General features: G+C 67.4%; 56 protein-coding genes and 2 pseudogenes (2 of these 58 only partly in view). 24 read left to right on the forward strand and 34 right to left on the reverse strand.

Annotation, left to right across the window (positions count from 1 at the left end; genetic code table 11):
- The 3 genes in view from hisA to ACW175_RS24020 are tightly spaced (each overlapping or abutting the next) and all read left to right on the forward strand, a layout consistent with a single transcriptional unit that may run on beyond the window.
- Positions 1-659: the 3' portion of a 1-(5-phosphoribosyl)-5-[(5-phosphoribosylamino)methylideneamino]imidazole-4-carboxamide isomerase gene (gene hisA / locus ACW175_RS24010; protein WP_199170688.1), read on the forward strand. The gene continues 76 nt to the left of window position 1, outside the view; only the last 659 of its 735 coding nucleotides appear in the window; the start codon falls outside the window, past its left edge; its stop codon occupies positions 657-659.
- Positions 659-1,441 (forward strand): imidazole glycerol phosphate synthase subunit HisF, encoded by a 783-nt coding sequence (hisF, locus tag ACW175_RS24015; RefSeq protein ID WP_492102412.1) that lies wholly within the window; start codon positions 659-661, stop codon positions 1,439-1,441. Before hisA ends, hisF begins: the two co-directional genes overlap by 1 nt.
- Complete coding sequence (locus ACW175_RS24020) at positions 1,438-1,773, forward strand: phosphoribosyl-ATP diphosphatase (protein ID WP_492102413.1); 336 nt, start codon at positions 1,438-1,440, stop codon at positions 1,771-1,773. Before hisF ends, ACW175_RS24020 begins: the two co-directional genes overlap by 4 nt.
- Here ACW175_RS24020 and ACW175_RS24025 read toward each other — a convergent pair.
- From ACW175_RS24025 to timA, 4 genes are all read right to left on the reverse strand, one after another.
- Entirely contained in the window at positions 1,770-2,342 is a 573-nt protein-coding gene (locus ACW175_RS24025) for a DUF4337 domain-containing protein (protein WP_492102414.1), read from the reverse strand. The genes ACW175_RS24020 and ACW175_RS24025 overlap by 4 nt on opposite strands.
- Before the next feature lie 61 nt (positions 2,343-2,403).
- Entirely contained in the window at positions 2,404-2,970 is a 567-nt protein-coding gene (locus ACW175_RS24030; protein WP_492102415.1) for a Smr/MutS family protein, read from the reverse strand.
- Between the two features lies 1 nt (position 2,971).
- The gene (locus ACW175_RS24035; protein WP_492102416.1) at positions 2,972-4,144 is read right to left on the reverse strand and encodes an MltA domain-containing protein; all 1,173 of its coding nucleotides are present in this window, start codon (positions 4,142-4,144) and stop codon (positions 2,972-2,974) included.
- A complete protein-coding gene (timA, locus tag ACW175_RS24040) occupies positions 4,144-4,749 on the reverse strand; it encodes a TIM44-related membrane protein TimA (RefSeq protein WP_099582032.1) in 606 nt (201 codons plus the stop codon). The genes ACW175_RS24035 and timA overlap by 1 nt, the downstream gene beginning before the upstream one ends.
- Before the next feature lie 144 nt (positions 4,750-4,893).
- Here timA and secB point away from each other — a divergent pair, with 144 nt between their 5' ends.
- Positions 4,894-5,397: a protein-export chaperone SecB gene (gene secB / locus ACW175_RS24045; protein ID WP_492102417.1), complete on the forward strand. Its 504-nt coding sequence runs from the start codon at positions 4,894-4,896 to the stop codon at positions 5,395-5,397.
- Between the two features lie 77 nt (positions 5,398-5,474).
- Here secB and ACW175_RS24050 read toward each other — a convergent pair whose 3' ends face one another.
- The gene (locus tag ACW175_RS24050; protein WP_492105041.1) at positions 5,475-6,161 is read right to left on the reverse strand and encodes a response regulator transcription factor; all 687 of its coding nucleotides are present in this window, start codon (positions 6,159-6,161) and stop codon (positions 5,475-5,477) included.
- Positions 6,162-6,235: 74 nt separating this feature from the next.
- Between ACW175_RS24050 and ACW175_RS24055 the strand changes: the two genes are divergently transcribed.
- Entirely contained in the window at positions 6,236-6,745 is a 510-nt protein-coding gene (locus ACW175_RS24055) for a L,D-transpeptidase family protein (RefSeq protein ID WP_492102418.1), read from the forward strand.
- Here the strand turns inward: ACW175_RS24055 and ACW175_RS24060 are convergent.
- Entirely contained in the window at positions 6,742-7,401 is a 660-nt protein-coding gene (locus ACW175_RS24060) for a YggS family pyridoxal phosphate-dependent enzyme (RefSeq protein WP_492102419.1), read from the reverse strand. The genes ACW175_RS24055 and ACW175_RS24060 overlap by 4 nt on opposite strands.
- 29 nt (positions 7,402-7,430) lie before the next feature.
- Between ACW175_RS24060 and ACW175_RS24065 the strand changes: the two genes are divergently transcribed.
- Positions 7,431-8,036: a thiamine phosphate synthase gene (locus ACW175_RS24065; RefSeq protein WP_492105042.1), complete on the forward strand. Its 606-nt coding sequence runs from the start codon at positions 7,431-7,433 to the stop codon at positions 8,034-8,036.
- 30 nt (positions 8,037-8,066) lie between these two features.
- On the opposite strand, the gene ACW175_RS24070 is transcribed toward ACW175_RS24065, so the two are convergent.
- Positions 8,067-8,477 carry an NtrZ family periplasmic regulatory protein gene (locus ACW175_RS24070; protein WP_199743570.1) on the reverse strand — a complete coding sequence of 137 codons (411 nt, stop codon included), beginning with the start codon at positions 8,475-8,477 and terminating at the stop codon, positions 8,067-8,069.
- 252 nt (positions 8,478-8,729) lie between these two features.
- Between ACW175_RS24070 and ACW175_RS24075 the strand changes: the two genes are divergently transcribed.
- The 4 genes from ACW175_RS24075 (at position 8,730) to holA (ending at position 13,618) form a co-directional block, all read left to right on the forward strand.
- The gene (locus tag ACW175_RS24075) at positions 8,730-9,257 is read left to right on the forward strand and encodes a DUF3576 domain-containing protein (protein ID WP_492102420.1); all 528 of its coding nucleotides are present in this window, start codon (positions 8,730-8,732) and stop codon (positions 9,255-9,257) included.
- 172 nt (positions 9,258-9,429) lie between these two features.
- A complete protein-coding gene (gene leuS, locus ACW175_RS24080; RefSeq protein WP_492102421.1) occupies positions 9,430-12,030 on the forward strand; it encodes a leucine--tRNA ligase in 2,601 nt (866 codons plus the stop codon).
- Between the two features lie 17 nt (positions 12,031-12,047).
- Entirely contained in the window at positions 12,048-12,557 is a 510-nt protein-coding gene (lptE, locus tag ACW175_RS24085) for an LPS assembly lipoprotein LptE (RefSeq protein ID WP_492102422.1), read from the forward strand.
- 8 nt (positions 12,558-12,565) lie between these two features.
- On the forward strand, positions 12,566-13,618 hold the full coding sequence (holA, locus tag ACW175_RS24090) for a DNA polymerase III subunit delta (protein WP_492102423.1): 1,053 nt from the start codon (positions 12,566-12,568) through the stop codon (positions 13,616-13,618).
- A gap of 218 nt (positions 13,619-13,836) precedes the next feature.
- On the opposite strand, the gene ACW175_RS24095 is transcribed toward holA, so the two are convergent.
- The 6 genes from ACW175_RS24095 to ACW175_RS24120 form a co-directional block, all read right to left on the reverse strand.
- A complete protein-coding gene (locus ACW175_RS24095) occupies positions 13,837-14,748 on the reverse strand; it encodes a ParB/RepB/Spo0J family partition protein (RefSeq protein ID WP_492102424.1) in 912 nt (303 codons plus the stop codon).
- Between the two features lie 41 nt (positions 14,749-14,789).
- The gene (locus tag ACW175_RS24100; RefSeq protein WP_099582044.1) at positions 14,790-15,593 is read right to left on the reverse strand and encodes a ParA family protein; all 804 of its coding nucleotides are present in this window, start codon (positions 15,591-15,593) and stop codon (positions 14,790-14,792) included.
- Positions 15,583-16,233 (reverse strand): 16S rRNA (guanine(527)-N(7))-methyltransferase RsmG, encoded by a 651-nt coding sequence (rsmG, locus tag ACW175_RS24105; RefSeq protein WP_492102425.1) that lies wholly within the window; start codon positions 16,231-16,233, stop codon positions 15,583-15,585. Before rsmG ends, ACW175_RS24100 begins: the two co-directional genes overlap by 11 nt.
- Positions 16,223-18,079, reverse strand: coding sequence for a tRNA uridine-5-carboxymethylaminomethyl(34) synthesis enzyme MnmG (gene mnmG / locus ACW175_RS24110; RefSeq protein ID WP_492102426.1), 1,857 nt, complete (start codon positions 18,077-18,079; stop codon positions 16,223-16,225). The genes rsmG and mnmG overlap by 11 nt, the downstream gene beginning before the upstream one ends.
- 170 nt (positions 18,080-18,249) lie before the next feature.
- Positions 18,250-19,590, reverse strand: coding sequence for a tRNA uridine-5-carboxymethylaminomethyl(34) synthesis GTPase MnmE (gene mnmE, locus ACW175_RS24115; RefSeq protein WP_492102427.1), 1,341 nt, complete (start codon positions 19,588-19,590; stop codon positions 18,250-18,252).
- Positions 19,591-19,593: 3 nt separating this feature from the next.
- Positions 19,594-19,839, reverse strand: coding sequence for a DUF6489 family protein (locus tag ACW175_RS24120; protein WP_492102428.1), 246 nt, complete (start codon positions 19,837-19,839; stop codon positions 19,594-19,596).
- Between the two features lie 127 nt (positions 19,840-19,966).
- Between ACW175_RS24120 and ACW175_RS24125 the strand changes: the two genes are divergently transcribed.
- Together ACW175_RS24125 and ACW175_RS24130 are read left to right on the forward strand one after the other, a co-directional pair.
- Positions 19,967-20,662: a dienelactone hydrolase family protein gene (locus tag ACW175_RS24125; protein ID WP_492102429.1), complete on the forward strand. Its 696-nt coding sequence runs from the start codon at positions 19,967-19,969 to the stop codon at positions 20,660-20,662.
- Positions 20,662-21,627 (forward strand): quinone oxidoreductase family protein, encoded by a 966-nt coding sequence (locus ACW175_RS24130; protein WP_492102430.1) that lies wholly within the window; start codon positions 20,662-20,664, stop codon positions 21,625-21,627. Before ACW175_RS24125 ends, ACW175_RS24130 begins: the two co-directional genes overlap by 1 nt.
- 96 nt (positions 21,628-21,723) lie before the next feature.
- Here the strand turns inward: ACW175_RS24130 and rho are convergent, their stop codons facing one another.
- The 4 genes from rho to hemE form a co-directional block, all read right to left on the reverse strand.
- Positions 21,724-23,172, reverse strand: coding sequence for a transcription termination factor Rho (rho, locus tag ACW175_RS24135; protein ID WP_492102431.1), 1,449 nt, complete (start codon positions 23,170-23,172; stop codon positions 21,724-21,726).
- 348 nt (positions 23,173-23,520) lie between these two features.
- On the reverse strand, positions 23,521-23,988 hold the full coding sequence (locus ACW175_RS24140) for a CopD family protein (RefSeq protein ID WP_492102432.1): 468 nt from the start codon (positions 23,986-23,988) through the stop codon (positions 23,521-23,523).
- Entirely contained in the window at positions 23,985-25,016 is a 1,032-nt protein-coding gene (hemH, locus tag ACW175_RS24145) for a ferrochelatase (RefSeq protein WP_492102433.1), read from the reverse strand. Before hemH ends, ACW175_RS24140 begins: the two co-directional genes overlap by 4 nt.
- The gene (gene hemE, locus ACW175_RS24150; protein ID WP_492102434.1) at positions 25,013-26,056 is read right to left on the reverse strand and encodes a uroporphyrinogen decarboxylase; all 1,044 of its coding nucleotides are present in this window, start codon (positions 26,054-26,056) and stop codon (positions 25,013-25,015) included. Before hemE ends, hemH begins: the two co-directional genes overlap by 4 nt.
- Positions 26,057-26,503: 447 nt before the next feature.
- On the opposite strand from hemE, the gene ACW175_RS24155 reads away from it, so the two are divergent.
- From ACW175_RS24155 to dnaQ, 5 genes are read left to right on the forward strand one after another with little or no spacing between them, the layout of a single operon-like run.
- Entirely contained in the window at positions 26,504-27,409 is a 906-nt protein-coding gene (locus ACW175_RS24155) for a pyruvate, water dikinase regulatory protein (protein WP_099582055.1), read from the forward strand.
- Entirely contained in the window at positions 27,406-27,999 is a 594-nt protein-coding gene (locus tag ACW175_RS24160; protein WP_492102435.1) for a Maf family protein, read from the forward strand. The genes ACW175_RS24155 and ACW175_RS24160 overlap by 4 nt, the downstream gene beginning before the upstream one ends.
- The gene (aroE, locus tag ACW175_RS24165) at positions 27,996-28,853 is read left to right on the forward strand and encodes a shikimate dehydrogenase (protein ID WP_492102436.1); all 858 of its coding nucleotides are present in this window, start codon (positions 27,996-27,998) and stop codon (positions 28,851-28,853) included. The genes ACW175_RS24160 and aroE overlap by 4 nt, the downstream gene beginning before the upstream one ends.
- A 1-nt stretch (position 28,854) precedes the next feature.
- The gene (gene coaE / locus ACW175_RS24170) at positions 28,855-29,454 is read left to right on the forward strand and encodes a dephospho-CoA kinase (RefSeq protein WP_492102437.1); all 600 of its coding nucleotides are present in this window, start codon (positions 28,855-28,857) and stop codon (positions 29,452-29,454) included.
- Between the two features lie 31 nt (positions 29,455-29,485).
- On the forward strand, positions 29,486-30,196 hold the full coding sequence (gene dnaQ, locus ACW175_RS24175; protein ID WP_492102438.1) for a DNA polymerase III subunit epsilon: 711 nt from the start codon (positions 29,486-29,488) through the stop codon (positions 30,194-30,196).
- On the opposite strand, the gene ACW175_RS24180 is transcribed toward dnaQ, so the two are convergent.
- Positions 30,165-31,043, reverse strand: a complete 879-nt coding sequence (locus ACW175_RS24180; RefSeq protein WP_492102439.1) for a helix-turn-helix transcriptional regulator — start codon at positions 31,041-31,043, stop codon at positions 30,165-30,167. The genes dnaQ and ACW175_RS24180 overlap by 32 nt on opposite strands.
- A gap of 93 nt (positions 31,044-31,136) precedes the next feature.
- On the opposite strand from ACW175_RS24180, the gene ACW175_RS24185 reads away from it, so the two are divergent.
- Positions 31,137-32,003, forward strand: a complete 867-nt coding sequence (locus ACW175_RS24185; protein ID WP_492102440.1) for an SDR family oxidoreductase — start codon at positions 31,137-31,139, stop codon at positions 32,001-32,003.
- Here the strand turns inward: ACW175_RS24185 and ACW175_RS24190 are convergent.
- The 4 genes and pseudogenes from ACW175_RS24190 to ACW175_RS24205 form a co-directional block, all read right to left on the reverse strand.
- Positions 32,000-32,806 (reverse strand): exodeoxyribonuclease III, encoded by an 807-nt coding sequence (locus tag ACW175_RS24190; RefSeq protein WP_492102441.1) that lies wholly within the window; start codon positions 32,804-32,806, stop codon positions 32,000-32,002. The genes ACW175_RS24185 and ACW175_RS24190 overlap by 4 nt on opposite strands.
- Positions 32,807-33,125: 319 nt before the next feature.
- Positions 33,126-33,764, reverse strand: coding sequence for an outer-membrane lipoprotein carrier protein LolA (locus ACW175_RS24195; RefSeq protein ID WP_492102442.1), 639 nt, complete (start codon positions 33,762-33,764; stop codon positions 33,126-33,128).
- A gap of 265 nt (positions 33,765-34,029) precedes the next feature.
- Positions 34,030-36,523, reverse strand: a pseudogene (locus ACW175_RS24200) (FtsK/SpoIIIE family DNA translocase).
- A gap of 107 nt (positions 36,524-36,630) precedes the next feature.
- On the reverse strand, positions 36,631-37,479 hold the full coding sequence (locus ACW175_RS24205) for a glutamate racemase (protein WP_492105043.1): 849 nt from the start codon (positions 37,477-37,479) through the stop codon (positions 36,631-36,633).
- A 133-nt stretch (positions 37,480-37,612) separates the two neighbouring features.
- Between ACW175_RS24205 and ACW175_RS24210 the strand changes: the two genes are divergently transcribed.
- From ACW175_RS24210 to ACW175_RS24220, 3 genes are all read left to right on the forward strand, one after another.
- The gene (locus ACW175_RS24210) at positions 37,613-39,739 is read left to right on the forward strand and encodes a M3 family metallopeptidase (RefSeq protein WP_492102443.1); all 2,127 of its coding nucleotides are present in this window, start codon (positions 37,613-37,615) and stop codon (positions 39,737-39,739) included.
- A gap of 75 nt (positions 39,740-39,814) precedes the next feature.
- Positions 39,815-40,807, forward strand: a complete 993-nt coding sequence (locus ACW175_RS24215) for a TraB/GumN family protein (protein ID WP_492102444.1) — start codon at positions 39,815-39,817, stop codon at positions 40,805-40,807.
- Between the two features lie 68 nt (positions 40,808-40,875).
- Positions 40,876-41,397 carry an SRPBCC family protein gene (locus ACW175_RS24220; protein WP_492102445.1) on the forward strand — a complete coding sequence of 174 codons (522 nt, stop codon included), beginning with the start codon at positions 40,876-40,878 and terminating at the stop codon, positions 41,395-41,397.
- A gap of 61 nt (positions 41,398-41,458) precedes the next feature.
- Here ACW175_RS24220 and creS read toward each other — a convergent pair whose 3' ends face one another.
- Together creS and ahpD are read right to left on the reverse strand one after the other, a co-directional pair.
- A complete protein-coding gene (gene creS / locus ACW175_RS24225; RefSeq protein ID WP_492102446.1) occupies positions 41,459-42,832 on the reverse strand; it encodes a crescentin in 1,374 nt (457 codons plus the stop codon).
- 151 nt (positions 42,833-42,983) lie between these two features.
- The gene (gene ahpD, locus ACW175_RS24230) at positions 42,984-43,535 is read right to left on the reverse strand and encodes an alkylhydroperoxidase, AhpD family (RefSeq protein ID WP_492102447.1); all 552 of its coding nucleotides are present in this window, start codon (positions 43,533-43,535) and stop codon (positions 42,984-42,986) included.
- A 228-nt stretch (positions 43,536-43,763) separates the two neighbouring features.
- Here ahpD and ACW175_RS24235 point away from each other — a divergent pair, with 228 nt between their 5' ends.
- Positions 43,764-44,672: a hydrogen peroxide-inducible genes activator gene (locus tag ACW175_RS24235; protein WP_492102448.1), complete on the forward strand. Its 909-nt coding sequence runs from the start codon at positions 43,764-43,766 to the stop codon at positions 44,670-44,672.
- 98 nt (positions 44,673-44,770) lie between these two features.
- Here ACW175_RS24235 and ACW175_RS24240 read toward each other — a convergent pair whose 3' ends face one another.
- Genes ACW175_RS24240 through ACW175_RS24265 form a run of 6 tightly spaced genes read right to left on the reverse strand, consistent with a single transcriptional unit; the run spans position 44,771 to position 48,882 of the window.
- Complete coding sequence (locus tag ACW175_RS24240) at positions 44,771-45,232, reverse strand: hypothetical protein (protein ID WP_492102449.1); 462 nt, start codon at positions 45,230-45,232, stop codon at positions 44,771-44,773.
- Positions 45,222-45,992, reverse strand: a complete 771-nt coding sequence (locus tag ACW175_RS24245) for an ABC transporter ATP-binding protein (RefSeq protein WP_492102450.1) — start codon at positions 45,990-45,992, stop codon at positions 45,222-45,224. The genes ACW175_RS24240 and ACW175_RS24245 overlap by 11 nt, the downstream gene beginning before the upstream one ends.
- On the reverse strand, positions 45,989-46,798 hold the full coding sequence (locus ACW175_RS24250; RefSeq protein ID WP_492102451.1) for an MlaE family ABC transporter permease: 810 nt from the start codon (positions 46,796-46,798) through the stop codon (positions 45,989-45,991). Before ACW175_RS24250 ends, ACW175_RS24245 begins: the two co-directional genes overlap by 4 nt.
- A 1-nt stretch (position 46,799) precedes the next feature.
- Positions 46,800-47,327 carry an outer membrane lipid asymmetry maintenance protein MlaD gene (gene mlaD / locus ACW175_RS24255; RefSeq protein WP_492102452.1) on the reverse strand — a complete coding sequence of 176 codons (528 nt, stop codon included), beginning with the start codon at positions 47,325-47,327 and terminating at the stop codon, positions 46,800-46,802.
- Positions 47,328-47,359: 32 nt separating this feature from the next.
- On the reverse strand, positions 47,360-48,025 hold the full coding sequence (locus ACW175_RS24260; protein WP_492102453.1) for an MlaC/ttg2D family ABC transporter substrate-binding protein: 666 nt from the start codon (positions 48,023-48,025) through the stop codon (positions 47,360-47,362).
- The gene (locus ACW175_RS24265) at positions 48,022-48,882 is read right to left on the reverse strand and encodes an MlaA family lipoprotein (RefSeq protein WP_492102454.1); all 861 of its coding nucleotides are present in this window, start codon (positions 48,880-48,882) and stop codon (positions 48,022-48,024) included. Before ACW175_RS24265 ends, ACW175_RS24260 begins: the two co-directional genes overlap by 4 nt.
- Before the next feature lie 226 nt (positions 48,883-49,108).
- Here ACW175_RS24265 and ACW175_RS24270 point away from each other — a divergent pair, with 226 nt between their 5' ends.
- Positions 49,109-49,702: a PadR family transcriptional regulator gene (locus ACW175_RS24270; protein WP_492102455.1), complete on the forward strand. Its 594-nt coding sequence runs from the start codon at positions 49,109-49,111 to the stop codon at positions 49,700-49,702.
- 11 nt (positions 49,703-49,713) lie between these two features.
- Positions 49,714-50,049, forward strand: a complete 336-nt coding sequence (locus ACW175_RS24275; RefSeq protein WP_492102456.1) for a DUF2218 domain-containing protein — start codon at positions 49,714-49,716, stop codon at positions 50,047-50,049.
- Positions 50,050-50,057: 8 nt separating this feature from the next.
- Here the strand turns inward: ACW175_RS24275 and ACW175_RS24280 are convergent.
- The 4 genes and pseudogenes from ACW175_RS24280 to ACW175_RS24295 all read right to left on the reverse strand — a co-directional run.
- Positions 50,058-50,143: pseudogene (locus tag ACW175_RS24280) on the reverse strand (hypothetical protein); the annotation flags it as partial.
- Between the two features lie 13 nt (positions 50,144-50,156).
- Positions 50,157-51,242, reverse strand: coding sequence for a GNAT family N-acetyltransferase (locus ACW175_RS24285; RefSeq protein WP_492102457.1), 1,086 nt, complete (start codon positions 51,240-51,242; stop codon positions 50,157-50,159).
- Positions 51,243-51,363: 121 nt separating this feature from the next.
- Positions 51,364-53,520, reverse strand: coding sequence for a prolyl oligopeptidase family serine peptidase (locus ACW175_RS24290; RefSeq protein WP_492102458.1), 2,157 nt, complete (start codon positions 53,518-53,520; stop codon positions 51,364-51,366).
- Positions 53,521-54,973, reverse strand: the 3' portion of a protein-coding gene (locus ACW175_RS24295) for a prolyl oligopeptidase family serine peptidase (protein ID WP_492102459.1). The gene runs 665 nt beyond the window's last position; the window shows 1,453 of its 2,118 coding nt (coding positions 666-2,118); the start codon falls outside the window, past its right edge; its stop codon occupies positions 53,521-53,523. It abuts the gene before it with no gap.

The following is a 54,973-nucleotide window of genomic DNA, read 5'->3' on the forward strand; positions in this document are numbered from 1 at the left end:
AGAAGGCCACGGTCTTCAACACTTCGCCCGCCGACCAGGCCCAGCGCTTCGTCAAGGACGGTTTCTCGTGGCTGCACGTCGTTGATCTGAACGGCGCCATCGAGGGCAAGTCGGTCAACACCGCCGCCGTGGAGTCGATCCTCGAGTCGATCTCGATCCCGGTGCAGCTGGGCGGCGGCATCCGCACGCTGGAAGGCGTCGAGGCCTGGATCGAGGCGGGCGTGTCCCGCGTCATCCTCGGCACCGTGGCCGTCCACGACCCGGACCTGGTCCGCAAGGCCGCACGCCTGTGGCCCGAGCAGATCGCCGTGGCGGTCGACGTGCGTGACGGCAAGGTCGCCATCGACGGCTGGACCGGCCTGTCGGACCTGTCGGCCATCGACCTGTCGCGCCGTTTCGAGGATGTCGGCGTCGCCGCCCTGATCATTACCGACATCAGCCGCGACGGCGCCCTGACCGGCGTCAATGTCGAGGGCGTGGGAGAGCTGGCCGACGCCGTCTCGATCCCGGTGATCGCCTCGGGCGGCGTGGCCGCCGTCGCCGACATCGAGCGCCTCAAGGCCCGTCCGGGCGTCGAGATCGCCGGCGCCATCCTGGGCCGCTCGCTCTATGCCGGCACGATCAAGCCGTCCGAAGCGCTGATCGCGGCGGCCGCCTGATGCTGAAGACCCGGATCATTCCCTGCCTCGACGTCAAGGACGGGCGGGTGGTCAAGGGGGTCAATTTCGTCTCCCTGCGCGACGCCGGCGACCCGGTGGAGCAGGCCCGCGCCTATGACGCCGCCGGCGCGGATGAGCTGATGTTCCTGGACATCACCGCCTCCAGCGAAGGCCGCGGCTTGATCCTGGACGTCATCTCGCGCACGGCCGAGGTCTGCTTCATGCCGGTCTCGGTGGGCGGGGGCGTCCGCCAGGTCTCCGACATGCGCCGCCTGCTGCTGGCCGGGGCCGACAAGGTCTCGACCAACACCGCCGCCGTCGAGAACCCCGACCTGATCGCCGCTGGAGCCGACGCTTTCGGGGCCCAGTGCGTGGTCGTGGCCATCGACGCCAAGCTGCGCGAGGACGGTTCGGGCTGGAACGTCTGGACCTATGGCGGCCGCAAGGACACCGGCCTCGACGTGGTCGACTGGGCCGTCAAGGTGGTCGAGCGCGGGGCGGGCGAGATCCTGCTGACCTCGATGGACCGCGACGGGGCCAAGATCGGCTACGACATCCCGCTCCTGAAAGCCGTGACGGGCGCGGTGAACGTGCCGGTGATCGCCTCGGGCGGCGCGGGCAAGACCGAGCACCTGGTTGAAGCCGCACGCGAGGGCCACGCCGCCGCCGTGCTGGCCGCCTCGATCTTCCACTTCGGCGAGATCTCGATCGGCGAGGCCAAGCAGGCCATGGCCGACGCCGGCATCCCCGTGCGCCTCGACACGATGAAGGGCGCCGCATGAGCCGCCATGTGAGCCGTTTGGCCGAAGTCCTAGACCGCCTGGCCGCGACGATCGAAGCCCGCAAGGGCGGCGATCCGTCGGTTTCCTACACCGCCAAGCTGCTCAACGACCCCGCGCTCGCCGCCAAGAAGCTGGGTGAGGAAGCGGTCGAGACCGTGATCGCGGCGGTGTCCCAAGGCCCTGACGCCCTGGCGGCCGAGAGCGCTGACCTGCTGTACCACTGGCTAGCGCTGATGGCCGCCTCGGGCGTCTCGCTGGACGCCGTGGCCGAGAAGCTGGAGGTCCGCGAGGGCACGTCCGGCATCGCCGAAAAGGCCTCGCGTAAGACCTAGCCCAGCAACTTGCTGAGAAAGGTCGAGTGCAGGCTCCAGCCCAGGAAGCCCGCCAGGCCCATCACCACGCCCATCGCTCCAAAGCTCCACGACGCCCACAGCGCCGCCGGGATCTCGACCAGCGCCGCCACCGCCGCGATCGATACGGCGATCGAGATCAAGGCGTCCGAGGCGTCGAACTGGTCGTCGTGGACGTTGAGGGCGTCGTATTGCGCCGAAAATCCATCGGCCTTGGCCTTGAGCACGGGAATCTCCGCCCGGTACTTGGCGATCTCGGTCTGCAGCCTCAGGGTCTCGACCTGGACGGCCTCCGCCGCACGATGGTCGCCGGACACCGACAGCAGGCGCGTCTGGTTCAGCGCCGTCTGGTCGATGTGGAGTTTGGTCTTGGTGGCCTGGTACTCGTTCCAGGTGTCGACGCTGTCCGACTGGGCCTGCTGCATGGCCTGGACGATGTTGCCGTCCTTGACGCCGCACAGGCCCATGAAGATCGACAGGGCCACGACGGTGATCGCCACCCGGCGATTGAAGCTCTTGTCCTTGGCCTCGGCCCCGATCTCGATGTCCATGCTCGCCTCCTGGCTCCAGCCAAGCTTTGCGAGCCGATCATGGCGAGGACGGGGCGGCGCCTCATCCCTTCCGCTTGAGGGCCACATAGAGCGCGCCGTCGCCGCCGTGCCGCTGGTCGGCGGTGGAGACCCCGGCGATCATGTCGCGCACGGCCGGCCCGGCCAGCCATTCAGGCGTGCGCTGCTTCAGCACCCCGTGGCCGACCCTGCCCTTGCCAGTGATGATCAGCACGGCGCGATGGCCCTCGTCATAGGCGCGGCGGATGAAACCCTCCAGCGTCGCCCGCGCCTGATCCTGGTCGAGGCCGTGCATGTCGAGGCGCGCGCCGATCGGGTCGTGTTCCTTCGCGATGCGGCGCTTGCGGTTGGGCTCGATGCGCTGGGCGGGGCCCTTCAGGGCCTTGGCGGGGGCCGGCTTGAGTTCCTCGGGGGCCACCCGCAGCGGGGCGATCGAGGCCAGGTGGGTCGGCTGTTCCACCGGGATCGCCGTCGCGCTCTTCACTGGCCGGATCCGCGCCTTGGACCGCATCTTCTCGGGCTTTTCCGGCGCGCGCGGCGTCACTGTCGAGGCGACGAGCTTCCAAAGGCGGCGGTCGTCCTCCGGGGCGGGCGGCGGCTTCTTGGCCATCCTACTGGGGAACGAGCCGGTACAGGCGCAGGGCGTGGCGTACGCGCCCGGCCTCGGCCCCAGCGGCCGCGCCCGTGCCCATGTAGAGATCGGCGCGGACATCGCCCTTGATCGCCCCGCCCGTGTCCAGCGTCACCACCAGGCGGCGATAGGCCGGGAAGGCGCCCGCCAGCTTCGGCGCGGCGGCATCCAGCCAGTAGAGCTCGCCCATGGCGTGGCGGCGAGGATCGATGGCGATGGCCCGACCGGGCGGCAGCGGCACGCCGGCCGAACCGACGGGCTCCTTGCCGTCATCGGGCAGCGTGCGGAAGAACACGTAGCGTGGGTTCAGCTGCATGATCGCGTCGGCCTCGGGCCCGCGATGGTTGGCCAGCCACGTCCGAATGGCGTCGCCCGAGGTGTTGTTGTCGGGCAGCAGGCCCTTGTCGCGCATCGCATTGGCGATCCCCACGAAGGGCTTGCCATTGGTCCCGGCGAACACCGCCCTGACGCGGCGACCGTCGGGCAAGACCAGCACGCCGGAACCCTGGATCTGCAGGAAGAACAGCTCCTCGGGCCGCATCCAGGCCAGGGGCTTGTCGGTCGGGGTCGCCTCGATCGTCGCGCGATCGGGATAGGGGACGAAGGTCGGACCCTCGACGTGGCCCGTGATCTTCTTGCCGACGAAGCCAGGCTCGAAGGCGCCCAGGTCCAGCACCACCAGATCGGCCGGCAGGCCGCGCACCGGCACGGTGAACTCGGCGTTGCGCGACATCCGCGCCTCGTACCGAGGGGCGAAATAGGCGGTGAGCAGGCCCTCGTCGCCGACCGGCTCCACCCGGAAATTGGCTTCCAGGAACGCGCGCGCGCCGGGCTCGTCCAGGACGGCGGCGTTGCGGGCCAGGCCGCAGACGCGGGTCATGGCCGGATCCTTGGCGACGCCGCAGCCGGCGCGGAAGGCGTCGAGGGCCGCGACATGGTCCTCTTCGGCCCAGCCCGCCAGGCCGGCGAACGACAAAGCCGTCGCCGCGGGGGTCGAAGGCGACGGCGGCGTGGCGTTGGTCACCGGCGGCGGGACAGTCGGCCCGGTCGCGGCGGGCGGCGGCGTGGTCGTCGTGCTGGCGCAGGCGCTCAGCAGCAGGACCGCCAGGGCCAGGGAGGCGAAGGCGGTCGGGACGCGACGGATCTTCGACATTACGCCTCGGCGGCGGCCACGAAGGCCAGGCGCCAGTTGGGATTGGCGCTCTTGACCTCGCGCTCGAAGGTCCAGAGTTCGGCGGTGCGACGATCGTCGACGCCTTCGCCGCGCTCGTCCTTGGTGCGGGTGCGCACCTCCGCCAGGATCCGCACCACGGCCTTGGCCAGGTCGCCGACCACGTCGATCTTCTCGAGGTCCAAGCGCGGCGGGGTGAGGAACTCGACCTTCTCGCTGCGGCCGGCCGTCTCGCGCGCGGCCATGGCCTGCTCGAAATTGTCCATGACGTCGGAGGCCAGGAGCGGCTTGAGCGTCTCGCGGTCGCCCTCGGCATAGGCCTTGACGATCTGCTCATAGGCCGAGCGTGCGCCGGCCAGGAACTTGGTCGGGTCGAAGTCGGGCTGCTTGGACTTCAGGGCCGCCAGGCCTTCGGTGCGCAGGATCGGATGCGTCTCGGTCGGAACCGGGGCGGCGCCGGGCTGGGCCGTCACCACGTCCTCGGGCTGACGACCAGTGCGACGCCCCAAGGTGGCGTAGAGCTGGTACAGAACGACGGCGGCGATCGCGGCGAGGAACAGGATCTGGAGCACTTCAAGGTCCGGCAACGGGCTTTGAGCCCAGGATATCGTTTATATATAGGCGAGACGCGTTCACCCGTCAGGCGCCTAACGTTGCGCCAGACTGGTCCCCATGGTAGCAGCGCCCACCTTTCTTAGGCGTTTTAGACGCCGATTACGGATTTTATCCTAATGACCGACACCACCGCCCCCAATGGCGCCCCCGAGGCGACTTCGGACGACAACGCCGTCGCGCAATCGGGCATCCGTATCCTGGCCCAGTTCGTCCGTGACTTCTCTTTCGAGAACCCGCTGGCGCCGGACAGCCTGCGCGCGGGCGCGGCCCAGCCGCAGATCGACATGGGCGTCGAGATGAATGCCCGCGGTCGTCCGGACGGCCTGTTCGAAGTGGACCTGAAGCTTTCGGCCCGCGCCCTGCGCGACGAGCAAGCCGTGTTCCATGTCGAAGTCGTGTACGGCGGCCTGTTCCACATCGAGGGCGTCGCCGAAGCCGATCTGGAGCCGGTGCTGCTGATCGAGTGCCCGCGCTTCCTGTTCCCGTACGCCCGTCGCCTGATCTCGGACGTCACGGCCGAGGGCGGCTTCCCGCCCTTCCTGATCGACCCGATCGACTTCGCCGGCGTCTACGCCGCGCGCAAGGCCCAGGCCGAAGGTCAAGTGGCCGGCAACGCTTGAGATCATCCCCGTTCCGGGCCGCGATCGCTGAAATGAACAGGCCCGGTCATCGCTGACCGGGCCATTTTCTTGAGCCGTTACGGCTGCAGTCGGTAGCCGCCCATTTCGGTGATCAGGATCCGCGCCGTGGCCGGATCCGGCTCGATCTTCTGGCGCAGGCGATAGACGTGGGTCTCCAGCGTGTGGGTGGTGACCCCGGCGTTGTAGCCCCAGACCTCGGTCAGCAGCTCTTCGCGCGACACGGGCTTGGAGCCGGCGCGATAGAGGTACTTGAGGATGTTGGTTTCCTTCTCGGTCAGCCGCACCTTCTTCTGCTTCTCGTCGACCAGCAGCTTGGCTGAGGGGCGGAACTCATAGGGACCGATGCGGAACAGCGCGTCTTCCGAGGCCTCGTAGACCCGCAACTGGGCGCGGATGCGGGCCAGCAGAACGCCGAAGCGGAAAGGCTTGGTGACATAGTCGTTGGCGCCGGATTCCAGCCCCAGGATCGTGTCGCTGTCGCTGGCCGCGGCCGTCAGCATGATGACCGGGGCCGTGACCCCGTTCTTGCGCATCAGGCGGCAGGCCTCGCGGCCATCCATGTCGGGCAGGTCGACATCCAGCAGGATCAGGTCCGGCTTGACCTCGCGCGACATCTTCACGCCCTCGCCGGCGGTCGAGGCCTCGGCCACGGCGAACTCTTCATGCAAGGCCAGCTGCTCGGCCAAAGCGCCGCGCAGGTCCTCGTCGTCGTCGATCAGCAGAAGCGTCTTGCGTTGCGCCATAAGGCGGAACATGCACCGCTGCGGCCCTCGGGGACAACCCCGAGCGCGGCCTTAAGTCGAGGAGTCGTCCGCCGATGCTGTTCCGAGCCCATGCCGATGGCCGCTTCGAGTTGGATGGACAGGTTCTGCGCTGCGCGATCGGCAAGGCCGGCGCGATCGCCGCCGCCGACAAGCGCGAGGGGGACAACAAGAGCCCGACTGGAACCTGGGCGATGCGCGAGGTCTGGTATCGACCCGACGTCTACAAGGGGGGTCCGAAGACCGCCCTGCCCCTTCACGCCACCCGCCCCGATGACGGCTGGTGCGACGCTCCGGGCGATCCGAACTACAACCGCCCCGTCCTGCTGCCCTATCCGGCCAGCGCCGAGCGGATGTGGCGCGACGACCATGTCTACGACTTGGTGGTGATCCTGGGTCACAACGACCGTCCGCCCGTGCCAGGCATGGGTTCGGCGATCTTCATGCACCTGGCCCGCGACGGCTATCCGGGCACCGAAGGCTGCGTGGCCCTGGCGCGACCGGATCTCGAGGCGGTGCTGGCGGCGTCCAAGCCGGGCGACGCCGTCGAGATCGTCGCCGACTAGGTCCGCGATCCGAAGATCGCCGAGCCCACCCGCACGGAGGTCGCGCCCTCGGCGATGGCGACCTCGAAGTCGTCGCTCATGCCCATCGACAGCTTCCCGACGCCGTTGCGCTCGGCGATGGCCCGCAACGATGCGAAATATCGCGCGGGATCGGCGTCCACGGGCGGGATGCACATGAGACCCTCGATCGTCAGGCCATAGGTCTCGCGGCAAGCCTTGATGAAGGCGTCTGCCTCGGCGGGGGCGATCCCGGCCTTCTGTTCTTCTTCGCCGATATTGACCTGGACGTACAGGCGCGGAACCCTGCCGGCGCGCTGGATCTCCTCGGCCAGCACACGGGCCAGCTTGTCGCGGTCCAGCGTCTCGATGACGTCGAAGAAACCGACCGCCTCGCGGGCCTTGTTGGTCTGCAGCGGGCCGATCAAACGCAGCTCAAGACCCAGGCGCCGTTGCCCCCAGCGCTCCATGGCCTCCTGCACGCGGTTCTCGCCATAGACTTTCTGTCCCGCCGCCAGCACGGGCGCGATATGCTCCCAGGGCTGGGTCTTGGACACCGCCACCAGAGTCACCGAACCCGCCGGCCGTCCGGCGCGCGTCTCGGCGGCCGCGATGCGGTCCTGGATCCGGGTAAGAGCATACGGCGTGTTTGAGGGCATTGGGGAGCACGGCCTTGGACGTGAGCGAGCTGGGAGTCCTGTCTAGTGCGGCGACCGCCTTTCCGCCAAGGACCGTGCGGGGCCGGACCCTGCCCGGCCTGCTGTTCTTCACCGATCCCGAGCGTGTTCCAAACCCGGAGGCCGTCGCCGAGCGCCTCCCGGCCGGCGCGGGCATCGTCTACCGTGCGTTCGGCGCGGAAGACGCGATCGAGCGCGGTCGCCGGCTGCGGACTATCGCCACCGAACGCGGGCTGCTGTTGCTTGCCGGCGCTCATCCGGGGCTGGCCGAAGGCATCCGGGCCGACGGCCTGCACATGCCCGAACGGCTTTCGGCCGAGATTCTCCGCCTGCGCGCCGAGCATGCCCGCTGGCTGATCACCATCTCGGCCCACGACAGCGGGGCGCTGAAGGCGGCCGATCGCGCGGGCGCCGACGCCGTCGTCGTCTCGCCAATCTTCCCCAGCAACAGTCCGTCAGCCGGCGAACCTCTGGGCGTGGAGGGTTTGAAGGGTCTGGTGGCGGCGACGTCGCTGCCGGTCTATGCCCTGGGCGGCATACGCGCGCGCACGGTCTCGCAGCTGATCGGCACCGGAATTGTCGGGATCGCGGCCGTCGAAGCCCTGGCCGGTTCCTAGAACTCGCCGAAGCTTAGAATTTGGCCAAGCTTAGAATTTGAAAGCGGTCTCGAGACGGACGCGCGGGGCCGGATCGGGCTGCTGGGCCTTGCGGGCGGCCAGGGCCGGGTTGGATTCACCCAGGCTGACGGCGCCGCCGACGCGGATCGACGGGGTCACCTTGAAATAGGCGCCGGCCTGAACGTCCTGCATTTCCATTTCACGGCTCGACGGCTGGTCGAGGTCCAGCTTCAGGCCCCAGCGGCCCTTCTTGGCGTCCCAACGCAGGGTGCGCTTGTCATCCTGCGGATACTGGACGCCAGCGGCGGCGCTGGTGAAGTCGTTCTTGACCGAAAAATCCGGGGTGACGGCATGAGGCTTGGCCTGGGCGAACGCCATCGACGCCGATCCCGTCAGGATCAGCGCGGCGGTCCCCGCCAGAAAGAAACGCGTCGCGGTCATCACCACTCGCCGCCTATACTCATTGGTCCCCACCCGTCCCATGTAGGAACGAGCCCCTTACATTGCGATTAAAGGCTGGAGCGGAACGCGGTCAACCTCGCTTCGGTCGCACCTGGCGCCAAATTGGGCGATTCAATCGAGCCCTGTTGCCCCGAGGTCACGCGATTCCTGTTTTGAGGCGGCGCAGCCATGCTATAGACCGGCTCCCGGCCGCGGGGGCGCGCCAGGGTGCGCGTGAGCGCCCGCGAAATATTGGAGCGAGGTACTATGGCGTTTGAACGTGGGTCTGTGATGCGCGGCCTCGCCGCGGGCGTCCTGGCTCTGTCGATGCTGGGCATGACCGCATGCGCCAGCAACAAGCCCCCGAAGACGTTCTCGACCCAAAGCGACGAGCCGGGCCTGAACCCGTTCAAACGCTTTGGCCGCGGCGCCAAGGCTCCGGCGTCGGAAGGATCGATCGGCGTCAATGGCTATCTGTGGCGCGCCAGCCTCGACACCCTGGCCTTCATGCCCCTGGCCTCGGCCGATCCGTACGGCGGCGTGATCATCACCGACTGGTACGTGAACCCGGAAACCCCGGCCGAGCGCTTCAAGGCCACGGTCTATATCCTCGACACCCGCTTGCGCGCCGACGGCCTGAACGTGACGGTGTTCAAGCAGTCAAAGGACGTTAACGGCGCCTGGGTCGATGCTCCGGTCGCCGACCAGACCTCGACCGACCTCGAGAACGCGATCCTGACCCGCGCCCGTCAGCTTCGACTTTCGAACATCAAGGGCTAAAGCCCCTCCAAGGGTTCTCGCCACAGCGGCGAGAACCCTTGTGACGCCCTATATTTCCAGCGCGCTCCGGCCGCGAAACCGCGTAGTTTGTCGAGGACGCGCGCGGAGCCTGCCTTAGCAGGCTTCGATTTCGAAAACGGGGCGTCTTTCCGCATCCAAGACCTGGTTTCCGATGGCCCGCTACAACCCCAAAGACACCGAGCCCAAGTGGCGTGAAGCCTGGGCGAAGGCCGACGTCTTCAAGACCGGCGAGATCAACGACGGCCGTCCGAAATACTACGTGCTCGAGATGTTCCCGTATCCGTCGGGCCGCATCCACATGGGCCACGTCCGCAACTACGCCATGGGCGACGTGGTGGCCCGCTACAAGCGCGCGCAAGGCTTCAACGTCCTGCACCCGATGGGCTGGGACGCCTTCGGCATGCCGGCGGAAAACGCCGCCATGGAGCGCGGCGTCCACCCCAAGGGCTGGACCTACGACAACATCGCCTCCATGCGCGAGCAGCTGAAATCGCTGGGCATTTCGGTCGACTGGTCGCGCGAGTTCGCCACCTGCGACCCGGAATACTATGGCAAGCAACAGGCCTGGTTCCTGCGCCTGCTCAAGCGCGGCTTGGTCTATCGCAAGGAAGCCTCGGTCAACTGGGACCCGGTCGACATGACCGTCCTGGCCAACGAGCAGGTCATCGACGGCAAGGGCTGGCGCTCGGGCGCGACGGTCGAGAAGCGCAAGCTGACCCAGTGGTTCCTGCGGATCACGGACTACGCCGACGCCCTGATCGACGGCCTGAAGACCCTGGACCGCTGGCCCGACAAGGTTCGCCTGATGCAGGAGAACTGGATCGGCCGCTCCAAGGGCCTGCGCTTCAAGTTCGCCTTTGACGGCGAGGCGCCCGACGGCATGGCCGAGGGGCTGGAGGTCTATACCACCCGTCCCGACACCCTGTTCGGCGCCAGCTTCGTCGGCATCGCACCCGAACATCCGCTGGCCGAGCGCCTGGCGATCGAAAATCCCGAGATCCAGCAGTTCATCGCCGACTGCCGCAAGGGCGGAACCTCGGAAGCCGAGATCGAGAGCGCCGAGAAGCTGGGCTACGACACTGGCCTGCGGGTGAAGCACCCGCTGGATCCGTCGATCACCCTGCCCGTCTGGATCGCCAACTTCATCCTGATGGACTACGGCACGGGGGCGATCTTCGCCTGCCCGGCCCACGACCAGCGCGACCTGGACTTCGCCCGCAAGTACGGCCTGCCGGTGAAGCCCGTCGTCCTGCCGAGCGGCGAGGATCCGGCGACCTTCCAGGTCGGCAAGGAGGCCTATGTCGGCCCCGGCAAGATCTTCAATTCGGAATTCCTGGACGGCATGGACGTCGAGACCGCCAAGGCCGAGGCCGTGTCGCGGATCGAGGCGGCCGGCCAGGGTGAGGGCGCGACGGTCTATCGCCTGCGCGACTGGGGGATTTCGCGCCAACGCTACTGGGGTTGCCCGATCCCGGTGATCCACTGCCAGGCCTGCGGCGTCGTGCCCGTGCCGGAAGACCAGCTGCCGGTCGCCCTGCCCGAGGACGTCACCTTCGACAAGCCGGGCAACCCGCTGTTGCGACACCCGACCTGGCGTCATACGACCTGTCCGTCCTGCGGCGGCAAGGCCGAGCGCGAGACCGATACGCTGGATACGTTCATCGACTCCAGCTGGTACTTCGCCCGCTTCGCCGACACCCATGCGGACGAGCCGGTGGGCAAGGACGCGGCCGACCACTGGCTGCCCGTCGACCAGTATATCGGCGGCGTCGAGCACGCGATCCTGCACCTGCTGTACGCGCGCTTCATCACCCGCGCCCTGAAGGACGAGAACCTGCTGTCGGTCGAGGAGCCGTTCGCGGGCCTGTTCACCCAAGGCATGGTCACCCACGAGGCCTACAAGAACGAGGCCGGCGAATGGGTCGAGCCATCAGACATCCGCATCACCGTCGAGGGCAATAGCCGCTCGGCGGTCCACGCCACCACCGGCGCCCCGATCATCATCGGCGACATCGAGAAGATGTCGAAGTCCAAGAAGAACGTCGTCGCCCCCGAGGACATCTTCGAGGCCTATGGCGTCGACTCCGCGCGCCTGTTCGTGATGAGCGACAGCCCGCCCGAGCGCGACGTCCAGTGGACCAATTCGGGGGTCGAAGGCTCCTGGCGCTTCACGCATCGTCTGTGGAACGAGTTCGACAGCCAGCCGACCGGCGACTTCGCCCATGACGACAGCGACGAAGCCGCCCTGGCCCTGCGCAAGTCGGCCCACAAGCTGATCGGCTTCGTCACCGACAGCATCGAGGGCTTCCGCTTCAACAGCGGCGTGGCGCGCCTGTACGAGTTCCTGAACGCCCTGAAGGCCGCTCCGGCCGCCAATGGGGATGGGACTCCCGCGTCGCAGGGTGTGCTGGCCGCCCGCGAGGAAGCCCTGAACATCCTGGCGCGCCTGGTCGCGCCGTTCACGCCGCACCTGGCCGAAGAGGCCTGGGCCTCGATCGGCGGCGAGGGCATGGTCGTCAACGCGCCCTGGCCCAAGGCCGACCCGGCCCTGGCCGCGGACGACGAGCGCGTCCTGCCCATCCAGATCAACGGCAAGCGTCGTGGCGAGATCAAGGTCAAGGCCGGCGCGGCCGAGGACGAGGTCCAGAAAATCGCTCTGGCGGATCCGAACGTCCTGGCCCACCTTGAGGGCGTCACGGTCCGCAAGGTGATCGTGGTCAAGGATCGCATCGTCAACATCGTGGCCAATTGAGACCCCAAGGGACCTCTATGAAACGCACCCTGGCGGCTGGCGCGATAGCGCTCTCGACCCTCGCCCTCTCGGCCTGCGCCGGCTTCACGCCGCTGTACGGCCGTCCCGGGGTCGAGGGCGGTCTCACCAGCATCGAGACCGTCGCGGCCGAAGGCCGGGGCGGCTACCTGCTACGCGAGCAGCTTGACGACGCCCTGGGCCACAAGCAGGGCGATCCGGCGGCCTACAAGCTGTACTTCTCGGTCAAGGAGTTCCGCTTCGCCCGAGGCGTGCGTCTCGACAACGTCGCCAACCGTTACGAGCTGCGGATGACCGTCGGCTGGCGCCTGATGGACGCCAAGACCGGCAAGGAAGCCACCACCGGCAACACCGAGGTGTCGGTGACCTACGACTCCGCCGACCAGCCCTACGCGGCGATCGCGGCCCAGAACGACGGCCAGGAGCGGGCGGCGACCGAAGCGGCCCGCAAGATCCAGCTGGATCTCGCCACCTGGCTGGCGGCGGGCAAGAAGAAGCCGGCGGCCTAGAGCGCGTCATGATCCTCTCCAAGCGTCCGGACGTCGAACGCTTCCTGAGGGAGCCGACCCCGGACATCCGGGCCGTGGTGCTCTACGGCAAGGACCGGGGCGTCGTGCGCGATCGCGCCAACGCCCTGGCCAAGCGCGTGGTCGAGCGTCCGGACGACCCGTTCGACACCGCCATGCTGACCGACAGCGATCTGGATAGCGATCCGGCCAAGCTGGAAGACGAGCTGTCGGCCATGTCGCTGATGGGCGGCCGCCGCCTGGTGCGCCTGCGCCTGGCCGGCGAGAAGGCCGGACCGGACAAGCAGGCCGCCGAGGCCCTGACCCGCCACGTCGAAGGCCAGCTCAATCCCGACGCCTTCTTCCTGGTCGAGGCCGGGGCCTTGGGTCGTGACTCCCAGCTGCGCAAGGTCGGCGAGAAAGCTAATGGCTGCGCCGTCATCCCCTGCTACGAGGACGAGGCCGGCGACCTGGCTCGCCTGACCCGCGACACCCTGGCCAATGACAAGGTAGGGCTCAACAGCGAGGCCCTGGACCTCTTCGTCTCCCGCCTGCCCAAGGAGCGCGGCGTGGCCCGCGCCGAGATCGAGCGTCTGGCGCTCTATCTGGGCCCCAACAGCGGCGTCACCGCCACGGCCGCCGACCTCACGGACTTTCTGGGCGTCGAGCCGGAAGCCTCGCTCAGCGACGCCGCCGCCGATGCGTTCGGCGGCAGGGCCGGCCCCGCCCAGCAAGCCTTGCGTCGCGCAGCGGCGGAGGGCGAAGGCGGCCCGGCGGCTGTCCGGGCCATCGGCTACTATCTGGGCCGTCTGCGCCGCGTGCTGACCCTGCACAAGAACGGCGTCGACCTTCAGGCGGCCGCCAAGGCCTCGGGCGTGTTCTGGAAACAGGAGCGCGAGTTCCTGCGCCAGGCCCGCGCCTGGAACCTGGAAGCCATTCTTGAGATCCAGGGCGAGGTCCTCAGCGCCGACCGCGCCTGCAAGACCTCCGGCTCGCCGGATCAGCTGATCTCCGAGCGCTTGGCGCTGATGATCGCGGGTCGCGCGCGGCGATTGGGGCTGTAGGCCCGAAAAGGCCCGAAAACAGGTCCTTTGCGCGTCTGTGGATGCTTCTAAAGAAAGCCTTACACAAGAAGGGTTTGTGGCGGAAATTGCTGTGAACCGCCCTCCTCTCACGAAAACGACGCCTCCCCGGGTACGGAAAGGCGCCGTTTCGTGCGCGACAGAGGCAATTTTCAGGAGCCCTAAAACCCGCTCATCCGCACACTTTTAGGTGCGACTGATCACACCCCGCGCGTCAGTCGATTGCACAGGTCGTCGAGCTGTTCGAGCGTGGCGTAGGTGATGGTCAAGGTGCCCGTCGAGCCGCGATGGTCGATCGAGACATCGAGGCCGAGCACCGACGACAGGTCGGCCTCGAGGGCCTGGGTGTCGGTGTCCTTCACACGCGGCGGACGGCCGCCCTTGTTCTTCGACGGCGTGGCGTTAGGCGTCTTGCGAGCAAGCGCCTCGGTCTCGCGCACCGACAGGCCGCCGTCGATGATCTGCTTGGCCAGGGCCACCGGGTCGGCCGCGGCGGCGATGGCGCGGGCATGACCGGCCGAAAGCTCGCCGCTGACTAGGTAGGACTGCACCTCGTCCGGTAGGGCCAGCAGACGCATGGTGTTGGCGACGTGGCTGCGGCTCTTGCCAATGGTCTGGGCGATCGCGTCCTGGGTGCGCTCGAACTTCTCCATCAGCACCTTGTAGGACAGCGCCTCTTCCAGGACGTTCAGGTCGGCGCGCTGGACGTTCTCGATGATGCCGATTTCCAGCACCGCCAGGTCGTCCAGTTCGCGCACCATGATCGGCACGGTGCGCAGGCCCGCGCGCTGAGCGGCGCGCCAGCGGCGTTCGCCGGCGACGATCTGGTATTCGCCGGGCGCGCCCGGCGCCGGACGGACCAGGATCGGCTGCAGGACGCCCTTCTCGCGGATCGAGTTGGACAGCTCCTCCAGGTCATCCTCGCGGAAGGTGCGGCGCGGCTGGTCGGGATTGCGCTTCAGGATCTCGATCGGCGCTTCACGCGAGCCGGGCGCATTATCGCCGGGGGCCCGGGCCGGCGCGTTCTCGACCTCGCCCAGCAAGGCGGAAAGACCCCGCCCCAGACCACGACGCCCCTCGGAACCACTCGGCTCAGCCACTACGGACTCCATCTTCTTCTCGTACTCGTTCGGATCGTTATTCGTAAAAGAGCCTAGGCGGCCTGGGCCTGGCGATCACGCTCGCGGCTGATCACCTCGCGGGCCAGCTTCAGGTAGGCCTGGCTGCCGGCACACTTCAGGTCGTACAGCAGCACGGGCTTGCCGAACGACGGCGCCTCCGAGACGCGGACGTTGCGCGGTATGACCGCGTCATAGACCTTGTCACCGAAATACTCGCGGACGTCTCGGGCCACCTGCTCGGACAGGCTGTTGCGGCGATCGTACATGGTCAGCACCACGCCCTGGATCTCCAGGCGCGGATTGAGGCTGCCCCGAATGCGCTCGATGGTCCGCATCAGCTGGGTCAGGCCCTCCAGGGCGAAGAACTCGCACTGCAGCGGCACGAACACCGCGTCAGCGGCGGTCATGGCGTTGACGGTCAAGACGTTCAGCGACGGCGGGCAGTCGATCAGCACATAGGTATAGGGCCCATTGGCGCGGATCGCCTCCAGCGCGTCGCGCAGGCGGTAGGACCGGCGGGCGGTCTGACCCAGTTCGATCTCGATACCCGACAGGTCGGCGTCGGCCGGTATGACGTCCAGGCCCGGCAGTTCCGTCTTCACCGCCGCGTCGACCACCGGCGACTCGCCCATCAGCACGTCATAGAGCGTGGTCCGGCGCTGGATGCGGGTGATGCCCAGGCCCGTCGAGCAGTTGCCTTGCGGGTCGGCGTCGATCAGCAGCACGCGCTCGCCGCAAGCGGCCAGGGCGGTGCCCAGATTGATGGCGGTCGTGGTCTTGCCGACGCCGCCCTTCTGGTTGGCGATAGCGAAGACGCGGAGAGGATTAGCGGACACGGGAAAGCCTCTTCACTTGAACGACGCGGCCACGGGGGTCGCTTTGGCTGGGGAGCAGCTCACTGGCGAACGACCAGGCCTTGCGGGCCTCGGTCAGTTCCGTCGCGACGTCCTGGCCCTTGAGAAACAGGCCGGTGGCGCCGCGATAGAGATAGGGTTCGGCGAAGCCGAGCAGCCGGGTCATCGGCGCGCAGGCGCGGGCGGTGACCACATCGACCTTCAGTTTCAGCTCTTCGGCGCGGACATTGTGGATCTCGACGGGCAGGTTGAGCGCCTTGGCGGCCACCTCGAGAAAGCGGCAACGCTTGGCCATGCTCTCGACGAGGTGGACGTTGGCGCCGTCCTGGCCCTTCATAAGTATGGCCAGCACCACCCCGGGCAGACCAGCGCCGGCGCCGAGGTCAGCCCAGGTGCGGGCCTCAGGGGCCAGAGCCAGAAGCTGAGAGCTGTCCAGCGCATGGCGGGTCCAGTAGGTGGCGATGGTCAACGGGCCGACCAGGTTCATTACCGCGTTCCATTCGGCCAGCAGCTCTTGGAAGCGCGACAGATCGGCCAGCTGAACATCGGAGACGCCGGTAAGGGCTTGGTAACCAGCCGCGTCGAGCGCGGGCGGTTCAACGGTCACGGCTTCAGGCTGCACGGCCGCGCCTCACATGGGCCAGCAGCGCGGTCAGCGCGCCCGGGGTGACGCCCTCGATGCGGGCCGCCTGGCCCAGGGTCATCGGACGCACGCGGACGAGCTTTTCACGGACCTCGTTCGACAGGCTGCCGATGTCGGAGTAGTCGAGATCCACGGGCAAGCGCAGGTCTTCGTCCTTGCGAAGCGACTCGGCGTCGGCGCGCTGGCGGTCGAGATAGCCGGCATAGGCGGCCTCGATCTCGATCTGCTCGCGAACATCTATGTTCCACGTGAAAACCTCGGGCCACACGGCGCCAAGGTCGTCCAGAGTGACATCGGGATAGGCCAGCATGGCGAACAGGTCGCGGCGGACGCCATCGCTGTTGACCTTGAAGCCGGCCTTCACGGCCTCGTTCGGCGTCAGGCTGACCGAGCGAGCGAAAACGCGGGCCGCTTCCAGTCTTGCTTTCTTTTCGGTCCAGACCGACGCGCGATGCTCTCCCACAACGCCGAGCGCGATACCGCGATCCGTCAGCCGCTGGTCGGCGTTGTCGGCGCGCAGGGTGAGGCGGAACTCGGCCCGGCTGGTGAACATGCGATACGGCTCGGTGACGCCCCGGGTGACCAGGTCGTCGATCATCACGCCGATATAGGCCTCATCGCGCGCGAAGACGGCGGGCTCCCTGCCCTGCTCCGCTAGCGCGGCGTTCAAGCCGGCGACCAGGCCTTGAGCCCCGGCCTCTTCATAACCCGTGGTGCCGTTGATCTGGCCGGCCAGGTAAAGGCCCGGCAGGCGCTTGGTCTCCAGCGTGGCGTATAGCTCGCGCGGATCGACATAGTCATATTCAATCGCATAGCCGTAGCGCTTGACCTCCACGGCCTCCAAGCCGGGGATCGTGCGCAGGAACAGCAGCTGGGTCTCTTCCGAAACCGAGGTCGAAATGCCGTTCGGATAGACCGTGGTGTCATCCAGCCCCTCCGGTTCCAGGAACACTTGGTGGCTGGTCTTGTCGGCGAAGCGGACGACCTTGTCCTCGATCGACGGGCAATAGCGCGGACCGATCCCCGTGGCGCGGCCGCCATAGACCAGGGACTCGCTGAGCCGCTCGGCGATGATCTGGTGGGTCTGCGCCGTCGTGAAGGTGATGCCGCAGGCGATCTGGGGCGTGTCGATCCGGTCGTTCAGGAACGAGAACGGCACGGGCTCATCGTCGCCGGGCTGCATCTCCAGCCGATCCCAGGCGATGGTCGCGCCATCGAGGCGCGCGGGGGTGCCGGTCTTCAGGCGCCCCATATCGAAGCCGAGGCCATAGAGACGATCCGCCAGGCCGATGGCCGGCTGGTCGCCAACCCGGCCGGCCGGGATCCGGGTCTCGCCCAGGTGAATGACGCCCTTCAGGAAGGTGCCGGTCGTGAGGATCACACGGGGCGCCCGATAAGACCGCCCCTCCCCGTCGACCACGCCCGCGACCTTACCGTCCTCGACGATCAAGTCCTCGGCGGCGCCGGCGATGATGTCGAGGTTTTTCGTGGCGGCGAGCTCGGCCTGCATCGCCTCGCGATAGAGCTTCCGGTCGATCTGGGCGCGCGGGCCGCGAACAGCTGGGCCCTTCGAACGGTTCAGCATCCGAAACTGAATGCCGCCCTTGTCGGCCATGCGGCCCATCACGCCGTCCAGCGCGTCGATCTCGCGCACCAGGTGGCCCTTGCCCAGGCCGCCAATGGCCGGGTTGCAGGACATCTCGCCGATGGTTTCCAGCTTGTGGGTCAGCAGCAGGGTCCGCGCGCCGACGCGCGCGGACGCGGCCGCCGCCTCGCAGCCGGCGTGGCCGCCGCCGATGACAATGACATCCCAGGTATCGGACAAAACATTCGCCTCAATGCGAACGCCCCCGGATCGCTGCGGGGGCGTTGGACTCGACCTATACGCCAACTAGGCGAGCGGGTCGATGTGACTCCATGGCGTTTCACGTGAAACACCCCCGCCGCAACTGTGAGCGCCCTGTGGATATTATAGAGGACGTTTCACGTGGAACATCATTTGCCGATGCAGAAGGTTGAGAAGACGCGGCCGAGCACGTCCTCCGGATCGACCCGTCCCGTGATCTTTTCCAGCGCGCGCGCGGCAAGGCGTACGTCCTCAGCGGCCAGTTCGACCTCCAGACCCACCTCGGAAAGGGCGCGGCCGATATAGCCGCGGGCCTCCCGAAGGCGATCCGCATGGCGCAGGCGAGTCGCCGCTGGGAACTCGGCCCCCGAGAGCGCGTCAATGACATGGAGGGACAGCGCCGCGCGCATGTCGCTCACCGCCCCCGCGGAAAGGGCTGAAAGTCGGTGGACCTTCAGCCCCTCGCTCGACCAACGCACCTCGGCTTGATCAAGCGCGGAGGCCTCCGCGATATCCCCTTTGTTAAGGACCAGCCAGTCGCCGGGCCGAACCGCCTCTTCAAGCTTCACCGTATGTTTCACGTGAAACCCATCGACGACCCAAAGCCTTAGGTCGGCTTCTTCAGCCCAGGCTCTCGCGCGGCGAACGCCTTCCGCCTCGATGGCATCCGCTGTCTCGCGAAGACCGGCCGTGTCGGCGACCAGAACCTTGTAGCCGGCCAGCACAAGCGGAACCTCGATGATGTCCCGGGTCGTACCCGGCGTGTCCGTCACGATCGCCGCGTCGCGCTCGACCAGTCCATTCAGCAAGGTGCTTTTTCCCGCGTTCGGCGCGCCGACCAGGGCAATGCGGAAGCCGTCGCGCACCCGTCGACCCCGCTCCACGTCGGCCAGCGCCGCGTCGAGCTCGGCGCTCAAGGCCCGCAGGCCCGGTCGTGCGCGCTCGGCCACCTCTTCGGGCAGGTCCTCATCCGGGAAGTCGACCGCCGCTTCCAGCATGGCCAACGACTGAACCAGCATGTCCCGCCAGCGATCATAATGCTGACTGAGCGCCCCGCCCACCTGGCCGAGCGCCTGCTGGCGCTGGGCTTCGGTTTCCGCGTCGATCAGGTCGGCGACGCCTTCGGCCTGGGCGAGATCGAGTTTGCCGTTCTCAAAGGCCCGCCGGGTGAACTCGCCTGGCTCAGCCAGGCGCAGTCCGAGGTCCGACAACGCCGCGAGCAAGGCCTCGACGACCGCTCGGCCGCCGTGCACGTGAAACTCCGCGCTGTCCTCGCCGGTGTAGCTCGAGGGTCCCTCGAAGCGCAGGACGAGCGCCTCGTCCAGATCGACCCCGCCATGGCGCAGGGTTCGCAGCGCGGCCATCCTCGGCTTGGGCGCCCGACCCGCCAAAGCTTCAACAACCGACAAGGTCTCCGGACCCGAGACCCGCACCACGGCCACGGCCGCGCGCCCCGCCGCAGTGGCGGGCGCGAAGATCGTATCCATCATGGCCTAGTCGCGCTTGCCGGCCGCCGCGCCCGCCGCCGCCGTCATCAGCTTGCGGAACTGCTCCTGGGCGCCGGCGCCGAACGCCATCCAGTTCTTCATCAGCTCCTCGGGCGCCAGCATGGCCATGTTGGCGTCCATGCGGTTCTGCATCTCATTGACCAGATGCTCGTTCAGGGCGCTGACGTCGGGCAGCCCCAGAAAGCTTCGGGCTTCCACGGGGGTGCAGTCGATCTCGATGGTCATCTTCATGCGGAGGTTCCCTTCGGGCAGGGCACGATATTGTTATGGGCCAAGGCCCGTCGGTACAGGTTAGAGCGCTTTGGTCGAAAGTCACATCGGTCTGACTTGAGACACCAGTTTAGGACGGAGATCTTCGATGAGTGAGACCCTCACGATCACCACGCCGGATGGCGACTTCTCGGCCTATGTCGCCCGGCCCAAGGCCGACAGCGCCCCGGCCATCGTCGTCATCCAGGAGATCTTTGGCGTCAACAAGGTGATGCGCGACATCGCCGACGGCCTGGCCGCCCAGGGCTATGTCGCGATCGTGCCCGACCTGTTCTGGCGGATCGAGCCAGGCATCGACATAACCGACCAGTCCGAAGCCGAGTGGAAGCGCGCCTTCGAGCTGTTCAACGCGTTCGACGTGGACGCCGGCGTAGGCGACATCGCCGCCACCATCACCAAGGCCCGCCAGCTTGACGGCGTCAACGGCAAGGTCGGGGCGGTCGGTTATTGCCTGGGCGGCCTGCTGGCCTTTCTGACCGCGACCCGCACCGACGTCGACGCCAGCGTCTCCTACTATGGGGTGGGTCTCGAAAAGCACGTGAACGAGGCGGAGAAGCTGACCCATCCGCTGCTGATGCACATCGCCGAGAAGGACCAGTTCGTGCCGCCGGAAGCCCGGCAGCTGATCCTGGCCGCCCTGAAAGACCATCCGCAGATCGAGCTTCATACCTATGCCGACCGCGATCACGCTTTCGCGCGCGAGGGCGGCGCGCACTACGACGCCGCCGACGCGGCCAAGGCTAACGGCCGCAGCCTGACCTTCTTCCAAAAGGCCCTCGGCTAGTGTTGGCGATCCAAGCTGTCCGCACCGGCGGTCCCGAGGTGCTGGAGGCCGTCCAGGTCGAGGTCCCCTCACCCGCCGCTGGCCAGATCCTGGTCCGTCATCAGGCCGTCGGTCTGAACTATATCGACACCTATCACCGCTCTGGCCTCTACCCGTTGAAGATGCCGGCGGTGATCGGGCTGGAGGCGGCCGGGATCGTTGAGGCCATCGGCGAGGGCGTCGTCCGGTTCCAGGTCGGCGACCGCGTCGCCTACAACGGGACCTTGGGCGCCTATAGCGAAGCGGCGGTTGTCCCGGCCGAACGCGCGGTGAAGGTCCCCGACGGCGTCAGCCTGGACGTGGCGGCCGCGGTGCTGCTCAAGGGGATGACCGCCGAGTTCCTGGTCCGACGGTGTTTCCACGTGAAACAAGGCGACCTCGTCCTGGTCCACGCGGCGGCCGGCGGGGTCGGGCAAATCCTGGTGCAGTGGTGCAAGGCGCTGGGCGCGACGGTGATCGCCACCGCCGGCGGCGAGACCAAGCTCGCCCTCGCCCGCCAGCTCGGCGCGGATCACGTGGTCGACTACGGCCATGAGGACGTCGCCGCCCGCGTCGCCGAGATCACCGGCGGCAAGGGCGCGGCCGTCGTCTATGACGGCGTCGGCAAGGACACCTGGGACGCCAGCTTCAAGAGCCTCGCCAAGCGCGGGATGCTCGTGACCTTCGGCAACGCCTCGGGTCCCGTGCCGCCCTTCGCGCCGCTGGAGCTGTCGGGCAGGTCGCTATTCGTCACCCGGCCGCGTCTGTTCGACTACATCGCCACCACCGAGGAACTGGACGGGAGCGCCCAGGCGCTGTTCGACGTACTGGGTTCCGGCGCGGTGAAGATCGACATCGGCCAGACCTTCCCGCTCGCCGAAGCCCGGGCGGCGCACGAAGCGCTGGAGGGCCGCCGTACGACTGGCGCCACCCTGCTCATTCCGTAGGGCCGAACCCGGCCCGACCAATACAGTAGGGCGCAACAAAAAAGGCCCCGGGTAGCACCGGGGCCTTTCTCGTATCGGTGCTGAGTCCGTTTGGACTCAGGTGTTCATCGACTGGAAGAAGTCGCCGTTGGTCTTCGACTGACGCAGCTTGTCGAGCAGGAACTCGATCGCGTCCGACGCGCCCATCGGGTTGAGGATCCGGCGCAGGACGTAGGTCTTTTGCAGCTGGTCGCGCGGGGTAATGAGCTCTTCCTTGCGGGTGCCGGACTTCAGCACGTCGATGGCCGGGAAGATGCGCTTGTCAGCCACCTTACGATCGAGGACGATTTCCGAGTTACCGGTGCCCTTGAACTCTTCGAAGATAACCTCGTCCATCCGGCTGCCGGTGTCGATCAGGGCCGTGGCGATGATCGAGAGCGAGCCGCCCTCTTCCACATTACGCGCCGCGCCGAAGAAGCGCTTCGGGCGCTGCAGGGCGTTGGCGTCGACGCCGCCAGTCAGCACCTTGCCCGACGACGGGACGGTGGTGTTGTAGGCGCGGCCCAGGCGCGTGACCGAGTCCAGCAGGATGACGACGTCGCGCTTGTGCTCGACCAGGCGCTTGGCCTTTTCGATGACCATCTCGGCTACCTGCACGTGGCGGGTCGCCGGTTCGTCGAAGGTCGAGGCAATGACCTCGCCCTTCACCGTGCGCTGCATGTCGGTGACTTCTTCCGGGCGCTCGTCGATCAGCAGGACGATGAGGTAGCACTCGGGATGGTTGGTCTCGATCGACTTGGCGATGTTCTGCAGCATGACCGTCTTACCCACGCGCGGCGGGGCGACGATCAGGCAGCGCTGGCCCTTGCCGAGCGGCGCGACGATGTCGATGACGCGGCCCGAGCGATCCTTGATGGTCGGATCGGGCAGTTCCATGTTCAGGCGCTCGTCGGGATAGAGCGGCGTCAGGTTGTCGAAGTGGATCTTGTGCTTGACGTTGTCAGGCGCTTCGAAATTGATCTTCGCCACGCTGGTCAGAGCGAAGTAGCGCTCGCCTTCGCGCGGCGAGCGGATCGCGCCGTCGACACTGTCGCCGGTGCGCAGGCCATACTTCCGGATCTGCGAGGGCGACACATAGATGTCGTCCGGACCCGGAAGGTAGTTGGCTTCCGGCGAGCGCAGGAAGCCGAAGCCGTCCTGCACCACCTCCATGGTGCCCGAGCCCGAGATCTCCACGCCTTCCTCGGCGAGGGTCTTCAGGATCGCGAACATCATGTCCTGCTTGCGCATGGAGTTGGCGTTCTCGACCTCGAAGGTCTCGGCGAACGCCAGCAGGTCGGCCGGGGATTTCTCCTTCAGCTCCTGCAGGGACATGGACTTCAGTCCCAGGGCGGCGACGGCGTCGGCGATGCCGGAACCGTCGTCTTCGCCTTCGGCCTCGGATTCCGCATCGGCGGAAGCGGCCTCGACCGTCGTGTCGATATCGACGGACGACTCTTCGGGGGTCGCCTGGTCAGCGGACTCGACGTCCGAGGCGGGGATTTCGTTTTCAGTGTCTTCGGTCATGACAAGACTCAAGAATGGGCGCGCACTCCAAGACGGAGTCCGGCCGGTAAGACTTCGATGGTCACACCGGTCCGCCCCTGCGGTAAGACCAGATGAGCGCGTCGGTTGACGATGACGCGGATCGTTCGGGGGACGGACCTTGGAGCGGAACCGCTCGCGGGGCGCGCCAGGACGGGCGCCGGTCCGTGAAGAGGGGTTCGGAATTTCCGAACTCAAGGGATGCAAACCACGCGGGGCGCGGCCGGTCAAGCGGCGGGCGCGAAACCCTGGGCCTTTGACAGGTTGAGGACCAGGGTTTCCGAGGCGCGGACCCTCGGCGCGATCCTCACCACCGAGCCTGTCGAAGGGTCAGTGGTTCAGGAACTTGGTCGTCACCGAGATGACGATGATGATCGCCAGGACGAACGGGATCTCATTGACCATCCGCCAAAACCTTTCCGAGCGGGCGTTTTCGCCGCGCTCGAACTTCTTGCGCGACGACGACAGGAAGCCGTGGAAACCGTAGAGACCGACCAGGGCGACGAGCTTGGTCGCCATCCACGGCTCGGCCAGGAAACTCCAGCCCCGGATCTGGGCGTCGGCCAGGATCAGGCCAACGCCAAAAAGCGCGGTGGCGATCGAGGCGGGATTGATGATGCCCCGCAGCAGCCTGCGCTCCATGACCTTGAAGGTCTCGTCCATCTGGGAACCGGGTTCGGCCTGGGTGTGATAGACGAACAAGCGCGGCAGATAGAGCATGCCGGCCATGAAGGCGATGACCGACAGGATGTGCAGGCCCCGCACCGCATTGAAGTGGGCCACCAGGAAATCGGTCATGCCGAAGCCGCCTCCCTGCACGGGCAGTTCGTCGAACCACACCGCCAATCGCTACCCGGATTGATCCCCGTCTTCGCGAGCGCCTGGCGAACCATCCCGGCCAGACCGAAAATGAACTCCGGGGCGACGCCGAGGGCTGGCACGCGGATGTAGGGCGCGACCCCGACCTCCTGGGCTAGCTCGGCATATTCGTGGTCCAGTTCGACCAGGGTCTCGACATGCTCGGAGACGAAGGCGATCGGCGTGACCATCAAGCCTTTCCTTTCCGCGCCAGCGCGGCGGATCTCGTCGTCGGTCGAGGGGCCGATCCACTTCAGCGGTCCAACCCGGCTCTGATAGCACACGGTCCAGTCCAGGTCGGCCGGCAGTTGGGCGGCCACCGCCGCGGCCGTGGCCTCGATCTGCCTCTGGTAGGGGTCGCCGCCCAGGATGACCTTCTCCGGCAAACCGTGGGCCGAGAACAGCAGGCGGACATTCGCCGGCGAACCAGCCTTCTCCCAGGTATCGCGGATCAGGCGGGCGTGCGCCGCGACGAGCTTGGCCTCGTTAGGATAGCAGCAGACAGTGGTCTGACGACCGGGACCCGAATAGCTCTTCGCCCAGGCCTTCAGTGATGAGCCGGTCGTCGTCTCCGAATATTGCGGATAGAGCGGCAGCAGCACGATCTCGTCGGGCGCGAAGGCCTTCACCTGCTTGGCGGTTTCGCCGGTCAGAGGGTGCCAGTAGCGCATGGCGATAAAGCACTTGGCCTCGATGCCCGGCAGGCTCGCAGCCAGTTCCGCCTCCAGCGCCCTCGCCTGCTTTTCCGTTTCCGGCAGCAACGGCGAACCACCACCCATGATCGCGTAGTTGGCCTTGGCCATCTTCTCGCGCGTCGTCGAGATCAGGGCCGCAAGCGGATAGCGGATCAGCGCCGGGGCGCCGATGATCGCCGGATCGCGAAACAGGTTGAACAGGAACGGCCGAACCGCGCGCGGACCATCCGGCCCGCCGAGGTTGAACAGGACGACGGCGAGCTTCTTGGTCATTGGCCGACCTTCTGGCCGGTCACCCGTTCAAGCACGAGCTCGACATTGGCGATCGGCGTGTCCGGCAGGATGCCATGGCCCAGGTTGAAGATGTAGGGACCCTGGTTCCACTGTTCCAGCAACTGGTCCACACGACGCAGCAGTGCGTCGCCGCCGGCCCGCAGCAGCAAGGGATCCAACGCCCCCTGGATGGTCTTGGTCGTCTGGATCGCCTGACCCAGCTTGGCCGAGGCCGAGGTGTCCAGCGCCACGCCCTGCACAGGGACCTTGGCCGCGTAGTCCTCGACCAGGGTTCCGGCGCCGCGCGGGAAGCCGATGATCGGAACGGTCACGCCCCGCGCCCGCAAGCCTTCGATGATCCGGATGTGCGGCTGGGTGACCAGGCGATCGAACAGCGGCTCGGACAGGCCCTCGGCCCAGCTCTCGAACAGCTTCAGGGCCTGGGCCCCGGCCTCGACCTGCATGGCCAGGTAATCAACCGTCGAGTCGACCAGCACCTGGAGCAGGGCGTCGAGCATCTCGGGGTTCTGGTAGGCGTAGGTCCGCGCGCCGCTGCGATCGCTGGAGCCCTTCTCGATCATGTACGTCGCCACGGTCCAGGGCGCGCCGGCGAAGCCGATCAGGGCCTTGGACGGATCGAGCTCAGAGCGAACCCTGGTCAGCGTCTCCCCGACGAGCTTGAGGGCTTCGCCCGCATTCCCGGCCTTTTCGGCCATGGACTCGATCGACGGCATGTCGCCCAGCTTGGGACCCTCGCCGGCCTCGAACCAGACTTTCTGGCCCAGAGCGCCAGGGATCAGCAGGATGTCGGCGAAGACGATCGAGGCATCGTACGGAAACCGGCGCATCGGCTGCAGGGTGACTTCCGCCGCCTTCTCCGGATCGAAGCAGAAGCTGATGAAGTCCGGGGCCGTGGCGCGCACCGCGCGATACTCGGGCAGATACCGGCCCGCCTGGCGCATGAACCAGATCGGAGGGTTCGCGTGCTTCTCGCCGGACAGGGCGGAGAGAAATTTCGGGGTCGAAGCCTGAGACGTCATGGATCGGGTTAAAGCCTGGCGCGCGTCCTGGCTCAAGCCCGGAAGGCCCTTAAGACCTTCCTCTCATATCTTAATAAGAATTTAAGATTGAAAGAGGGGGTTGGAGGGCAACTGCACAGTGGGGAAAACCCCTGGCGGGCGAGTGACTCGCACAGCGGATTCCTCGTTACCCCCAGCCCTTCCCACATGGGGTTAAGGTTCTGTTAATCATGTGGACAGACAGCCAAGCCCCTTGAAGGCCTTAACAAAATCTTAACGCGCCGAGGCGGACGAAAGACCCAGCGCGAGACTCTGTCCCGAGCCTTGGACAGTCGGGATTCACCTATCGGGGGATGCGTGGCGAGCCTGGGGATGGTACGCGGGCAATGCGACCGTTGATCACAGCGGCGCCGTGTCACGACGGCTTGGAGGCCATTCGGCGCCCGGGCGTCCCCAGAGGCAGGCCAATTGGTTAAACAACCGTTAACGGATGATCCACAGGAGACTCTGGCTCAGGGGGAAGCGGAGAGGCTGCCGCCGCGCTTCGCCACCTACTTCCATATCCACCTGGTGTCCGACTCCACGGGCGAGACCCTCAACGCCATGGCGCGCGCGGTCTGCGCCCGGTTTACCGACATCCTGCCCATCGAGCATATCTACGCGCTGGTTCGTTCGACCCGGCAGCTGGACCGAGCGCTCGAGGAGATCGGGGGCGCGCCCGGCGTGGTGATGCACACCATCGTCGATCCCGGCCTGCGCGCCGCGCTGGAGGAAGGCTGCCGCAAGCGCGAGATGCCCTGCATCGCCGCGCTGGATCCGGTGATCAGCGCCATGTCGCGTTATCTGGGCGCGCGGATCTCGACCCGGGTCGGCGCCCAGCACGCCCTGACCAACGACTATTTCGATCGCATCGAGGCGCTGGACTACGCGATAGCCCATGATGACGGCCAGGGCGGACAGGATCTGACCCAGGCCGACGTGATCCTGGTCGGGGTGTCGCGGACGTCCAAGACTCCGACCTGCATCTATCTGGCCCATCGGGGCGTGCGCGCGGCCAATGTGCCCCTGGTTCCGGGCCGGCCGCCGCCGCAAGATCTGTTCGAGCTCAAGAACACCCTGATCGTCGGCCTGATCACCTCGCCCGATCGGCTGATCCAGATCCGCCGCAACCGCCTGCTCTCCCTCAAGGAGAACAGAGAGAGCGACTATGTCGACGGCGACGCCGTACGCCAGGAGATCATCGCCGCCCGCCGCCTGTTCGAGCGGATGAACTGGCCGGTCATCGACATCACCCGACGCTCGGTCGAGGAGACGGCGGCGGCGGTCATCAACCTGTTGTCGGGCGGCCGCGGCAAGGTCGAGGTCCTGGGATGACCCCCGTAACCCTCGCGTCCAAGAGCGCGGCGCGTCAGATGATCCTGAAGAACGCCGGCGTCGCGTTCGAGGCGGTCAGTCCCGGCGTCGACGAGGACGCGGCCAAGGCTGGCCTGCTGGCGGAGGAGGTCACCCCGCGCGACATCGCCGACGCCCTGGCCGAGATGAAGGCGGTCAAGGTCTCGGCCAGGCGTCCGGGCCTGGTGATCGGAGCCGACCAGACGCTCGACCTCGAGGGCAAGCTCTTCGACAAGGCCGAGACCCTGGCGCGGGCGCGTGACCATCTGCTGGAACTGCGCGGTCAGACCCACAAGCTGCACTCGGCCGTGGTCGTGGCGCGCGACGGCCAGCCGATCTGGCGGATCGTCGAGACCGCCAAGCTGTCGGTGCGACCGTTCAGCGAAACCTGGCTCGACGCCTATATCGCGCGTCGCGGCGAGGCCCTGCTGTGGTCCGTTGGCTGCTACGAACTGGAAAGCGAGGGCGTGCAGCTGTTCGACGCCGTCGACGGCGACTACTTCACCATCCTGGGCTTGCCCCTGATCGGCCTGCTCGACTTTCTGCGCCTTCACGGAGCCCTGGACGCATGAGTTCGACCATTTCGGGCGCCGCCATCGTCGGCGGCGTCTGCGGCGCGCCGATCAAGCATTCGATGAGCCCGCTGATCCACAATGCCTGGATCCAGGCGGCGGGGCTCGACGCGGCCTATGTTCCCTTCGCGCCGACGGTCGATAATTTCGAGACCTTCGTGAGCGGCTTCCGGGGCGGCGCCATCCGGGGGCTAAACGTCACCATCCCCTTCAAGGAACGGGCGCTCGCGGTCGCCGACCACGCCAGCGACCTCGCCAGGATGGCCGGGGCGGCGAACCTGCTGATCTTCGAGGCCGACGGCTCGATCCATGCCGACAATACCGACGGGCCGGGCCTGTTGGGTGCGATCGCCGAGCAGGCGCCGGGCTTCGACGTCTCGGCCGCGCCGGTCGTGATCCTCGGCGCCGGCGGCGCGGCGCGCGGCGCGACCGCCGCCCTGCTGCTGGCGGGCGCGCTCGTGGTCCGGATCGTCAACCGCACCGTCGGGCGGGCTCAAGAGCTGGCCGACGCCTTCGGCGACAAGGTCGTGGCGGCCGGTGAGCCGGACCTTCCGGCCCTGCTGGCGGATGCGGGCCTCGTCATCAACGCCACCTCGCTGGGCCTGGGCGGCGGCGAAGGCCCCGCGGCGGATCTGGCCCTGACGCCGGAGACGGCGGTGATCATGGACATGGTCTATAAGCCGTTGCGCACCGAATTCCTCCGCCGCGCCCAGGCCGCTGGTCGTCGCACCGTCGATGGCCTGGAGATGTTGCTGCGCCAGGCTGTGCCGACCTTCGAGCGGATGTATGGCGTGGCGCCGCCCGCCGAAGTCGACGCGCGCGGCCTGTTGCTGCGCCTTCTTGGAGAGGCCTGAGATGTTGATCCTGGGTCTCACGGGCTCGATCGGCATGGGGAAGTCCACGACTTCGACCCTGTTCCAGGCCGAGGGCGTGCCGGTCTACGACTCCGACGCCGCCGTCCACGCGCTCTACGCCACCGGCGGCGCGGCGGTCGGGCCGGTGGAAGAGGCCTTCCCCGGCGTGGTCGTCGACGGCGCGATCGACCGCGCCAGGCTCAGCGCCCAGGTGGTCGGCGATCCGGAGGCCCTGGCCAAGCTGGAGACAATCGTTCACCCGCTGGTCGGCGCGCATCGGATCGGCTTCTTCGAGACCGCCCGGGCCGAGGGCCATGAGATCGTGGTGCTCGACGTCCCGCTGCTGTTCGAGACCGGCGGCGAGAAGAAGGTCGACAAGGTGGTGGTGGTCTCGGCCCCGGCCGAGGTCCAGCGCGCCCGCGTCCTGGCCCGACCCGACATGACGCCGGAAAAGCTCGTGGCCATCCTGGCCCGCCAGACGCCCGACGCCGAAAAGCGCGCCCGGGCCGATTTCGTCATCGACACCAGCCAGGGCGTCGATCACGCCCATGCCCAGGTCCGCGACCTTCTGACTCTGTTGAGAAGTTCCAGCCACGCTTGAAGCCGGCGACGAAGCGGGTCATTGAAAAGCGATGGCCCGGGAAATCATCCTCGACACCGAAACCACCGGCTTCGATCCGAAGACGGGCGACCGCCTGGTCGAAATCGGCTGCATCGAGGTGCTCGACTTCATGCCGACCGGCCGCTCGTTCCATGAATATTGCGACCCGCTGCGCGACATGCCGGCCGAGGCCGAGAAGGTCCACGGCCTGTCGTCGGCCTTCCTGACCGGCAAGCCGAAGTTCCACGAGATCGCCGACAAGTTCATCGACTTCGTCGGCGACAGCGTCGTGGTCGCCCACAACGCGGCCTTCGACCGCTCGTTCGTCAATTTCGAGCTGGAGAAGTGCGGCCGCGCGCCGATCGCTGAAGAGCGCTGGATCGACACCCTGGCCATGGCGAAGAAGCGCTTTCCGGGCATGTACAACTCGCTCGACGCCCTGTGTAAGCGGTTCAAGATCAGCCTCGACAGCCGCGACAAGCACGGGGCGCTGATCGACTCGCACCTGCTGGCCGAGGTCTATCTGGAGCTGCAGGGCGGCAAGGAACGCGCCCTGGAGCTCACCCACGTCGAGACCCTGTCGGTCTCGGCCGCGATCCAGGGCTCGTACGGCGCCCGGCCGCGTCCGCTGGCGCCCCGCTCGACCGACGCCGAGCGCGAGGTCCACGCCGCCTGGATCCGCAAGAACCTCAAGGACTCGGCGCTCTGGATCAAGCAGGGCTTCGTGGCGGCCGAGGGCTAGGCGCTTCGACGAGCGCCCGCACGCGCTCCACATCCTCCGGCGTCGCCGGATTATAGACGATCATTCCCAGGTCCGGCCTGCCGTCGACGGCGAAGGCCGAGTATTCGAACGACAGCTGTCCCAGGGCGGGGTGGCGCAGCGTCTTGATGCCTTCGCCATGATAGCGGACGTCGTTCTCGGCCCACATGGTCGCGAAGTCGGGGCTACGGCGGCTGAGTTCCTCGACGAGGGCGTTGACCGAGGCTTCGGCTCCCGCCCCGGCCCGCGCGACGTCGGCGCGGAAGGCGGCGACCACGAAGCGGGCGACGTGCTCCCACTCGGTATTGATCGCGCGCGAGCGCGGATCACAGAAGATCCGTCGCAGGATATTGCGCTCCTCGACCGGCAGGTCGCCATAGTCGGCCAGCACCATGGTGGCGGCGCGGTTCCAGGCGATGACGTCCCAGGTCAGGGTCTTGATCATGGCGGGACTGGGGTCGAGGGCGTCCAGCACCCGCTGCAAACGCGGGGTCACGCCCTCCGTCCCCCGATAACGGACCTCGGGAGGTCGGCCCAGGCCCAGCAGGAACAGGTGTTCGCGCTCGACCTCGGTCAGCATCAGGGCGCGCGCGATACGGTCCAGCACGTCCGCCGACGGCGCCCCGCCCCGCCCCTGTTCCAGCCAGGTGTACCAGGTGGCGCTGATATGGGCGCGCTGGGCGACCTCCTCCCGGCGCAGACCGGGCGTGCGGCGGCGAGAGCCCGGAAAACCCAAGGCGACGGCGTCCAGCTTGGCGCGGCGGTCGCGCAGGTAGGCGCCCAGCCTGGTTTCGGCCAGATGCTTTTGTGGGATGGGCGGGGCGTTCATGCTGTTAGGCATTATACCTGTATAAGCTCACGACTTTAACAGGATGGCATGACGATCCAGGATGTTCCACGTGAAATCCCGAAGGATGCTTCCATGCGTATTTTCGTCACTGGCGCCAACGGCTTCGTCGGCTCGGCCGTCGTCCAGGAATTGCTCGCCCACGGCCACCAGGTCCTAGGCCTGTCGCGCTCTGACGCCGGCGCGGACCGCCTTTACGCCGCGGGCGCGGAGGTCGTGCGGGGCACGCTCGACGATCATGATGTGCTGGCTCGAAGCGCGGCCGCTTGCGATGGCGTGATCCACACCGCCTTCAACCACGACTTCTCGAAGTTCGCCGAGAACGCCCGGCAGGACCGCCGCGCGATCGAGGCTTTGGGCGGGGCGCTAGAGGGCTCGATCAAGCCGATCCTGGTGACCTCGGGCACCGCCATGCTGGCGGTCGGTCGGGTGGCGACGGAAGAGGACAGGCCCTCGGGCGCGTCGCCGCGCATGTCCGAACAGGCCGCCGACGACCTGGTCGCGCGCGGGGTTCGCGCCTCGATCGTCCGCCTGGCGCCGACGACCCACGGGGCCGGCGACCATGGCTTCGTCCCGATGCTGATCAACCTGGCCCGCGAAAAGGGCGTCTCGGCCTATATCTGCGAAGGTGACAACCCGTGGTCGGCCGTCCATCGGTCGGACGCCGCCCGCCTCTACCGCCTGGCCATCGAGCGCGGCGCGGGCGGTGAGCGCTATCACGCGGTCGCCGAGGAGGCCGTGACGTTCAAGTCCATCGCCACCGCGATCGCCAAGGGCCTGGGCGTGCCGGTAGAGAGCCGCCCCGCCGAGCATTTCGGCTGGTTCGCGATGTTCGCCGGCATGGACGCGGCGACCTCGTCCGCCTGGACGCGCGAAACCCTGGCCTGGGCGACGACCGCGCCGAGCCTAATGGAAGACCTCGATACGGCGGGCTACTTCTAGAGTTTCAAATCCGCCGTCACCGGGGCGTGGTCGCTGGGACGCTCCCATTCCCGGACAGTGTCGTGGACGCGCGAGGAGACCTTGCCGTCCACGATCGCCGCGTCCCGCAGGCCGGGGCTCGCCAGAATATGGTCCAGGCGCAGCCCGCGGTTGGACTTTCGGAAGTCAGCGGCGCGATAGCTCCACCAGGAGAACAGCTTTTCGGGCTCGGGCGTCGCCAGGCGCGGCAGGTCCAGCAGGTCCATCGCCTTCATCATCGCGTCGAAGGCCTCGAGCTCGGCTGGGGTGTGGCTGACGACCTTCAGCATCTGGCGGTGACTCCAGACGTCATTTTCGCCCGGCGCGATGTTCAGGTCGCCGGTCACGATCAGCGGCGCCTTGGGATCGCGCTTCTTCAGGGCGGCGGTCAGGGTCTCGTAGAAATCGAGCTTGTGATCGAACTTCGGATTGCCGATGCGGTCGGGCGTGTCGCCGCCGGCCGGGATGTAGAAGTTCTGGATGTCGACCCCGGCCACCTTGACCGCGACGCAGCGGGCGTGGCCCTCGCGGCAGTTCATCAGGGTCGGGACATCCTCGAACGGCAGGCGAGAGGCGATGGCCACGCCGTGCCATCCCTTCTGGCCGGCGATCTTCAGGTGCTTCAGGCCCATGGCCTCGAAGGCCTCGCGCGGGAACTCGCCCTCCTGGCACTTGATCTCCTGCATGCACAGGACATCCGGCGCCTGCTCGTCGACGAAGCGGGCGGCCTGCTTGGCGCGAAGGCGGACGGAATTGACGTTCCAGGTGGCGATACGGAGGCGCATGGCCTCGCTCTATCGCGCTTTCTTGCCACCGAAAAGAAAAACGCCCTAGCGCAGGGGCGCTTGGCCCAAGCCGACCTTTGGTCGGCGAGAAAGAAAAACGCCCCAACGCAGGGGCGTTGGGGCGAAAGTCTAGTCTCTCATGCCGCCGCCGGGAGGGGATAGGATCCGGCACGGTTTGCGAAGAGCGGGTCGGTCGCTCATCGCCATGCGTGTTAAATATGCCACGTCAAAACTTAAAGTCAAGGGCGAGTAAGTTGATTCTTGCCTGTTGTGGTAATGTCACATTCGGGGCGTGAGAGCGTCCTGAACAAGAAAAGCTCTACTTGCCGACCTTGCGGCGGGGATCCGTCAGCACGAAGAGCTTGGGATCCAAGTCGGAAGTCTCGGCGAAGTCGATCAGGCGCACCCGGATCTGGCCGCCCTTGATGTCGGTGACCGTCCAGCCCATCAGGCCGACGGGCGAATTGGAGAAATCCATCGAGATGCGGCCTAGCGCCTGGCGCTTGGCGTCCTGGGCGACGATGGTGAAGCCGTCGGCCAGCGGGCGGATGTCGGTGATGGTCACACCGCGATCCAGGCGAACCTCGCGGGCCAGCAGCAGGTTCAGCGGCGTCTTGCTGAGCGGGTAGCTCTCATAGGTCTTCAGCCGGCTATCGAAGATGTTGACGTTGTTGCCGTTGCTGACGACCAGCAGGCCCGCCGGCGGATCGTAGGCGAACCGCGCCTTGCCGGGACGCTGCATGTAGAAGGCGCCTTGCGTCTGGGTCCCGCGCGCGTCGGTCTGAACGAAGCGGCCCTTGGCCGAGCCCAGGCCTTGGATATAGGCGGTGGCCTTGTCCAGCAGGGCCTTCTGCTCGGCGCTCAGGGTGGCCGGGACGGGCTTGGCGTCTTGCGCCAGAACCGGAGAAGCGATGGCGGCGGCCAGGCCGGCCGCCAGAAGAATACGGCGAGTGGTCATGCGATCTCCTTAGCCGCAACCTTGGCCCGCGCGAAGGCCGCCGCAAGGCCATTTTCCGACGCCCCGATGAAGCGCCGTTCAGGTTGGGATGCTGGGAACGCGCCCAAACGGCCAAGGTTTCCGTGTATCCCGCTCTCCCCGGCGAAGTCCGGGCCCAAATTCATCCTGAGCGTCAGATATCAAAGCGCCCTCCGCCGAGGGTCGACGAAGGGCGCTCTGGGTTCGATCTGGACCCCGGCTTTCGCCGGGGAGAGCGGCGTGGAAATTACATCGGCGGTGGCGGCGGGGCCAGGATTTCGCGCTTGCCGGCGTGGTTGGCGGCGCCGACGACGCCTTCCTTCTCCATCCGCTCCATCAGCGAGGCGGCGCGGTTGTAGCCGATCTGCAGGCGGCGCTGGATGTAGCTGGTCGAGGCCTTGCGGTCGCGGGTGACCACGGCCACGGCGTGGTCGTAGAGGTCGTTGGAGCCGCCCTCGCCGGCGAACGCGCCCTCGATGGCCTCTTCCTGTTCCTCGTCGCCGCCGGCGGTGACCTCTTCCAGGTACTGCGGGATGCCCTGGTCGCGCAGGAACTTGGCGACCTGCTCGACTTCGCCGTCCGAGACGAACGGACCGTGCAGGCGGGTGATGCGGCCGCCGCCGGCCATGTAGAGCATGTCGCCCTGGCCCAGCAGCTGCTCGGCGCCCTGCTCGCCGAGGATGGTGCGGGCGTCGATCTTGCTGGTGACCTGGAAGCTGATCCGGGTCGGGAAGTTGGCCTTGATGGTGCCGGTGATGACGTCGACCGACGGGCGCTGGGTGGCCATGATCAGGTGGATGCCGGCGGCGCGGGCCATCTGGGCCAGGCGCTGCACGGCGCCCTCGATGTCCTTGCCGGCCACCATCATCAGGTCGGCGACCTCGTCGATGACCACGACCAGATAGGGCATGGCCTCGGGACGGATCTGCTCGGTCTCGTAGATCGGACGGCCGGCGTCGTCGAAGCCCGTCTGGACGGTGCGCTCGAAGTGCTCGCCCTTGTCCAGAGCCTCGTTGGCCTTTTCGTTGTAGCCGCCGATGTTGCGCACGCCGATCTTCGACATGCGGCGATAGCGGTCCTCCATCTCGCGGACGGTCCACTTCAGGGCGACGACGGCCTTCTTCGGATCGGTCACGACCGGGGCCAGCAGGTGCGGGATGCCGTCATAGACCGACAGTTCCAGCATCTTCGGATCGATCATGATGAAGCGGCACTTTTCGGGCGGCAGCTTGTAAAGGATCGACAGGATCATGGCGTTGACGCCGACCGACTTGCCCGAGCCGGTGGTGCCGGCGATCAGCAGGTGGGGCATCTTGGCGAGGTCGGCGATATAGGGCTCGCCGCCGATGGTCTCGCCCAGCGCCATGGGCAGGATCTGGCTGGCCTTCTCGTAGTCGGCGCTCGAAAGCAGGTCGCGCAGATAGACCGTCTCGCGCTTGGAGTTCGGCATTTCGATGCCGATGGCGTTGCGGCCCTGGGCCACGGCCACGCGGCACGAGATCACGCTCATCGAGCGGGCGATGTCGTCGGCCAGGGCCACGACCCGCGCGGTCTTGACGCCGGGCGCCGGCACCAGCTCGTACATGGTGACCACGGGGCCGGGGCGGATCTGGTCGATCTGGCCCTTGACGCCGAACTCGGCCAGCACGCTTTCCAACAGGCGGGCGTTCTGGCGCAGGGCGCCGGCGTCGACGTCCGACGAGCGCGGCTTGGCCTTGGCCAGCATGGCCAGCTCGGGCAGCTGGAAGCCGGCGTCCTCTTCGAAGGCGAAGGTCTTCTGCTGTTCGCGCGCCTCGCGACCCGACTCCTTGGGCATGGTCTTGGGCTTGGCGATCGCCATCGGGCGGGCGTCGAGCGAGTCCTCGAAGTCATCCTCGTCGTCCTGAGCCGGCGGCGGGGTGTAGGCGCGTTCAGCCGTACGCTGCGACACCGGGGTCGGCGTGGCGGCGACCACGGCCTCGTCATCGTCGGCGTCGATCGGCGGTAGACGGCCCGGGCGCTCGCGCTTGGGCGGGGCCTCGGGCTTTTCCCGCTTGGCGCGGACAGGCTTGGGGGCCGGCTCGGGCATGGGCTCGGGTTCCGCGCGGACGCGCGGCTGCAGGGCGTTGCTGACGGCGCTGTGGATGGCGTCGGGATCGACCTCGCGCACGCCGATAGCGAAGCCCAGGGCGACGAGGGCCGCGACCGCGAACAGGATGGCGGCGACGATGGTCGCGCCGGGAATGTGGGCGAAGCGCAGAACGCCGGCCACCATGTGCAGCAGGGCGTCGCCCCAGAAGCCGCCCAGGCCCTTTTCCAGCTGCCAGATCGCCGGCGGCGGCGGGGCCGCCAAGGTGGCGGACAGCGCCAAAAGACCAAGCGCGCCAACCCCGGCGCGCTGGCGCAGGTCCTTGCGCTCGGCGTCCGGATCGGCCTGGGCCACGCGGGTGACGCCGAAGACCAGCATGAACAGGGCCACGCCCCAGCCGGACAGGCCGAGGGACTGCATCAAAAGGTCGGCGATGGCCGCGCCTGGAGCGCCCAGGGCGTTGCGGGCCGGTTCGCCGGTGGCGGCGTTCAGGCTGGGGTCGGTGGCGTTATAGGTGGCGATGGCCAGCAGCAGCACGGCCCCAATCACGGTGATGATCCCGCCCCGGAACCGGGCGGTCCAGGGCTGGACCCAGCCGTAACGGATCGCATCCCACAGGAGCTCCGTCGTGGATCGCCGCGCGGCTCGCGCCATCAAAAGTCTCCGAACTCAACTCGTCGCGTGGACCCGTGGAAGGGGTCGAACCGCGATGTTGTGCCCGAAGAGCGTTAAGAGGCGTTTACGGCGTTCGTCAGGAAATGATTCACGAGGTCGGCCGGCTCAGGCCGCCTCGAACGTGACCGGGCCGCCCCAGAAGCCCAGCACCAGGCCGTTCTGCGGACCCGGCGTCCCTGTCGTCAGGAACACCCGCCCGCCGCTCGTCCCCGTGAAATACTCCGGATGGCGCTCCAGATAGAGCTCCAGCGCGTCGGCCGTGGCCTCGGGCTGCTGGATCAGCGGTGTGCCGGCCGGGAGGGCGGCGCGGAACAGGTCCGCGATGATCTCGTAGTGGGTGCAGCCCAGCACCACGCGGTGCGGATAGCGCCCGATGCGGGTGCGAAGGGCCTCGACATGGCTCTCGACCGCCTTGGCCAGCTCGACCACCGAGGCGTCGCCTTCGATCAGCGGCACCAGTTCCGGGCAAGCCTCGGAGAACACCGCCAGGTCCTGCTTTCGCTTGTCGATCTCGATCTCGTAGACGCGCGAGCGCACCGTGGCCTGGGTGGCGAACACGCCCAGGATGTCGAGTTGTTCGACTTTCTCGCCGCGCCGCTCGGCCTCGTGCTCCCATGGCAGGCCCGTGGCCTTCTCGATGGTCGGCACGATGATGCCCAGGATGTTGACCGGCCGGCCGATCTCTTTCCGGTAGCCCGGCAGCCAGGTCTGCTGCAGGCGGCGCAGGGCGATGGCCGAGGCGGTGTTGCAGGCCAGGACCACCAGGCTGGCGCCGCGGTCGAACAGGCGGATGCAGCCGGCCTTGGTCAGCGCGACGATCTCCTCGCCGGCGCGCACGCCGTAGGGCGCATGGGCCTGGTCGGCCAGATAGGTGAAGTCCGCCTGGGGCAGACGCTGCACGAGGGCGCGGTGGACCGTAAGCCCGCCCACGCCGGAGTCGAAGACGCCGATCATGGCCAAAGCTGTAGACGCCAAAGCCGGCCTCGTCCACGGACTGGGCGCGGATCGAGAAAGGTTACGCGCCTGTCATGTGACACGCCCCGGAACCTTGTTAGGGTCCCTGCCAAATCTTCACCGGAGACACTCCGTGCAACGTCGTACGTTCCTAGCCTCGGCCGCCGCCACCGGCGCGGTCGCCGCCCTCAATCCGAGCTTGTCCATGGCCCAAGGCAGTAATCCGATGACCCAGAAATGGGTCGGCCCCTATGGCGGCGTGCCGGCCTTCGACAAGGTCAAGGTCGCCGACTTCAAACCGGCTCTGGAAACGGCCATGGCCAGGAACCTGGCCGAGATCGACGCGATCACCGCCAACAAGGCCGCGCCGAACTTCGACAACACCATCGGCGCGCTGGAAGACGCGGGCCGGATGCTGAACGACGTCTCGACCTATTACGGCATCTGGGGCTCGACCATGAGCACGCCGGAGTTCCAGAAGGTCGAGGAGGAGATGGATCCGAAGCTCTCGGCCCACGGCGACAAGGTCAACCAGAACGCCGCGCTCTTCGCCCGTATCGAGGCCGTCTACAATTCGCCGGACAAGGCCAAGCTGACGCCCGAGCAGCAGCGCGTCCTCTGGATCTACTACACCAACTTCGTGCGCTCGGGCGCCAAGCTGTCGCCCGAGGCCAAGGCCCGGGTCGGCGCGATCAACACCGAGCTGGCCGGTCTCTACACCAAGTTCAGCCAGAACCTGCTGGCCGACGAGAGCACCTGGATCGAGCTTTCCGACGCCGACCTCGCCGGCCTGCCCCAGGGCCTGAAGGACGCCGCCGCCTCGAACGCCGCCGCGCGCAAGCTCCCGGGCAAGTTCGTCGTCGTCAACACCCGCTCCAGCGTCGACCCGTTCCTGGCCGCCTCGCCGGTCCGCTCGGCCCGCGAGAAGGTCTGGCGAGCGTTCGTCAATCGCGGCGACAATGGCGGCGCGACCGACAACAACGCCATCATCGCTAAGATCCTGAAGCTGCGCGTCGAGCGCGCCAAGCTGCTGGGCTACAAGACCCACGCCCACTGGCGGCTCGAGAATTCGATGGCCAAGACGCCCGAGAACGCCATGGCGTTGATGGAGGCGGTGTGGACCCCGGCCATCGCCCAGGTCGCCATCGACGTCGCCGACATGCAGGCGATCATCGATAAAGAGAACGGCGGCTTCAAGCTGGAGCCCTGGGACTACCGCTTCTACGCCGAGAAGGTCCGCCTGGCGAAATACGCCCTCGATATGAACGAGGTGAAGCCCTACCTGCAGCTGGACAAGCTGCGCGAGGGCATGTTCTGGGCCTCGGGCCAGCTCTACGGTTTTGAATTCAAGAAGCTTTCCGGCATTCCCGTCTATCATGAGGACATCACCGTCTATGAGGTGACCCGCGCCGGCAAGCATGTCGGCCTGTGGTACTTCGACCCCTATGCCCGTCAGGGCAAGCGCTCGGGCGCCTGGATGAACGCCTACCGCACCCAGGAGCGGTTCAAGGGCGAGATCACCACGATCGTCTCCAACAATTCCAACTTCATCAAGGGCAAGCCCGGCGAGCCCCTGCTGATCTCGTGGGATGACGCGGTCACCTTGTTCCACGAGTTCGGCCACGCCCTGCACGGCCTGAACGCCAACGCCACCTATCCGTCGGTGTCGGGCACCAACGTGGCGCGCGACTATGTCGAGTTCCCCAGCCAGCTGAACGAGCACTGGCTGCCGACGCCTCAGGTGCTGAACCAGTTCGCCCTGCACTATCAGACGGGCAAGCCGATCCCTCAGGCCCTGGTCGACAAGATCGAGGCCGCCGGCAAGTTCGGCGAGGGTTTCGGCACGACCGAATATCTGTCGAGCGCCCTGATCGACATGAAGCTGCACTTGGCCGGCGACGTCGACATCGATCCCGACAAGTTCGAGCGCGAGGAGTTGGCCAAGCTGAACATGCCGCACGAGATCGTCATGCGTCACCGCACCCCGCAGTTCGGCCATGTGTTCTCGGGCGACGGCTATTCGGCTGGCTATTACAGCTATCTGTGGGCCGACACCCTGACCGCCGACGTCGCCGAGGCCTTCCAGGAGGCGCCGGGCGGCTTCTACGACAAGCCGACCGCCAAGCGCCTGTACGAGACCATCATGTCGAAAGGCAACGCGGTCGACCCCGTCGACCAGTTCCGGGCCTTCCGCGGCCGCGACGTGAAGATCGGAGCGCTGATGCGCAAGCGCGGCTTCCCGGTTCCCGCGGGGGCCTGATCGACTTGACCCATGCCCTTCTCCCGTCACGGGAGAAGGGTTATTGGGGTGCTTCGGGGGGCTGAAGGAGTATCGATGGCTGCGTCCAAGTTCGCCCCCCTTGCCCTTGCCCTCGCCCTTTCCACCCCTGCCCTCGCCCAGACCGCGGCTCCGCCGCCATCCACGGTCGAGCTCGGCCAGGCCCCGGCCCCTGACGAGAGCGCGGTGGTCGCCGAGCTGACCGTGGTGGCCAAGCCCAAGGGGCCGGCGATCTGGCTGGTCGAGAAGGACGGGGCCAAGCTCTACATCCTCGGCTCGGCCGCCCCCCTGCCCCATCAGCTGAAGTGGGAAAGCCCCCGCCTGAACAAGGCCTTGGACAAGGCCAGCCTGGTGCTGGTCCCGCCCCAGGCGGCGGTGGGGATCACCCAGGCGGCGGGCTTCCTGCTCAGCTTCGGCGGCGGTCTGCGGCAGCCGATGGGCAAGGCGCTAGAGGATCAGCTGCCGCCCGACCTGAAGACGCGCTTCGTCGAGTCCCGCAACCAGGCCCGCAAGGGGGCCGGCGAATACAAGAACTGGAAGCCGGGCGTGGCGGGCTTCCTGCTGCTGTCGGATTTCCGCCAGGCCGCCGGCCTTTCCGAAGCCAAGCCGGTCAGCACCGTCGAGCGGATGGCCAAGGCCCGCAAGCTCAAGGTCAAGGCGGTCGGCCAGTACCGGATGAGCGCGGTAACCTCGATCGTGTCGAAGCTCTCGCCCGAGGACCAACTGTACTGCCTGCGCGTGGCTCTGGACGAGATCGCCTATGACGGCGCCCATTCCACCACGATCGGCCAGGACTGGGCGGAGGGCGACCTGGGCTCGGTCCGCGCCCGCTACCGCGCCAGCGGCGCCCAGCGCTGCCTGCTGCGCGCGCCGGGCGGGCCGGCCTTGCTGGAAAAGGGCGTCGACCAGACGACGCAGGCCATGACCGAAGCGCTGAAACGTCCCGGCGTCACGGTGGCGGTGGTCGATCTGGGCTTTCTGCTGCCGGCCAACGGCGTGCTGGACCGGCTGAAGGCCGGCGGCGCGACGATCAGTTCGCCCGTCGAATAGGATACGATGCGCCGGCGTTGACGCCTGCCCGCCCCTGCCCTCAACCTCGCGGCGTGGAGGGACCTCACATGAAGACGATGATCGCCGCCGCCGCCCTGGCGCTGCTGGCCGCCGGCTCCGCGCGCGCCGAAGTGGCTGACGCGCAGCCGAACGGTTTCGAGGTCCGGCGCCAGGTGGTGATCGCCGCGCCGGCCAGTACGGTCTGGGCGACGCTGGTGCAGCCCGCGAAATGGTGGGCCTCGGCCCACACCTGGTCGGGCTCGGCCGCCAACCTGTCGCTGGGCGCGGCTTCGGGCGGCTGCTTTTGCGAGCGGCTGCCCAATGGCGGCTCGGTGCTGCACATGACCACGGTCAACGCCGCGCCGGGGCAGAAGCTGGTGCTCGTCGGCGCGCTGGGTCCCTTGCAAAACTCTGGCGCCAGCGGAGCCCTGACGTTCCTGCTCGCCGGGAAAGACGGCCAGACCACGGTGACCGTCACCTACGACGTTGGCGGCTACTTCAAAGGCGGCCTCGACAAGATCGCCGCGCCGGTCGACGACGTCCTGGGCCAACAGGTGGCCGGGCTGAAGGCGGCGGCGGAGGCCAAGTAGCCAAGAAAAAGCCCGCCGGACCTGACAGTCGGCGGGCTTTGGTCTCTCGGGGCTTCGAGGCTCAGGCGCTTTCCGCCAGACCCTCGTCCGAAGCGCCCAGCAAGGCCATCTGCAGGCGCGAGCGGTCGCGACGGGCCGCTTCCAGCGCGCCCTCCGCCAGGGCGTTTTCCGAGGTGAGGCGTTCGATCGTCGCCTGCAGCTCGGCCACCTTCTCCTCGTGTTCCCGACGGATCTGGTCCTGGGCTTCCTGCATGCCGTCGAGGCGGGTGCGCAGTTGCTGAGCCCGTTCCTCGGCGCGCTTCATCGCCTTTTCCTGGGCGACGGCGCTCTTGGCCATCTGGTCGGCGCGCTCGATCGCGGTGGCGCGAGCGGTGTCGACGCCGGCGTGACGCTGACGCAGGCTTTCCGAATCCTCTTCCAGCGTGCGGATGCGTTCCAGGGCGCGTTCCAGGGCGACGTTGAGGTCGCCGGCGCGGCGCTCGACGGCCTTCTGGTGCGCGGACGACTCGGCCAGGCGGGCCGAGATCTGGGTGTTCATCTCTTCCAGCTTGTCGGCGCGGCCGGTGGCGGTCTCCAGGCGAGTCTGCAGGGCCGAGATCTCGGCGCGGGCCGCCTCGACCTGGCTTTCCAGGCCGCGGATGGTGCGGCCGCTGTCGGTCTGGTGGGCCGAAAGGGCGTTTTCGATCGCCTGCACGCGAGCGCGTTCGCCGGCCAACTGGGCTTCGAGGTCGGTCTCGATGCGCGACAGGCGGGCCACGTCCAGGCCGGCCTGGTCGACGCGCTTCTTCAGGGTCGCGACTTCGTCGCCCAGCAGGGCGTTGTCCTGGTTGGCGCGGGCCAACGCCGCCTCGGCGTCGCCGCGACGGGTGTCGATGTCCTGGGCCTGTAGGCGCAGGCCTTCGACGTCCTGCACCAGGTGCTCGATGCGGGCGGTCGAGTCGCGCAGGGAGGCGTCGAGGCTGGAAACCTTCAGATCCGACTGCAGCAGGGCGTTGCGCAGGCGGTCGATTTCGAGGGCGTTGTCTTCGAGCGCCGCGTCCTGGGTCTGGCGGCGGGCGTCGGACTCGCCAAGGGCGGTTTCGGCGGCGGCCAGGCGGGCGCTGACCTCACGCTCCTCGGCCTGGATCTGGGCGACCTGACGCTGGGCGTGCTCGTAATTGGCGCGCAGCGCGATCAGTTCGGCGTGCTCGGCGCGACGCGCGTCGAATTCCTGGGCGACTGGGCCGCGGATCTCGGCGATCAGTGGCTCGATCGCCTTCAGGTGCTCCATCACGCGGCCGATGCTGTCGAGCCCGCCGTGAATGGTCTCGTAGCGTTGGCCGATCGCCTGGGTGGATTCGATCTGGTGCTGTACGGCCTCGACCCGGGACTCTTCACCCAGAACAGCCGGCTTGGCGTTCTTGTTATCGCGAGGATTCTTCGACAGCAGTCTCATATCGCCCACCTTCACCCCGTGCGGCCCCATCGCGACCTGAAAGGCCGCCTTGCGAACGCCGCGAATCTCTTACCCAGAGGTTAACAACCTAGTTTATTGGCAAGGTGAATGTCGAGGGGCGGACGCCGCGACCTGGCGTCGCGCACGCGCCTCAGAAGCCGGAAAACTGGGGACGATCCGGTGTTTCGACCGCCAGCACCCGGCCGACCGCGTTGACCACGGCGGCGATGCGCAGGGCGGCCTGGATCTGGATGGGCTCCACGCCGCGTTTCCGCAACTCGGCCTCATGGCTGTCGAGGCAGGCGCCGCAGCCGTTGATCGCCGACACCGCCACGCACCACAGTTCGTACTCGACGGCCGACACGCCGGAAGGGGCCAGTCGGTTCATCCGCAGGTGCGAGGGCAAGGCGCCGTAGTCGGGCGCTGTCATCAGGTGAACGGCGCGGAAATAGACGTTGGTCATGGCCATCATCGCCGCGGCGGTCTTGGCGCCCGAGAAGGCCTCGGACGAAACGCCCGCCTCATGGGCGGCGATGGTGATCGCCTTCAGGGTCTCGGGCTCGCCGACCGCGCAGGCGCTCGCGACGAAGCAACCCCAGCGCGCCTGGTCGCTTAGCACGGTCTCGCTGGCGAGAACGGTCAGGTTGGTTCCCAGGTCCTTGGCGTAGGCGGGCAGTTGGGCGCGCAGGGCGTCGATCGGCATGAGGCGCTCCGAAGGTCTGGAGCGGGCTTAGCACCGTGGGAAAGGTTCGTCCCGGTCCGCGCCGCTGGGAGGGGTGACGCGGGCGGACCGGGTTCAACGGGCTGGGGCCCGGCGCCGGTGGGGGAGACACGCCGGAACTTCACCGTGGAAGCAGAGATAGGCCCCGGTTCCCCAGATAGCCAATCGATAGTTTTTGGCTTTCCGATAGATGCCGCCTATATCAAGGTCATGCTTCTTCCGACCCTTCGCCAGCTGCAATATCTGAAGCTCCTGTCGGAGCACGGCTCGTTCAGCCGGGCGGCCGAGAGCGCCTACGTCACCCAGCCCACCCTGTCGGCCGGCATCCAGGAACTGGAGAAGATCCTGGGCGCGCCGGTGGTCGACAGGGCCCGTTCGGGCGTGATCCTGACCGCCGCCGGTCAGGAGGCGGTGCGGCGGGCGGAGGACATTCTCGCCAGGGCCGAGGACCTGGTGCAGGCCGCGCGCGGCGCGGGCCAGCCGCTGGCGGGCCGGTTCCGCCTGGGCGTGATCCCGACCGTGGCGCCCTACCTGCTGCCGCGCGCCCTGCCCGTCCTGCGCGACCGGTTTCCGAAGTTGAAGCTGTTCCTGCGCGAGGACCTGACCCAGCGGCTGATCGCGGCTCTGAAAAGCGGCGCCCTGGACGCGGCCCTGATCGCCCTGCCCTACGACATGTCCGGCCTGGACTGGGCCCATGTCGAGGATGACGAGCTGCTGGCCGCGGCGCCGGCCAACCATCCGATGGCGGCCTCGACTCGGGTCGATCCCGACAGCCTGCGGGGCGACGACCTGATCCTGCTGGAAGACGGCCACTGCCTGCGCGACCATGCCCTGGCCGCCTGCGGCCTGGAGCCGCCGCGCGGCGTCGGCGACGACGAAACCTTCGCGGCCACCTCGCTGCCGACCCTTGTGCAGATGATCGGCTCGGGCCTGGGCGTCTCGTTCCTGCCAGCCATGGCGGTCCACGCCGGCCTGACCGACAAGACCGCCCTGACCATCCGTCCGCTGGCGACCGAGCATCCCAGCCGCGAGATCGTGGTGGCCTGGCGAGCCGGCTCCAGCCGGGGCGTCGAGGGCCGGCTTCTGGCCGAGACCCTTCGGGAGGCGCCCCCGGTCTAGAGCATTTTCCGATCCAACTGGATCGCCAAAATGCTCTAGCCTCTTGTTTTAACGCATTTTCTGACGACGAACCGGTATCCACTTCGTCGGAAAATGCTCTAGCGCGGCGCCAGCTTGGCGCGGACGGCCTGCTCGACCTTGTCGAGGCCCTTCAGGGTGTCGTTCGAGCTTTCCAGCGCCGCGTTGAAGGCGCGCAGGTCGTGCGTATCGATCTTGCGGATCGACTTTTCACGCGACCACTCCAGTCCCATCAGCTGGCCGAGGCGACAGGCCTTCGGCAACAGGGCCGCTCGTTCGGACGGGCCGCCCTTGTCCAGAAGCGTGCCGACGATGTCGTTCCAGTTCGGCGCGCCAGGGATACAGAACGCCAAGTGGTCGCAATTGCCGGTCCAGAAGCGCTTGTACCAGCGCGCGTGCTCGGACGTGTCGTAGCGTAGAGCCACGGCGCCGTTCACACCCTGACAGTCCGGACGCACGAAGGATTGAGCCTGAGCGCCCTCGGCTTGAACCGTGGCGGCGATCAGCAGGCCTGTCGCCAGGGCGACGACCCTAGACCGCATGCGAGATCGGACCCTCGGCGCGGCCTTCGACGAACTGGCGAACATACGGATTGTCGGTCGTGGCCAGTTCGGCGGCTGGACCGCGCCAGATGATCTTGCCCCCGTGCAGCATGGCGATCTCGTCGCCGATGGTCTGGGCCGAGGCCAGGTCATGGGTGATCGACACGGCGGTCGAGCCGAGGCGACGCACCTGGTTGGAAATCAGCTCGTTGATCGCCGCCGCCGTGATCGGATCCAGGCCGGTGGTCGGTTCGTCGAAGAACAGGATCTCCGGTTGGGCGACGACGGCGCGAGCCAGGCCGGCTCGCTTCTGCATGCCGCCCGACAGCTCGGACGGGAAGCGATCGGCGACGTCGGGCGCCAGGCGCACCTGCTCCAGGGCGTCGATCGCGCGCTCCTTGGCTTCCCCGCGCGGCATGCCGTCGGCGTTGATCAGGCGGAAGGCGACGTTCTCCCAGACGGTCAGGCTGTCGAACAGGGCCGCGCCCTGGAACAGCACGCCGATGCGCGAGAACAGCTTGCGGCGCGCGCCTTCGGACAGGCCGACGATGTTCCTGCCGTCCAGCTCGACCTTGCCGGCGTCCGGACGCATCAGGCCCAGCGCGGTCTTGATGGTCACCGACTTGCCCTGGCCCGAGCCGCCGATGATGACCAGCGACCGGCCCGGGGCGACCGACAGGTCGAGACCGTCCAGGACCGCGCGGCCCTCGAAGCGCTTGCTGACGCCCTTCCAGGCGAGTTTCGGGGTCGCGTCGGTCATGAGGCGTGCGTGAAAAGCGTGGTCAGAAGGTAGTCGGAGGCGAAGATCAGGATGGCCGAGGAGACCACCGCGTGGGTGGTGGCCCGGCCGACGCCACGCGCCCCGCCCGAGGCGTTGTAGCCGTGGTAGCAGCCCATCAGCGCGACGATGAAGCCGAACACGGCGGCCTTGATCAGGCCCGAACCGATGTCCCACAGCTGCAGGAAATCCAGTGTGTTGCGGATATAGATGGTCGGGTTGAACTCCAGGACCCGCGTGGCGACCAGCCAGCCGCCGGCGATGCCGATGGTGTCGGCCACGGCGGCCAGCAGGGGCATCATCAAGACGCCGGCCAGCAGGCGCGGGCCGACCAGATAGCGGAACGGGTCGGTCGACAGGGTGCGCATCGCGTCGATCTGCTCGGTGGCGCGCATGGCCCCGATCTCGGCGGCGATGGCGGCCGAGACCCGGCCGGCCAGCATCAGCGACGCCAGCACCGGACCCAGTTCCCGGGTGATGCCCAGGGCCACGATCTGAGGCATCACCTGCTCGGCGTTGAAGCGCCCGCCGCCGGTGAAGATGTTGAGGGCCAGGGCCGCGCCGGTGAAGATCGCGGTCAGGCCCACCACCGGCAGCGAAAAGAAGCCGATGGCCACGAACTGGCGCCACAGCTGGCCGAAGAACCAGGGCGGGGTGAGGGCGGCGACGACGCCGCGTACGGCGAACACGCCGACCGAGCCGACCATGCGCACGGCGCCCAGGGTCGAGCGGCCCAGCGTCCGGATGGGATTCGTGGCGACCTTCCGGGCCGCCTGGGTCGCGGTCACGCTAGTAGCTCACGGCCGGCTGCGACGCGGCCGGAGCCGGGGCGGCCGACGAACCCGTCGATGGAGCCGCCGCGTCCGAACCGCCTTGCGGACGGATCACCGAGCCGATCAGGCCGAACAGGTCGACCGCGCCCTGCGTGTTCTCGATCTGGCCGCCCGGCTTGAGATCGTCCATCGCCGCGCCCGGGGCGATCGACACGTGCGCGCCGCCCAGGATGCCGTCGCTGGTGATCTTGGCGGTCGAGTCCGACGGCAGCTTGACGGTCGGGTCGATGCTCAGCTTGGCCACGGCCAGGAAGGTCTTCGGCTCCAGGGTGATCTCGGAAACCGTGCCGACCTTGACGCCGGCCACGCTCACCGCCGCCCCGGGGGCCAGCGAACCGGCCTCGCCGAACTTGGCCTTGATCTCATAGTCGCCGCGCTTCATGTGGACGCCGCCCACACTCAGCGAATAGGTCAGGAACCCCGCCGCCAAGGCGAGGACGACGACGCCCATGGCCGTCTCGGCCCATTGTTCGCGCAATGCCAAATCCCCTTACGTCTTGATCTCTGGTCCCGCCGCTACTTGCGGCGGCCAGAAGGCGCCGAGCCGCCCTTCTGGAGTTGGTTGATCAGCACGTCGATGTTGCCGCCGGCGTTGTCGATCGTCGACACGAAGTCCTGCTGCTGGGTGATGGCCAGCCAGATGCCCTTGAACTGGACATCGACGACCTTCCAGGTCTGGCCGCCGCCCAGCACGCGCCAGGAGACCGGCAGGGGCTGGGTGATCTGGCCGCCCGAGATCGTGGTCTTGACGGTGACGTCGCCCGGCTTGTTGACCACCGAACCGACCACCTTCAGCTGCTCGCCGCGATAGTCGTCGATGCGGCTCTGATAGACGCTCTCGGCGTAGGCGCGGAACACCGGGGTGAAGCGCGCGCGCTGCTCGGGCGTGATGGTGCGCGCGTACTTGCCCAGCACGAAGTTGGTGATGCGCGGCACGTCGGCCAGCTCGTCCACCGCCTGGTGGAAGACTTGCGTCTTCTGGGCGTCGCTCATGCCCTTGTTGGCCAGCACGGTGATGACGCGCTGAGCCTTGGTCTGAACGAAGGCCTCGGCGCCGGCGTCGCGGGCGCTGTTCTGGGCCATCGCCGGGGCGGCGATCGCCGCGGCCCCGAAGAAAGCCAAAAGCGCGGCGTTGGCGCCGCGCCGGGTGGAGGTGGTGTTGTTCATGGTCTTACCGGTCATGGTTTGGGCGCGGCTTCCGGCGGCGGCGCGTCGAAATCGGGGAGCACCTCGGCTTCGCCGGTCGCTTCGCGCACGAAGGCCTCGCGATACTGGGTGTAGGCCGAGCGGGTGGTGACGTACGGGTCGGCGGCGTCCTTGAGGGCCTGGTAGGCCGGGTCGGCGTTCGAGCGGACGTCGACGATGGTCACGCCGGTCCGGGCCTTGCCGAAGTCGGTGGAGAGGCCGCCAACATAGAGCGAGACGGGGTCGGTGACGATGTCCAGGGCGCGGCCGATGCCGTCGCGGACGTTCAGCGGACCCATCAGGGGCACATAGAGATAGGCGCCGGGCTTGGCGCCCCACTTGCCGAGGGTCTGGCCGAAATCGGAGTCCCGGCGGGGCAGGTTTACCTTGGAGGCCACGTCGAACAGGCCCAGCACCCCGACGGTCGAATTGACGACGAAGCGGGTGGTCGAGCGCATGGCCTGCTTGGGCTTGCCCTGCAGCACCATGTTCATGACGGTGTTCGGCTCGCCCAGATTATAGACGGCCGCGCTGACGCGGTTGCGGACCACGCGGGGGGTGACGGCCATATAGCCGTGGGCGATCGGCGCCAGGATGACGTGATCCAGCCCCATGCCCAGCTTGAAGGAACCGCGATTGAAGCCTTCCAGCGGATCGTCGGCCGCCTCGACGCCGGCCGTGGTGCCGACCGACTGGCCTTGAACGCCCTGCTGTTGCGCCATGGCCGGCGCGAACATCGCCAGGCTGGCGGCCACGGCAAGCCCCGCGGCGGCGAATGGCCGGCCGTTCGCCGTCTGGCGGAGGCTATTATCCCGGTCGCTCAAGCTCATGCTCCTGCTTCTTACACGCGGCATGTATTCATGCCGCAATCCGTATCAAGGCCGATTACGTTGTATTTCGGTCACGTTCAGTAGGCCTTGCTTCAAATGGCCCTGACTTGAGCCGCCCGGCTCCAAAAGGGCGCCTCGATGTCGCTCATAATTTCGCGGCTTAATCCGATATATCGAGAATAGCTCTTGACCAAGCGCCAATCCGATATATCTATCGTTTCGATATAACGAAACAGGATCTAAAACACACATGTTTGGACGACATCATCATCACCGCGGCCACTGGCGCGGTCAGGCCGACGAGCATCACGGCCGTCATCCCTTCGGGTTCCATGGCGGTCACGACGGTCATCACTCTGGTCACCCGCGTGGCCGCGGCGGTCGCATGGGCCGGTTCTTCGACCACGGCGACCTGCGCTTCGTGGTCCTCAAGCTGATCGCGGAGAAGCCCAGCCACGGCTACGAGCTGATCAAGGCCATCGAGACCGCCGCTGGCGGGGCCTATACCCCGAGCCCGGGCGTGGTCTATCCGACCCTGACCCTTCTCGAGGAACTGGGCTACGTCACCGCCAGTGACGCCGGCGGCGGCAAGAAGCTCTATACGATCACGCCCGAGGGCGTGACGTTCCTGGTCAGCAACGACGCCCCGGTCCGTTCGCTGTTCGAGCGCATGGCCGAGGCCGCTTCCGCCAGCGCCGCCTTCTCGCCGCAGATCCTGCGGGCCCGCGAGAACCTGAAGACCGCGCTGCGGCTCAAGCTGCACGGCGGCCAGCTGACGGCCGAGCAGATCGCGGCCGTCGCCAAGGCCATGGATGACGCCGCGGCGGTCATCGAAGCCATCTAGGGGAGGGGGCCATGGAAAGCCATGCCCGGGTCGCCACCGACAAGGCGGCCCGCTACATGACCCAGCTGGCCAAGCACTGGGCCCACAAGTTCGAGGTCACCTACGATGAGACTTCGGCCTTGTTCCCGCTGCCGTTGGGAACCTGCCGGATGGTCGCCCATCCGGACGGTCTCGACATCACCGTCGAGGCCGCCGACCTCGACGGCCTGGCCCGCCTGGAAGACGTGGTGGCCAAGCACCTCGACCGCTTCGCTTTCCGCGAAGGCGAGTTGAAATATGGCTGGACCCGAGCCTGGGCGGCCGGCGTCGTCGATCCGAGGGCCATGCGGATCAACGCGGTCCACTAAGTGGGTGATCCTCGCCCTTCGACAAGCTCAGGGTGAGGATCAGAATAAAAGCCTGTTGGTAGTGAACCTCATCCTGAGCTTGTCGAAGGACGAGGTTCGCGGACCCGTTAGTGCAGCCCGCGCAGCAGGTCCATGCGGCGCATGGCCTTGCCGGGAATCTCGGAGATCCGACCCAGCGGCAGGGCCTCGGCCATCTGGCGAACGCCGTACACCGCGTGGCGCACCAGGGTCGGCACCGAAGGCGAGCCCAGGAAGCCGAACACCACCTTCTGCTGGGCGTTGGAAAGCTCGCGCTTGAAGCGGTAGTCGCCCGTGCCCAGGTCGAGGCGCGTATAGGGCGTGCCGTCCATGCTCTTCAGGATGTCCTGGAACAGCATCAGGCCTGGCGAATAGCGCTCCAGGTCCGGATTGTGGGCGATCAGCCAGCCGTGGATCGTGTGCTCGCCGCGCAGGTGCAGGTGTACAGCGGCCAGGCGCTCGCCCAGGTGCAGGGTGTAGAGCCCGCCGCCGAAGCTCGGGTCGCGCATCTGGAAGAGCTCGTCCAGCAGCTTGTTGACCCAGAGCGTCTTGAACAGGTCGGTCTGGTGGGTCAGCAGCAGCTGCACGCGCTTCCAGGCCAGCAGCTGGTCGAAGGCCGCGCGGCTTTCCGACATGGCGGTGAAGCGGCAGGGACCAACCTCGCGCTCGGCCTTGCGGCGCTTCTTCTCGATGTCCTTCAACACCCCGACGCCGGCGGCCTTGCGCTCGGCGGCGTAGGCCTCGTAGCCGTCCGGGGTTTCGACAACCCAGCTGTCGGCCTGGCCACGGGCGTGGCGGGCCAGGGTCACGTCGTCGGCCATCATGTGGCAGAAGTCGATGCGGTGCGCGCCCAGGGCGATCAGCAGGTCGCGCGGATCCATGGTCGCGCCGGGCGCGGCGATCAGGGCCTGATAGTCGCACATCGGCGCGCCGACAGGCATGGCCACGTCCTGACGGACCCGGGCGGGCAGGAAGCCGATGGCCTCGCCCTCCGGCCCGCGCTGGATGGCGACCTTGACCTCGTGGCCCTTGTCGCCCTGGGCCTTGGCGACGGCCAAGGTCCATTGCGGCGACAGGAACGGTGAATCCAGCCGGCTCTGGCCCCGGCGCAGTTCTTCCCACCGCGCGATGTCGGCGGGCGAAAGGTCCAGGGCTTTGACGACTTGGATGGACACGGCGATGGTTCCGACGGCTTTGTCGGAGCGCATCCTGGCGCCGATAACTTTCAGTAGAGTTGACGATACGGCGTTCCGCGAAATCCGCTCACCCACGGGTCGCGGGATGAGCGGATCGCAATCAGTCGATCAGTTTCTTCGACAGGTAGACATATTCCAGCGCCTGGCGACGGGCGGTCTCGGCCAGGTTGGCGCTGGCCGCGTGGCCACCGTCGATGTTCTCGTAATAGAGCACCGGATAGCCCAGCTCTTCCAGCTTGGCCGCCGCCTTGCGGGCGTGGGCCGGGTGGACGCGGTCGTCCTTGGTCGAGGTCTCGATGAACACCTCGGGATAGTTCCGGCCGGCCTTGAGGTTGGAATAGGGGTCGTACTTGGCGATCACCGCCCGCTCGGACGGGATGGCCGGGTCGCCATACTCGCCGACCCACGAGGCGCCGGCCCCGATCTGGCTGTAGCGGATCATGTCGAACAGCGGCACCTGCACGACGATGGCGTTGTACAGCTCGGGCCGTTGGGTCAGGGCCACGCCCATCAGCAGGCCGCCGTTGCTGCCACCCATGATGCCCAGGCGGCGCGGCGAGGTGATCTTGCGGGTGATCAGGTCCTGCGACACGGCGAAGAAGTCGTCATAGACCTTCTGGCGGTTGGCCTTCAGGCCCGCCTCGTGCCAGGCAGGGCCGAACTCGCCGCCGCCCCTGATGTTGGCCACGACGTACGTGCCGCCGCGCTCCAGCCATAGCTTGCCCATCACGCCCGAATAGCCGGGGGTCATCGGCACCTGGAAGCCGCCATAGGCGTAGAGCAGGGTGGGGGCCTGGCCGTCGTACTTGATGCCTTTGGGCCGCACGACGAAGTAGGGAATCTTGGTTCCGTCGGTGCTGGTCGCCTCGAACTGCTCGACCACGTGGGTCGAGGCGTCGAAGCGGGCCGGCGAGGCCTTGACCTGCTCCAGCTTCAGCGAGCCGGCGTCGGCCAGCCAGTAGGTGGTGGGCGCCAGGTAGCCGGTGACGGTGACGAACAGGCGCTCGTCCGTCTCGGCGGTCGAGCCCAGGCCGATGGCGCTGTTGGCCGGCAGGTCCAGGGACTGTGACGTCCAGCCGTTCGCGCCGTGGGTCAGCACCCTGGCCGCGCCCTTGACGTTGTCCAGCAGACCCACGACCAGCTTGGTGCGGGTGGTGGTGACCTGCTCGACGGACTGCCTCGCGGTCGGGCGCAGGACCAGGGTCGCCACGGCCTGATCCGGCGCCGCCTTCAGCCTGGCCAGGTCGAAGCTGACCAGGTCGCCGGTCTTGAAGCCCTTCCAGTCCTGCTCCATCAGCACGACCATCTGGCCGGCGACATAGCCCTGGACCGAGCTCTTCAGCGGCAGGTCCAGCTTCACGGGCTTGTCGCCCTCGATCAGATAGGTCTCGGCTTCAAAGAAAGTGACGCCCCGGCCCGCCATCACGGCCACGGCCTCGCCGTCGGCGTCGCGCAGCACGAACGGATTGACCGAGACGTCGGTCTCCGTCCCTCGAAACACCTCGACCGCCTGGTCCAGGCTCTGGCCGCGCTTCACGGTCTTCAGGACATAGGCATAGCCGGACTTGGTCAATTCGCCCGGCTTCCACTCGCGGCCGACCAGCAGGGTGTCCTTGTCCAGCCAGGTGTAGTTCTGCTTGCCCTCGGGCAGGACGAAGCCGCCGGAAACGAAAGTCTTCGTTGTGGTGTCGAACTCACGGACGGTCACGGCGTCCTTGCCGCCGTTCGACAGGGTGACTAGGCACCGCGTGTCCTCGGGCGGCAGGCAGGACGCGCCCTTGAACACCCAGTTGGCGCCTTCGGCCTTGGACAGGGCGTCGATGTCGAGGATCGTCTCCCAGACCGGATCGGCCGTGCGGTAGCTCTCCAGGCTGGTCTTGCGCCAGACGCCGCGCACGTGGTCGGCGTCCTGCCAGAAGTTGCGCAAGGAGCCGTCACCGGCGAACGAGACGCCGGGCACGCGGTCCTTGGCGTTGAGGATCGCCAGGGCCTTGGCCTCGAGATCCGCATAGCGCTTGTCGCCCTGCAGAACGGGCAGGGTCCTGGCGTTCTGGGCCTTGGCCCAGTCCATGGCGCGCGTCCCCTCGATTTCTTCCATCCAGAGATAGGGATCGTTCTTGCCCAGCTCCGTGAGCGGGGTGCGGGCTTCTTCGGTGGCCTTGGGCTTGTCGGCCCCACTATTGGTTTCGGCGGCGGTCGCGGGGGTGATGGTCATCAGACTCGTGGACGCGAGGAGAAGGGTCAGGAGCTTACGCACTTAGTGATCCATCAGCTGGCGTGACAGGTAGGTGTAGTGCAGCGCCCAGCGCCTGGCGTTGGCCTTGGGGTCGGCGCCATTGGCGTGGCCGCCGTCGGTGTTCTCGAAATAGAGATGGTCGACCCCCAGATCGTCCATCCTGGCCGCGAACTTGCGGGCGTGGCCGGGGTGGACGCGGTCGTCCTTGGTCGAGGTGGTGATGTAGGCCAGCGGGTATTTCACGCCGGCCTTCAGGTTCTGGTACGGGCTGTACTTCTCGATCCAGGCGCGTTCGGCCGGGATGGCCGGGTCGCCATATTCGCCGATCCAAGAGGCCCCGGCCGGCAGGTAAGTGTAGCGGATCATGTCCAGCAGCGGGCTTTCAACCACCACCGCGTTCCACAGGTCCGGACGCTCGGTCAGGGCCACGCCCATCAGCAGCCCGCCGTTCGAGCGGCCATAGGCGCCCAGGTGGCGCGGCGTGGTCGCCTTGTCGGCGATCATCTTCTCGGCGACGGCGAAATAGTCGTCATAGGCGCGCTGGCGGTTGGCCTTCAGCGCCGCCTCGTGCCAGCCGGGACCAAACTCGCCACCGCCGCGGATATTGGCCACCGCATAGGCGCCGCCGCGTTCCAGCCACAGCTTGCCGATCAGCGGGTCATAGACCGGCAGCTTGGAGAGGTTGAAGCCGCCATAGGCGTGCAGCAGGGTCGGGTTCTGGCCGTCCAGCTTCCAGCCCTGCTTGTGGACCAGGAAATAGGGGATCGCCGTGCCGTCTTTCGAGGTCGCCGACTTCTGCTCGACGACCAGGTCCTTGGTCTCGAACTGGGCGGGCAGCGCCTTGACGGTCTGAGCGGTGGTCCCGGTCGCGTCGGCCAGCTTCAGCTGGGTCGGATCGAGGAAGCCTTCGACGGTGTAGAAGACATCGTCCCCTTCATCGGAATGCGAGCCGAGCGAGACGGCGGCGTTGTCGATGACGGGCAGGGTGGTGGCCTTGATCCCGGCCGGTCCGCGATCCTCGAGCGTGAGGACGCGCCCACGGACATTGTCATAGAGGGCGACGACGACCCGGTGGTCGGTGACGGCGATCTGGTCGATCGACTGGCGGTCTTCCGGGGCGAGCAGCAGGACGGGGGCGGCCTTACCGACAGCGTCCGGCGACAGCAGCATGCTCGGCGAGGCCGCCACGACCGAACCGGCCTTGAACCGCCCGGCCGAGCCCCAGCTCCACGGCTCCTCGATCTTCATCACCAGCTTGCCGTTCAGCAGGCCGCGCACCCCGACCTTTTCGGGGATCGGCAGGCGCTTGGTCTCCTTGCCGTCCCACAGATAGGTCTCGTCGTGGAAGAAGTCGGTGGCGCGGGTCAGCAGCACGACCGTGTTCCCCACCGCGTCGCGCAGCACGTTCGGCCGCGCCGAGACGTCGGAGGCCTGGCCGCGGAAGACCTCGGCGGCCTGGTCCAGGGCCTGGCCG

This window comes from Caulobacter sp. FV1ye6ST (assembly GCF_058681225.1).

What these genes read in the sequence shown, in the direction of transcription:
- hisF (WP_492102412.1), top strand. Translation starts at nt 659, where the DNA reads ATGCTGAAGACCCGGATCATTCCCTGCCTCGACGTCAAGGACGGGCGG.
- ACW175_RS24125 (WP_492102429.1), top strand. Translation starts at nt 19,967, where the DNA reads ATGAGTGAGACCCTCACGATCACCACGCCGGATGGCGACTTCTCGGCC.
- coaE (WP_492102437.1), top strand. Translation starts at nt 28,855, where the DNA reads ATGTTGATCCTGGGTCTCACGGGCTCGATCGGCATGGGGAAGTCCACG.
- mnmE (WP_492102427.1), bottom strand. Translation starts at nt 19,590, where the DNA reads ATGATGGATACGATCTTCGCGCCCGCCACTGCGGCGGGGCGCGCGGCC.
- creS (WP_492102446.1), bottom strand. Translation starts at nt 42,832, where the DNA reads ATGAGACTGCTGTCGAAGAATCCTCGCGATAACAAGAACGCCAAGCCG.
- ACW175_RS24035 (WP_492102416.1), bottom strand. Translation starts at nt 4,144, where the DNA reads ATGTCGAAGATCCGTCGCGTCCCGACCGCCTTCGCCTCCCTGGCCCTG.
- ACW175_RS24190 (WP_492102441.1), bottom strand. Translation starts at nt 32,806, where the DNA reads ATGCGCCTCCGTATCGCCACCTGGAACGTCAATTCCGTCCGCCTTCGC.
- dnaQ (WP_492102438.1), top strand. Translation starts at nt 29,486, where the DNA reads ATGGCCCGGGAAATCATCCTCGACACCGAAACCACCGGCTTCGATCCG.
- ACW175_RS24120 (WP_492102428.1), bottom strand. Translation starts at nt 19,839, where the DNA reads ATGAAGATGACCATCGAGATCGACTGCACCCCCGTGGAAGCCCGAAGC.
- ACW175_RS24060 (WP_492102419.1), bottom strand. Translation starts at nt 7,401, where the DNA reads ATGCCCTCAAACACGCCGTATGCTCTTACCCGGATCCAGGACCGCATC.
- ACW175_RS24275 (WP_492102456.1), top strand. Translation starts at nt 49,714, where the DNA reads ATGGAAAGCCATGCCCGGGTCGCCACCGACAAGGCGGCCCGCTACATG.
- ACW175_RS24020 (WP_492102413.1), top strand. Translation starts at nt 1,438, where the DNA reads ATGAGCCGCCATGTGAGCCGTTTGGCCGAAGTCCTAGACCGCCTGGCC.
- rho (WP_492102431.1), bottom strand. Translation starts at nt 23,172, where the DNA reads ATGACCGAAGACACTGAAAACGAAATCCCCGCCTCGGACGTCGAGTCC.
- ACW175_RS24265 (WP_492102454.1), bottom strand. Translation starts at nt 48,882, where the DNA reads ATGCCGCGTGTAAGAAGCAGGAGCATGAGCTTGAGCGACCGGGATAAT.
- lptE (WP_492102422.1), top strand. Translation starts at nt 12,048, where the DNA reads ATGAAACGCACCCTGGCGGCTGGCGCGATAGCGCTCTCGACCCTCGCC.
- ACW175_RS24215 (WP_492102444.1), top strand. Translation starts at nt 39,815, where the DNA reads ATGGCTGCGTCCAAGTTCGCCCCCCTTGCCCTTGCCCTCGCCCTTTCC.
- ACW175_RS24050 (WP_492105041.1), bottom strand. Translation starts at nt 6,161, where the DNA reads ATGGCGCAACGCAAGACGCTTCTGCTGATCGACGACGACGAGGACCTG.
- ACW175_RS24205 (WP_492105043.1), bottom strand. Translation starts at nt 37,479, where the DNA reads ATGATCGGCGTCTTCGACTCCGGCGTGGGCGGGCTTACGGTCCACCGC.
- ACW175_RS24055 (WP_492102418.1), top strand. Translation starts at nt 6,236, where the DNA reads ATGCTGTTCCGAGCCCATGCCGATGGCCGCTTCGAGTTGGATGGACAG.
- ACW175_RS24220 (WP_492102445.1), top strand. Translation starts at nt 40,876, where the DNA reads ATGAAGACGATGATCGCCGCCGCCGCCCTGGCGCTGCTGGCCGCCGGC.
- ACW175_RS24260 (WP_492102453.1), bottom strand. Translation starts at nt 48,025, where the DNA reads ATGACCGGTAAGACCATGAACAACACCACCTCCACCCGGCGCGGCGCC.
- ACW175_RS24025 (WP_492102414.1), bottom strand. Translation starts at nt 2,342, where the DNA reads ATGGACATCGAGATCGGGGCCGAGGCCAAGGACAAGAGCTTCAATCGC.
- ACW175_RS24235 (WP_492102448.1), top strand. Translation starts at nt 43,764, where the DNA reads ATGCTTCTTCCGACCCTTCGCCAGCTGCAATATCTGAAGCTCCTGTCG.
- aroE (WP_492102436.1), top strand. Translation starts at nt 27,996, where the DNA reads ATGAGTTCGACCATTTCGGGCGCCGCCATCGTCGGCGGCGTCTGCGGC.
- ACW175_RS24160 (WP_492102435.1), top strand. Translation starts at nt 27,406, where the DNA reads ATGACCCCCGTAACCCTCGCGTCCAAGAGCGCGGCGCGTCAGATGATC.
- hemE (WP_492102434.1), bottom strand. Translation starts at nt 26,056, where the DNA reads ATGACGTCTCAGGCTTCGACCCCGAAATTTCTCTCCGCCCTGTCCGGC.
- ACW175_RS24095 (WP_492102424.1), bottom strand. Translation starts at nt 14,748, where the DNA reads ATGGAGTCCGTAGTGGCTGAGCCGAGTGGTTCCGAGGGGCGTCGTGGT.
- ACW175_RS24270 (WP_492102455.1), top strand. Translation starts at nt 49,109, where the DNA reads ATGTTTGGACGACATCATCATCACCGCGGCCACTGGCGCGGTCAGGCC.
- ACW175_RS24180 (WP_492102439.1), bottom strand. Translation starts at nt 31,043, where the DNA reads ATGAACGCCCCGCCCATCCCACAAAAGCATCTGGCCGAAACCAGGCTG.
- holA (WP_492102423.1), top strand. Translation starts at nt 12,566, where the DNA reads ATGATCCTCTCCAAGCGTCCGGACGTCGAACGCTTCCTGAGGGAGCCG.
- ACW175_RS24240 (WP_492102449.1), bottom strand. Translation starts at nt 45,232, where the DNA reads ATGCGGTCTAGGGTCGTCGCCCTGGCGACAGGCCTGCTGATCGCCGCC.
- ACW175_RS24245 (WP_492102450.1), bottom strand. Translation starts at nt 45,992, where the DNA reads ATGACCGACGCGACCCCGAAACTCGCCTGGAAGGGCGTCAGCAAGCGC.
- ACW175_RS24195 (WP_492102442.1), bottom strand. Translation starts at nt 33,764, where the DNA reads ATGACCACTCGCCGTATTCTTCTGGCGGCCGGCCTGGCCGCCGCCATC.
- ACW175_RS24030 (WP_492102415.1), bottom strand. Translation starts at nt 2,970, where the DNA reads ATGGCCAAGAAGCCGCCGCCCGCCCCGGAGGACGACCGCCGCCTTTGG.
- hemH (WP_492102433.1), bottom strand. Translation starts at nt 25,016, where the DNA reads ATGACCAAGAAGCTCGCCGTCGTCCTGTTCAACCTCGGCGGGCCGGAT.
- ahpD (WP_492102447.1), bottom strand. Translation starts at nt 43,535, where the DNA reads ATGCCGATCGACGCCCTGCGCGCCCAACTGCCCGCCTACGCCAAGGAC.
- ACW175_RS24140 (WP_492102432.1), bottom strand. Translation starts at nt 23,988, where the DNA reads ATGACCGATTTCCTGGTGGCCCACTTCAATGCGGTGCGGGGCCTGCAC.
- ACW175_RS24070 (WP_199743570.1), bottom strand. Translation starts at nt 8,477, where the DNA reads ATGACCGCGACGCGTTTCTTTCTGGCGGGGACCGCCGCGCTGATCCTG.
- ACW175_RS24185 (WP_492102440.1), top strand. Translation starts at nt 31,137, where the DNA reads ATGCGTATTTTCGTCACTGGCGCCAACGGCTTCGTCGGCTCGGCCGTC.
- leuS (WP_492102421.1), top strand. Translation starts at nt 9,430, where the DNA reads ATGGCCCGCTACAACCCCAAAGACACCGAGCCCAAGTGGCGTGAAGCC.
- secB (WP_492102417.1), top strand. Translation starts at nt 4,894, where the DNA reads ATGACCGACACCACCGCCCCCAATGGCGCCCCCGAGGCGACTTCGGAC.